This window comes from Modestobacter sp. VKM Ac-2978 (genome assembly GCF_026968025.1).
In the GTDB taxonomy this organism is placed as follows: Bacteria; Actinomycetota; Actinomycetes; order Mycobacteriales; family Geodermatophilaceae; genus Modestobacter.
On record NZ_JAPVBP010000005.1, the window covers coordinates 198,714 to 256,384 of the forward strand.

General features: G+C 69.6%; 42 protein-coding genes (1 of these 42 only partly in view). 14 read left to right on the forward strand and 28 right to left on the reverse strand.

Going from position 1 to position 57,671, the window contains the following annotated elements; translation table 11 throughout:
• Positions 1 to 144 precede the first annotated feature (144 nt).
• Positions 145 to 438 carry a hypothetical protein gene (locus tag O2W53_RS14180; RefSeq protein ID WP_269163693.1) on the reverse strand — a complete coding sequence of 98 codons (294 nt, stop codon included), beginning with the start codon at positions 436 to 438 and terminating at the stop codon, positions 145 to 147.
• Positions 439 to 665: 227 nt separating this feature from the next.
• Here O2W53_RS14180 and O2W53_RS14185 point away from each other — a divergent pair, with 227 nt between their 5' ends.
• Entirely contained in the window at positions 666 to 1,211 is a 546-nt protein-coding gene (locus O2W53_RS14185) for a GIY-YIG nuclease family protein (protein ID WP_269163694.1), read from the forward strand.
• Positions 1,212 to 1,221: 10 nt separating this feature from the next.
• Here O2W53_RS14185 and O2W53_RS14190 read toward each other — a convergent pair whose 3' ends face one another.
• The 4 genes from O2W53_RS14190 to O2W53_RS14205 all read right to left on the reverse strand — a co-directional run bounded on the left by O2W53_RS14190 (position 1,222) and on the right by O2W53_RS14205 (position 7,240).
• Complete coding sequence (locus O2W53_RS14190) at positions 1,222 to 1,590, reverse strand: hypothetical protein (RefSeq protein WP_269163695.1); 369 nt, start codon at positions 1,588 to 1,590, stop codon at positions 1,222 to 1,224.
• Positions 1,591 to 1,824: 234 nt separating this feature from the next.
• Positions 1,825 to 4,779 (reverse strand): Z1 domain-containing protein, encoded by a 2,955-nt coding sequence (locus O2W53_RS14195; RefSeq protein ID WP_269163696.1) that lies wholly within the window; start codon positions 4,777 to 4,779, stop codon positions 1,825 to 1,827.
• Positions 4,779 to 5,753: a PD-(D/E)XK motif protein gene (locus tag O2W53_RS14200; RefSeq protein ID WP_269163697.1), complete on the reverse strand. Its 975-nt coding sequence runs from the start codon at positions 5,751 to 5,753 to the stop codon at positions 4,779 to 4,781. The genes O2W53_RS14195 and O2W53_RS14200 overlap by 1 nt, the downstream gene beginning before the upstream one ends.
• Positions 5,750 to 7,240: an ATP-binding protein gene (locus O2W53_RS14205; RefSeq protein WP_269163698.1), complete on the reverse strand. Its 1,491-nt coding sequence runs from the start codon at positions 7,238 to 7,240 to the stop codon at positions 5,750 to 5,752. Before O2W53_RS14205 ends, O2W53_RS14200 begins: the two co-directional genes overlap by 4 nt.
• 536 nt (positions 7,241 to 7,776) lie before the next feature.
• Here O2W53_RS14205 and O2W53_RS14210 point away from each other — a divergent pair.
• Complete coding sequence (locus O2W53_RS14210; protein WP_269163699.1) at positions 7,777 to 8,760, forward strand: HNH endonuclease; 984 nt, start codon at positions 7,777 to 7,779, stop codon at positions 8,758 to 8,760.
• Here O2W53_RS14210 and O2W53_RS14215 read toward each other — a convergent pair.
• From O2W53_RS14215 to O2W53_RS14235, 5 genes are all read right to left on the reverse strand, one after another.
• A complete protein-coding gene (locus O2W53_RS14215) occupies positions 8,744 to 9,835 on the reverse strand; it encodes a DNA cytosine methyltransferase (RefSeq protein ID WP_269163700.1) in 1,092 nt (363 codons plus the stop codon). The two genes, O2W53_RS14210 and O2W53_RS14215, sit on opposite strands and share 17 nt — an antisense overlap.
• A gap of 129 nt (positions 9,836 to 9,964) precedes the next feature.
• Complete coding sequence (drmB, locus tag O2W53_RS14220; protein WP_269163701.1) at positions 9,965 to 11,770, reverse strand: DUF1998 domain-containing protein; 1,806 nt, start codon at positions 11,768 to 11,770, stop codon at positions 9,965 to 9,967.
• Positions 11,767 to 14,883, reverse strand: a complete 3,117-nt coding sequence (locus O2W53_RS14225; RefSeq protein ID WP_269163702.1) for a helicase-related protein — start codon at positions 14,881 to 14,883, stop codon at positions 11,767 to 11,769. Before O2W53_RS14225 ends, drmB begins: the two co-directional genes overlap by 4 nt.
• Positions 14,880 to 16,463: a nuclease-related domain-containing DEAD/DEAH box helicase gene (locus tag O2W53_RS14230; protein ID WP_269163703.1), complete on the reverse strand. Its 1,584-nt coding sequence runs from the start codon at positions 16,461 to 16,463 to the stop codon at positions 14,880 to 14,882. The genes O2W53_RS14225 and O2W53_RS14230 overlap by 4 nt, the downstream gene beginning before the upstream one ends.
• The gene (locus tag O2W53_RS14235; protein WP_269163704.1) at positions 16,460 to 21,112 is read right to left on the reverse strand and encodes a DEAD/DEAH box helicase; all 4,653 of its coding nucleotides are present in this window, start codon (positions 21,110 to 21,112) and stop codon (positions 16,460 to 16,462) included. Before O2W53_RS14235 ends, O2W53_RS14230 begins: the two co-directional genes overlap by 4 nt.
• A 316-nt stretch (positions 21,113 to 21,428) precedes the next feature.
• Between O2W53_RS14235 and O2W53_RS14240 the strand changes: the two genes are divergently transcribed.
• The 4 genes from O2W53_RS14240 to O2W53_RS14255 all read left to right on the forward strand — a co-directional run bounded on the left by O2W53_RS14240 (position 21,429) and on the right by O2W53_RS14255 (position 26,336).
• Positions 21,429 to 21,863 carry a very short patch repair endonuclease gene (locus O2W53_RS14240; RefSeq protein WP_269163883.1) on the forward strand — a complete coding sequence of 145 codons (435 nt, stop codon included), beginning with the start codon at positions 21,429 to 21,431 and terminating at the stop codon, positions 21,861 to 21,863.
• 9 nt (positions 21,864 to 21,872) lie between these two features.
• Positions 21,873 to 22,988 (forward strand): DNA cytosine methyltransferase, encoded by a 1,116-nt coding sequence (locus O2W53_RS14245; protein WP_269163705.1) that lies wholly within the window; start codon positions 21,873 to 21,875, stop codon positions 22,986 to 22,988.
• Between the two features lie 1,018 nt (positions 22,989 to 24,006).
• Positions 24,007 to 24,513, forward strand: a complete 507-nt coding sequence (locus O2W53_RS14250; protein WP_269163706.1) for a hypothetical protein — start codon at positions 24,007 to 24,009, stop codon at positions 24,511 to 24,513.
• A gap of 572 nt (positions 24,514 to 25,085) precedes the next feature.
• Positions 25,086 to 26,336, forward strand: coding sequence for a hypothetical protein (locus tag O2W53_RS14255; RefSeq protein ID WP_269163707.1), 1,251 nt, complete (start codon positions 25,086 to 25,088; stop codon positions 26,334 to 26,336).
• Between the two features lie 247 nt (positions 26,337 to 26,583).
• Here the strand turns inward: O2W53_RS14255 and O2W53_RS14260 are convergent, their stop codons facing one another.
• Entirely contained in the window at positions 26,584 to 32,430 is a 5,847-nt protein-coding gene (locus tag O2W53_RS14260) for a DUF4011 domain-containing protein (RefSeq protein WP_269163708.1), read from the reverse strand.
• 127 nt (positions 32,431 to 32,557) lie between these two features.
• Positions 32,558 to 33,970: an ADP-ribosylglycohydrolase family protein gene (locus O2W53_RS14265; RefSeq protein WP_269163709.1), complete on the reverse strand. Its 1,413-nt coding sequence runs from the start codon at positions 33,968 to 33,970 to the stop codon at positions 32,558 to 32,560.
• Between the two features lie 72 nt (positions 33,971 to 34,042).
• Here O2W53_RS14265 and O2W53_RS14270 point away from each other — a divergent pair, with 72 nt between their 5' ends.
• From O2W53_RS14270 to O2W53_RS14285, 4 genes are all read left to right on the forward strand, one after another.
• Positions 34,043 to 35,173 carry an NUDIX domain-containing protein gene (locus tag O2W53_RS14270; RefSeq protein WP_269163710.1) on the forward strand — a complete coding sequence of 377 codons (1,131 nt, stop codon included), beginning with the start codon at positions 34,043 to 34,045 and terminating at the stop codon, positions 35,171 to 35,173.
• A gap of 106 nt (positions 35,174 to 35,279) precedes the next feature.
• Positions 35,280 to 35,429 carry a hypothetical protein gene (locus O2W53_RS14275; RefSeq protein WP_269163711.1) on the forward strand — a complete coding sequence of 50 codons (150 nt, stop codon included), beginning with the start codon at positions 35,280 to 35,282 and terminating at the stop codon, positions 35,427 to 35,429.
• Between the two features lie 266 nt (positions 35,430 to 35,695).
• Positions 35,696 to 36,241, forward strand: coding sequence for a DinB family protein (locus O2W53_RS14280; protein ID WP_269163712.1), 546 nt, complete (start codon positions 35,696 to 35,698; stop codon positions 36,239 to 36,241).
• A gap of 367 nt (positions 36,242 to 36,608) precedes the next feature.
• Positions 36,609 to 37,358, forward strand: coding sequence for a matrixin family metalloprotease (locus O2W53_RS14285; protein WP_269163713.1), 750 nt, complete (start codon positions 36,609 to 36,611; stop codon positions 37,356 to 37,358).
• Positions 37,359 to 37,560: 202 nt separating this feature from the next.
• On the opposite strand, the gene O2W53_RS14290 is transcribed toward O2W53_RS14285, so the two are convergent.
• Genes O2W53_RS14290 through O2W53_RS14305 form a run of 4 tightly spaced genes read right to left on the reverse strand, consistent with a single transcriptional unit; the run spans position 37,561 to position 41,678 of the window.
• The gene (locus tag O2W53_RS14290) at positions 37,561 to 39,240 is read right to left on the reverse strand and encodes a hypothetical protein (RefSeq protein WP_269163714.1); all 1,680 of its coding nucleotides are present in this window, start codon (positions 39,238 to 39,240) and stop codon (positions 37,561 to 37,563) included.
• Positions 39,237 to 40,421 carry a TRAFAC clade GTPase domain-containing protein gene (locus tag O2W53_RS14295; RefSeq protein ID WP_269163715.1) on the reverse strand — a complete coding sequence of 395 codons (1,185 nt, stop codon included), beginning with the start codon at positions 40,419 to 40,421 and terminating at the stop codon, positions 39,237 to 39,239. Before O2W53_RS14295 ends, O2W53_RS14290 begins: the two co-directional genes overlap by 4 nt.
• A 1-nt stretch (position 40,422) precedes the next feature.
• Complete coding sequence (locus O2W53_RS14300) at positions 40,423 to 40,560, reverse strand: hypothetical protein (protein WP_269163716.1); 138 nt, start codon at positions 40,558 to 40,560, stop codon at positions 40,423 to 40,425.
• A 14-nt stretch (positions 40,561 to 40,574) separates the two neighbouring features.
• The gene (locus tag O2W53_RS14305; RefSeq protein ID WP_269163717.1) at positions 40,575 to 41,678 is read right to left on the reverse strand and encodes a serine/threonine-protein kinase; all 1,104 of its coding nucleotides are present in this window, start codon (positions 41,676 to 41,678) and stop codon (positions 40,575 to 40,577) included.
• Between the two features lie 208 nt (positions 41,679 to 41,886).
• Here O2W53_RS14305 and O2W53_RS14310 point away from each other — a divergent pair, with 208 nt between their 5' ends.
• Entirely contained in the window at positions 41,887 to 43,656 is a 1,770-nt protein-coding gene (locus O2W53_RS14310; RefSeq protein ID WP_269163718.1) for a putative bifunctional diguanylate cyclase/phosphodiesterase, read from the forward strand.
• 371 nt (positions 43,657 to 44,027) lie between these two features.
• Here the strand turns inward: O2W53_RS14310 and O2W53_RS14315 are convergent, their stop codons facing one another.
• Both O2W53_RS14315 and O2W53_RS14320 read right to left on the reverse strand, forming a co-directional pair.
• On the reverse strand, positions 44,028 to 45,236 hold the full coding sequence (locus tag O2W53_RS14315; protein ID WP_269163719.1) for a hypothetical protein: 1,209 nt from the start codon (positions 45,234 to 45,236) through the stop codon (positions 44,028 to 44,030).
• Between the two features lie 52 nt (positions 45,237 to 45,288).
• The gene (locus tag O2W53_RS14320; protein WP_269163720.1) at positions 45,289 to 46,929 is read right to left on the reverse strand and encodes an exonuclease domain-containing protein; all 1,641 of its coding nucleotides are present in this window, start codon (positions 46,927 to 46,929) and stop codon (positions 45,289 to 45,291) included.
• Positions 46,930 to 47,345: 416 nt separating this feature from the next.
• Between O2W53_RS14320 and O2W53_RS14325 the strand changes: the two genes are divergently transcribed.
• On the forward strand, positions 47,346 to 50,024 hold the full coding sequence (locus O2W53_RS14325) for an MGH1-like glycoside hydrolase domain-containing protein (protein ID WP_269163721.1): 2,679 nt from the start codon (positions 47,346 to 47,348) through the stop codon (positions 50,022 to 50,024).
• A 58-nt stretch (positions 50,025 to 50,082) separates the two neighbouring features.
• On the opposite strand, the gene O2W53_RS14330 is transcribed toward O2W53_RS14325, so the two are convergent.
• Together O2W53_RS14330 and O2W53_RS14335 are read right to left on the reverse strand one after the other, a co-directional pair.
• Positions 50,083 to 50,970, reverse strand: a complete 888-nt coding sequence (locus O2W53_RS14330) for a DUF4190 domain-containing protein (RefSeq protein WP_269163722.1) — start codon at positions 50,968 to 50,970, stop codon at positions 50,083 to 50,085.
• A 218-nt stretch (positions 50,971 to 51,188) separates the two neighbouring features.
• Complete coding sequence (locus O2W53_RS14335; RefSeq protein WP_269163723.1) at positions 51,189 to 51,437, reverse strand: hypothetical protein; 249 nt, start codon at positions 51,435 to 51,437, stop codon at positions 51,189 to 51,191.
• Positions 51,438 to 51,886: 449 nt separating this feature from the next.
• Here O2W53_RS14335 and O2W53_RS14340 point away from each other — a divergent pair, with 449 nt between their 5' ends.
• Together O2W53_RS14340 and O2W53_RS14345 are read left to right on the forward strand one after the other, a co-directional pair.
• The gene (locus O2W53_RS14340; protein WP_269163724.1) at positions 51,887 to 52,123 is read left to right on the forward strand and encodes a FitA-like ribbon-helix-helix domain-containing protein; all 237 of its coding nucleotides are present in this window, start codon (positions 51,887 to 51,889) and stop codon (positions 52,121 to 52,123) included.
• The gene (locus O2W53_RS14345) at positions 52,120 to 52,518 is read left to right on the forward strand and encodes a type II toxin-antitoxin system VapC family toxin (RefSeq protein WP_269163725.1); all 399 of its coding nucleotides are present in this window, start codon (positions 52,120 to 52,122) and stop codon (positions 52,516 to 52,518) included. The genes O2W53_RS14340 and O2W53_RS14345 overlap by 4 nt, the downstream gene beginning before the upstream one ends.
• A gap of 25 nt (positions 52,519 to 52,543) precedes the next feature.
• Here the strand turns inward: O2W53_RS14345 and O2W53_RS14350 are convergent, their stop codons facing one another.
• The 8 genes from O2W53_RS14350 to O2W53_RS14385 all read right to left on the reverse strand — a co-directional run.
• On the reverse strand, positions 52,544 to 52,861 hold the full coding sequence (locus O2W53_RS14350) for a DUF1905 domain-containing protein (protein WP_269163726.1): 318 nt from the start codon (positions 52,859 to 52,861) through the stop codon (positions 52,544 to 52,546).
• Positions 52,861 to 53,238: a VOC family protein gene (locus O2W53_RS14355; RefSeq protein ID WP_269163727.1), complete on the reverse strand. Its 378-nt coding sequence runs from the start codon at positions 53,236 to 53,238 to the stop codon at positions 52,861 to 52,863. The genes O2W53_RS14350 and O2W53_RS14355 overlap by 1 nt, the downstream gene beginning before the upstream one ends.
• Before the next feature lie 110 nt (positions 53,239 to 53,348).
• On the reverse strand, positions 53,349 to 54,311 hold the full coding sequence (locus O2W53_RS14360) for an ROK family protein (protein WP_269163728.1): 963 nt from the start codon (positions 54,309 to 54,311) through the stop codon (positions 53,349 to 53,351).
• A complete protein-coding gene (locus tag O2W53_RS14365; protein ID WP_269163729.1) occupies positions 54,308 to 55,039 on the reverse strand; it encodes a copper homeostasis protein CutC in 732 nt (243 codons plus the stop codon). Before O2W53_RS14365 ends, O2W53_RS14360 begins: the two co-directional genes overlap by 4 nt.
• Positions 55,036 to 55,998: an asparaginase gene (locus O2W53_RS14370; protein WP_269163730.1), complete on the reverse strand. Its 963-nt coding sequence runs from the start codon at positions 55,996 to 55,998 to the stop codon at positions 55,036 to 55,038. Before O2W53_RS14370 ends, O2W53_RS14365 begins: the two co-directional genes overlap by 4 nt.
• On the reverse strand, positions 55,988 to 56,857 hold the full coding sequence (locus O2W53_RS14375; protein WP_269163731.1) for an amino acid ABC transporter permease: 870 nt from the start codon (positions 56,855 to 56,857) through the stop codon (positions 55,988 to 55,990). Before O2W53_RS14375 ends, O2W53_RS14370 begins: the two co-directional genes overlap by 11 nt.
• Positions 56,854 to 57,498, reverse strand: coding sequence for an amino acid ABC transporter permease (locus O2W53_RS14380; RefSeq protein ID WP_269163732.1), 645 nt, complete (start codon positions 57,496 to 57,498; stop codon positions 56,854 to 56,856). The genes O2W53_RS14375 and O2W53_RS14380 overlap by 4 nt, the downstream gene beginning before the upstream one ends.
• A gap of 45 nt (positions 57,499 to 57,543) precedes the next feature.
• Positions 57,544 to 57,671, reverse strand: the 3' end of a protein-coding gene (locus tag O2W53_RS14385) for a glutamate ABC transporter substrate-binding protein (protein ID WP_269163733.1). The gene runs 835 nt beyond the window's last position; only the last 128 of its 963 coding nucleotides appear in the window; its start codon lies off the right edge, out of view — the gene reads right to left on this strand; it ends in the stop codon at positions 57,544 to 57,546.

Consider the following 57,671-nt stretch of genomic DNA (forward strand, 5'->3'; position numbering starts at 1 on the left):
CGACTGCGCTGACCAACGTGCCCTCACGCTCGGCCAGCTAGGTGAGCCACTCGATCACCTCGGCGGGGAGGCTCCGCAACTACAGGGTCGGCATGCCGCGGTCGTCCGCATAGCTGTCGGAGTCTGCATGCAGGAGTTCGGCGCTCACGGTGTTGGCCACGTGCGCCGGGGGAGGAGCGGCAGGGCGGTTCGCCCGTCGTGGATGTGCAGGCTGCAGTCGAGATCGTCGCGGCCACGGACGATCGATACGATCGCGCTGCACCAGGCGCCGTCGTCCGGGGTGGGTTTCGCTGGCCCGGGTCGCGCCCAGTACGTCGCCAGGTGCAGGTCGGCCGGGTCGACGTCCTCCGACTCGGCCACGACGGTGTGCAAGTCGGCGAGGTTGCCGATGGCCACCCGGTCGGGCTCGAGCGGGAGTTCCTCGACCGGGATGACCACGGGAACCATCGTGCCGTCCGCCCGCAGCCACGCGAGGAACAGCCGGCGACCGGGCGGCGGTCCGTCGAGGTGGACCAGGTCGCGCCACCGCCCGGTGAGCTCGGCGTTTGCTGGTCAGGGGGATGTCGGCGTGCGGTCGGGTCCTCATGGCGGAAGACTCCGCCGCGCAGCGGCCTCTCGCCGCTGGCGTGTCCACAGGCAGGCGGGTGGTCCCGTTGACTGGTCGCATGGACGACGTCGTGGCCGCATTGCGCGCCCTGCCCGTACCGCTGGCCGAGGCCGCTGCCAGTGTGCCCGCGGTGCCCGGGCTGTACGCCTGGTGGGGGCGGTTCGGTGCGCTGCCGGGGATCTCCGGGCCGCGGCACGAGGCGGCCGATCTGCAGCTGCTCTACGTGGGGACAGCCCCGAACGGCGTGGCGTCGCAGGCGACGCTGCGCAGCCGGGTGGTGGGCGACCACATCCGCGGGACGACCGGCTCATCGACGCTGCGCCGGTCGCTGGCCGCGTTGCTCAGCGAGCAGCAGGCCTGGCGGAGCCGGTGGACGACGCGACCGGTGCTGGTCAACGCCGACGAGCTGCGGCTGTCGGCGTGGATGGGGGAGAAGCTGCAGCTCACTTGGGCGGAACACCCCGAGCCGTGGACGGTCGAGGCTCAGCTGATCGCCGAGCTGGAGCCACCCCTCAACCAGGCCGACAACGCCACCCACCCGTTGTATTCGTTCGTGCGGGATGCCCGGACGCGTTGGCGCGGGGCGGCGAGTTCCGGCGGGTGATCCGCACGGCTCAGGGACGGCGGAGGGCGGCGGCGCCGGCCAGGGCGAGCTGGGCACCGACCAGGCCGAGCCCCAGCCACATCAGTAGGCCCAGGCCGGCCGCGTGGTGCATGTGCTGGTGTGCCGAGCCGCCCAGCATGTGCGCATGGAGCACCAGAATCGCGCCGTCCAGGGCGGTGAACCGCCACACGGACCCGGTGGGGTGTCGCCACAGGTGCCAGGCGCACGGCAGACAGGCCGCCGCCACCAACACCATCACTACCGAGCCGAGCGAGCCGTCGACGAGCAGCAGGTGCACCGCCGACGCCACCGCCAGCCCCGCGGCCACCCGGCCGAGGGCGAGCGCCCTTGGCCGGGCCACCAGGACGGCACAGCTCACGACCAGTGCCCCTCGCCGGTCCTGCAGTAGGACGAGCTCGACTTCGTTACGCCGAGCGCCGGGTTCCGGTCGAAGATGCCAGCCGGCTTGAGTGAGCTACCTGCAACGACGGGCCGCGGACGGGGTGGCGGCTCCTGTAGCGCCAGACTTGCGCCACGCCGTCCGCGGCCCGTGAGTCACGTGAGGGAACCTGTCCTGGCATGTCACATGCGCGTTGAATCCGCACCCGCCATTTCAGATTCCGTCATCGTCGTCTTCCGCGTCGATGATCGGCTGAGTCAACGCGCTGTTCCGGGCACGGAAGGTAACGAGCTGCCTCGTGCGGCCGATCGCGGACTGGGGTGTGATGGCCGTGAAGGCGACGACCAGGCGGCTGGGGTCGACTTGTCCCTGCGGGGTATACCCCGGCTCGATGACCGGGTAGAGGAGCAGGACGCCTCGCCGCTGTTGAGCCAGCTGGCGTGCTACAGGGTCGGTCCCACCACCTCGCGTGGCCACCACGATGCCCGCGCGGCGATGCCTTGGCTCGCTGATGGCGCCGAACATGGGCGCGCGCCGACGCTCGCGCCTAAACAGGCTGCGTGACCCGACATCGGGCAGCGTCGCTGACGCGCCTAGCGCCAATTGTGGAGCCAACAGCACCCAGTCGTCCAGCTGTCCGGTGATCTCTTCGAGGTAACGCAGATCTGGGGAGAAGTAATCACTTCTCAGCCACGCGAAGTCGCGGAGCACGTCGAGGACCTGCTCGTGGGGAACGACGCCGGTCAAAGCGGTGAAGCTGGACGGTGAGGGCGCATAGCTCAAGTCCGGGCTCGGCACGAGCAGCGTGCAAGGCGTTGACGCTGACTGCAGCAATGGAACGGCAGCGTCGTAGTTGGCCTTCACCCTCACCGGCTTATCGGGGTAGGCCGTTGGCTCGAGCGGGGTACCCGGTGAGCGACGAACCTGTAGCTCGGCGTTGTACATCTTGTTGAGGGCCGTCGGCCTGAGCGTCGGGAGATGCTGAGAGACCAGGGGTGGGATCTGGTCCGGGCGGATCTGAGGCTCGCCGTCCACCGGCTTGGCGTACTGGCGGAGCTGCTCGCGGAAGGCCTCTTCATCGCGAACGATCGCTTCAAACTTGGCGTAAAGGTCGTCGAACGTCTGCCCGATCCGCTCACGCCGGCCGATGTACAAGCGGACGAGATCGCTGTAGCCCTCCCGAAAACCGAACCACCGACCCATCTGCATCAAGGTGTCCGCCGCGCCGGTCCGCCGACGGTAGTACGAGGTGGTCAGCCCTTCGACCGTGAAGCCGCGACTTAACTTCGTGCCTCCGACCAAGATTCGCCAGACGTCGTGAGCGTCGAAGTCCAACGCCTCTTGAAGCAGGTCCTGATCCCCGTTCACAATGAGAACCGGGTCACCACCAGCGCCCACCATCTTCGCGATGGCCTGTCCGACGAACGGCTCCAACTCGTCGAATTCAACCGGGTACGGAAGGCCTCCTGCGCGCTCATCCGAGACCCGTCGGAAGTCCGACTCGTACAGTGTGCGTAGAACGGCGAGACCCTTGGCCGAGGCGTAGCCGCGCCCGCGCCACGCGGCGATCACGTTGTCTCGCGTGTCCCTGTGTTCCTGCATTTTGACCGACTCGTGCACGAGCATCGTGTGATGGCGGAACCGGCGGGGCTGCCCGAGGCGAGCTTCGCGGTAGAGCTTCAATGCACCGGCCAGGACGTAGGAATCGATGGCCGCGGTCAGGTCGTCCTGCCGTTCGTCATCCGTCTGCCCGTGAACGGGCCGGACGAAGGCTGCTTCCTGAGAGTTGGCAGGCGTGCGATCAGCGGGCTCTACGTCGCTGTCTATATCGTGGAAATCGCTGACGCCCATGTAGCCCACTGGTCGCTCAAGGCTGATCAGAAAGTCTTTGGGGAAGATGTCCTCGGAGTCGCCGGGGTCGATAAACACATTGGCGAACGGAGTGGCGGTGTAGCCGACGTACTGAGCCCGGGGAAGCAGCCCCAGGATATCGGAGATCAACTTGTTGATCTTCGTTCTGTCCGTTTGACCGGCCTGCCACCTCGCCGGATTGCTCGTGTTGACCGACGCCTGATCCGACTCGTCGTCGATGATCAACACCGGGATGTCGGAGAGATTGGCCGTGATGCTCTTGAGGTCTTGCACGAGCTTCGTGAGTACCGTCGCGTTCTTCTTGATGACGGCCAGGCGAGCGTCGCTGGCGAACAGGTTCACGGGGTCGTACAGCGGCTTCTGCTTCTCCGTGCGTGCCACGTCGAGTGCAACGATGCCCGTGTTCAGGCGTCGGTAGTCGTTGCGGCTCGTGGTCAACCGGACGATGTCGGCTGCGCCCACCAGCGAAGGCTGATACCCGTGCTTGACGAACTTCCCCTCGATCCAGTCGTTGTCCTCCTGGTAGTCAACTCGGCCGGCCATGTCGGGATCGGTCAGGTCGACACCGCGCTGGATGTTCTCCACGCCGACCAGTTCCATGTCGAGGCGGCGCTGAGTCTGCTGGCGCAGGAGATCGACGGTGCCCGTCAGGACGATCACGAGGCGGTATCCAGCGTCGATCGCCTTCGCGATCACACCTGTAAAGTTGGCCGTCTTACCACTCTGCACGTACCCGACGACGAGGCCCTTGGCTTGATATGCCTGCGGACGCGTCGGGTCGGACAGTCGCTCCACAACTTGGCTGCTGGCCGTGTCCAGGCGCACGACGGCCTCAGGGCCCCAGCCGCGGACCTCCAGCAAGTAGCTGCTGTAGACGTTCCAGTAGTGCCGTCGCTCCTGGCGCCGCTCGGGGGTGTACCAGTCCTCGAACTGGTTGCTTATGACCGAGCCGCCTGCGGTTGCGATGGGGAAGACGTCCTCGAATGCAGAGACGGAGGGTGCGTCGAGCTGCAGGCGGCTGTAGGTCTCGTTCCTGCGCTCGCGCGTGTACGGGGTGGTGCCAGGCGCCCACGCGGCCGTGTCGGCCGAGTCCCAACGGAGGATGGCGACGTGCAGCTGGATGCGAAGCGAGTCGTTGACGTCGGCTGCCGACAGGTAGTCGACCAATCTGGAGAGGCTCACGTCGGCTTGAGGGTCCTCCTCCTCAGCAATGAGCTGCGCGCGACGCTCCAGAGGCTTGGGGGCGCCTTCGCCTAAACTGAGCAACGCGGCGCGGTACGCGTCGATGAGCGACATCAATTGGCTCCTGTGGGTGCAAAGTCGTTGGTTGATATGTCAGCTGCAGGTAGACCCGTCACGTCGATGCGATATCGGACATCGTGAAGGCGCGCGATGTCGACCCCAGCGGCAGCGAGTGTGTCACTGGTTAAGGCGGGCAGGCATGCAATGCTTAGACACAATGGGTGACTTCGAAGGCGCCAGCGTTGCCAACGTCTGCCGTGATCGTCGCGCCACCCAGAACTGCGCAAGCTGTCGTCGAACTTCGGTGTAGAAGCGCCGAGGGCGCCCCGGATCTCCGCGATCAGCTCTTCGAGGCTGCGACCGGGGCCAGCCCCGGCCAACGTGATCTGAAGACTGAGCAGAAAAAGGGTTCGTCCTGGGGACGGGCTCAGCTGATCGAGTCCGCTGATCCAGTGGATGCGGTTCTCGCTGCCCGTCGTCTTGACCTCTAGATCACCGATCGGCAAGGCGAAGTCGTGCTCGGCCGCTTCCGGTCCGAGCCAGGTCGCGAGCGCGGTCTCGGCACTGACTCGTGAGAGCAACCGCTCCAACACCAGGAGCTCGCCGTAGAGGCCGATTTCGCGTTCCCGCGACAGGTGCACTGCCTTGGTGAACAGAGTCTCGAATCCGTCCAGTACCCCCGTCACGGCGACCGAGAACGCATCGTCCTCCAGCTGCAGCCGGTCAGCCAGGGTTGCGAACAGCGGATAAGCATCATCCAAGAACTGACGACCGTTGACCTTAAGACGTGCCCAGTTGATTCCCTCACGAAAGACGACGTCACTGTCGAGGTGTTCATACGCTGAGAGCTCCGGCACGGCGACGCCGTCCCACGGCGTCTCGACGCACATCGACCCACTCGAGCCGTCGATGACGAACATGACGACGGGATCTCCCGGAACAGGGACAAGAGCGCGCGAGCCTTGATCGACGTAGAGCCGCAGTGCCTCGGCGGTGAGGTGTCTGCCGTTGCTCTCCAGACCGGTCACTGCTGGGCTCGCACAGCAGCTGTGAGCACACTTTGCCAGAGGTCCATGTTGTCCTTGTCCCGGGATCCCATGTAGTGACCCTGGAAGATGTTCTCGACCAGTAGATAGAGGCAGGTCTTGACTAACGGAGCGTCGTTCAGGCTGCCGGTCGTCGACCCCGTCACGACAGCTCGATAACTTCGATTAAGAGTGAGCTGACGGGCCTCTCGGTCGATGTCGAAAAAGACGTCGCCGTCCACGCGGCCCCAACGTATGTCGATGGGTTCCTCGTTGGGGATCGGGCGCAGCTCTGTGCGAAGTGCGCGCTTCACCGTGGGCGGCAGGCCCCGGCCCGGCGGGATTACTCGTGGACGTTGGGCTTCGCGGCGCCGACCGCGCTTGTACAGCGCGCGTGCGTCATCGAGGTAGTCGTCAAAGGTGAAGTCCTCTCCGGCGGCTTGCTGAAGTGCGCGCACGAAGGCCTCAGCGGGCTCGATCCGCGACTTCTCCGGGTTCAGACGAACGTGAGCTTCCGATCCGGGAGCGAGGTCCACGACCACCCGGGCCAACTGCAGGTCCTTGGCGCCGTGGATGACGCCATTCCAGCCACCAGCTTGGATCAGACGATCATTTCGATAAACATATAGGCCCTGGTGTCGTTCGGGCCTGTCGTGCAAGCGGAACTGCCGAGTCGTCGACCGCGGCGGCCACAGGTGGCAGATGAGTTGATGGGGCGGGTCGCTGACGACGTGCAGCGTCTTCGGGTACTCCGGGTGGCCAGAATGGGCGTAACCAAACGGGTCGAGGGGCTCGACCGGAACGGCCGAGCCCGCAGCATCCATGTCGGCGTCGAACTCGTCGATCATGATTTCGACAGCCTTCACCGCGAGGAGCCGGTGGAAGACCAACCCGAGGTGGCGTCGGAGCTTCTCGACGGTCTCGGTGAGAAATCGATTGGTCTCTCGCTCGTCGTGTACGACGGGGAAGGCGCGCACGCTGTCCCAGCGGATGACCGTGCCCGAGTCGCGACCCGCGGCGGGTGGCTGGGTCGCCAGTTCGCGGCGAGCAAACTCCTGATCGACGACATCGCACTCGAAACCGGACTGTGCGCCTTCGAGCGTCCAACGCCGACCGGTGTAGCCCCCGTCGGCCGTCTTCGACACCACTGTCAGTTCATCGGCATGGCCGAAGCTCGCGGCCTTCAGTCCCAGACCGAAGTGCCCGAGCTCGCCGGGGCCGTACCGGCGCACGCCGCCGATGGTCATGGCGGTGTTGATGGCGGCGCTACTGATGCCTCGTCCGTCGTCCGTGACGTACAGCCGTACCAATCGGTTGTCGCGTCTGACGAATCGGATGCGGACAAGGCCAGCCCCAGCGTCGATGCTGTTATCGACGAGGTCCGCCAGAGCACTTGGCAGGTCGTGATTGCGCCCCAAACTCCTCAGGAGTCGGGGATCAGGCTGTAAAGTGACGCGGCTTGTGATAGGTACTCGATCGTCCTTGATCACCGGGTGCCTCCCTTCGTTGCTATCCGCAGGCTTCAGCGCCGCGACCTTACGCACGCCTTCTCTCGACGAGTGGAAGGCCGGCCAGTGTCGCCCGAGGGACGCCGAGGTCTAAGCGAGGTGCGAGATTCGATCTCTCGACTCCGCCTACATCCCCATCGGCTTGGTGAGGGTCCGCGGTGGAACGAGAACTAGCCACCTCCACCCGCAGGAGTGAGGCAGGGCGACTGTAAGTCGACGTGGTCGATCCTCCGCAGCGAGGGCACCGGTCGCCCAGCGTCCAGACCTTCTGACGACTGGCCGCAGGGCGCCGCTACGGACGTCGGGTCATGATGCGACGCACGTCAGCTGCAACCTCTGGTGTCGGTCGGGGTACGGCGCTGGTTGGGAAGTCGATACCGAGTTGCCGCGGCGGGCCTCGACTCGCCCGGCCTGGTTCTTGGCCTCAGCGCTGGAAGAGGTGCACCGCGTCTTGCTGGGCCACCGGGTCTTGCTGGGCCATCGGGTCTTGCTGGGCCATCGGCGATGCTTACGTCGAGATGGAGCAGGCCACGGCTAGCGTCGCGGATGTGGCCCTTACAGACCCGTATGTCGACTTTGAACGAGCCCTGGAGCGTCTGGACGCGCTGCGACACAGTGTCGCGACCGCGCGTGAGGCGGATGCCGTGTTCGAGACGCTCGCCGACCTCCAACTGGCTGTCGTCCGGTCCTACGGCGGCCGCAAGCCCAAGGCACCCTCAGGCGTCGGAGCGCAGACCAGGATCTTGCAGCATCTGCAAGCACGCTGCGGCGAGTGGGTCTCGGGGGAGGAACTGGCGGCGGTGTCGAGGATCGGGGAGTGGGCTCGACGGGTGCGTGAGCTCCGGGTCGAGCGCGGTTATGACATTCAGGAGGAGAGCGGCCTCTACTGCCTCGTGTCAGTGGAGCCCAGTGAGGAAGCAGCGCAACGGTGGCGGCTGTTGAATGAGATGCGCCGAACCGATGGTTCGCCGAGGGACCGAGTCCTTGCCCTGCTGACCCACTACGAGGGCGGTGTCGTCTCACAAGTTGAGCTCGATTACGTGAGCCGCGGCCGCGACTCGGGCTTGCGCGTCAGGGAGCTCCGGGACGACGAGGGCTTTCCCATCGAGTCCTCGGCCGATGCCCCCGATCTGGCGACGGGGGAGTTCCGGCTCGTCTCCTCAGCGCAAGAGGACCGGCATGATCCACGGCAACGGTTGTTCGACGAGCGGGTCAGGCAGCAGGTGTTCCAGCGGGACAACTTCACGTGTTGGCGGTGCCGGCGCAACAAGCAGATCGCCGGACGGGAAGGCGATGCGCGCTTCCACCTCGAGCTGCATCACCTCGAGGCTGGTGGGGAATCGCTGGATCGGCTGCCCGTCGAGCAACTCAATGACCGCGCGCAGCTTGCGACTTACTGTCGTGCGTGTCACCGCCAGGCGGCCAACGACTCGCACCGTCAACGGCGGGTCGCGCGTGCTGACGATCAGGGATGGCTTCCAGGATCTACAGGTACTGCTTGATGTGCCTGGCCACGGCGGCAGCAAGACCAACCGGCACCGCATTGCCGATCTGGCGGGCGATCTCAATCTTTGATCCGCACCAGACGTAGCTCTCCGGAAAATCTTGGAGGCGAGCGGCTTCGAGGTGCGTGATTGGACGGTTGACGCGAGCCGTAGAGTCCTCTCGTTCCCACTGAGGGTGCAGGTACTGCCCCTTCTCCGGCTTGAAGAACTCGGTACGAATGGTCAGAGAGGGAGCATCCCACTTCATTCGGCCCATGACGTCTGTGGTGCCGGAAGCCTTATTGGCCCAGCAGGCCGGAAGAAGATCGTCCGGAAGGTCGAAACGCCCGCCACCCGGCGGAATAGCGTCGTAGCGGAGCAGACTCCGAGGCTGCGGATTCCGCCCGAGGTGGAGGTCCTCCGACTTGAAGACTCCGGGCACCTTCTGGCCGAAGAACTTGGTGGTGCTTTCAGGTAGGGAGGTCGTGAGCGGCTCGGCGGGGTAGCCCTCGATGCGTGAGCGGACGGTCTCCCACATCTCCAGCCCGAGCATGGGCTGCTTGGCATGAGTGGGCTGTGGCAGGCGCACGTCGCCGATGCGACTGCCGATGACGATGGTGCGCGGCCTGCGCTGTGCTACGCCGTAGTCGGCTGCCAGCAGGACGCCGTGGTGCAACTTGTACTCAGAGAGCAGGCCTCCGGCCGCCTCTGACAGCAACAGTTCGAACTCACTGCTGCGTCGAAAGCGCTCAACATTCTCAAGGACAAAGATCTTTGGGTTCGCAGCTGTGACGACACGCAAGTACTGCTTCCAAAGCTTGTTCCGAGGGTCCTCGATGTCACGACTGCCCAGATTCGAGAAGCCCTGGCAGGGGGGGCCGCCGATGACCAGGTCCGCCTCGGGGATGTCCGAGGTCGGTAGAGCTTCGATGTCGCCCCAGTAGGTGTGGTCCTCGCCGAAATTTGCGGCGTAAGTGGCGGCAGCGTGCAGGTTCCACTCGACCGCCAGGGCCGCCTCGAAGCCCTCCTGGCGGAAACCCTGGCTCATGCCGCCGCACCCGGCGAAGAGATCGATCACGCTGGCTACCGGCATGCCGTCAGACTAGGCGGGAGTACTGACGGTCTCGGGGTGGACCCGGGACACACTCGGCGTGTTGCCCGCCGCAGCGCCGACTGTGTCCCGAGTCATCCCCACCCGACCTGCGCCCGGAGTCGGGCTCGGTCACCTCAGCGCTGCAGCAGCGGCGCTTCTCGTCGCGGTGAGGGTTGGCGCAAAAAAGCCAGGGGTCCGTTGGTCGCCGATCACCAGGACCCGGTCGAGCAGGACGTTCGAGCGCTCGCACGACGTCTCTGCCACAAGACAACAACCGTGGCAGCCCGCGAGGTTGAGGCTGCCTAAGCCCTGTCCGCGGCTCTCGCGACAGACCGGGTCGGCGGAACACCAAGCAGCGTCTTCAAGCGATCCGAGCAGGGTGTTGGCCAGGCGAGGCTGCTCGCCCTGTCTGACGAGGCCTCCAAGCGTCCCTTCGGCATCCCCAGCTGCGGTGTAGAGAAGAACGCCCGCCTCTTGTACGGATCCGGTACCTGCGTAGACGCGCTCCCGGATCGACGCTGCCGAGTAACCCGATGTGAAGGCCAGCCGCCTCATCAGCAGATGGGCCAGGGTGTGAAGGAGGATCAGCCGCGGTGTTGCCTCACCAAACCGGGAGCCGATGAGACTGTCGCGACGTCGCCCCTCGACGACCCTGACACGCCTGAGGACGTCCTCATCCTCCTCCCAATCCGCGAGCCTCTCCGGGTCGAGCGTCATGAACACGCCCTCCCCGAAGGACTCCACGGCAGGCAACCACCGTTCGCGACCTCGGGGACCTAGGTCCACGTCGACGAGATTCGCTTCGAGGTCGTAGCGGCGGAAGCCATGAAGGACTCGGACCTCTCGGAGTCGATGAACGAGCACGACGTTCCTGACACGCGTCTCCAACGACCTGTAGACCTCGCTGTCCAGCTCGGTCGCGAGATCGGTGGCTGACACGACGAAGTCGGGTGTCCCCGTGGGCTCGCCCGGATGATCGACGGCCTGCATGAACGCATGCCACTCCGCGGTCAGAAGCCCGGTGCGAGCAGCTTCCAGCCCGTCGTCGTGCTTCGCGGCCGAGGCGACCACCCGGCGAATCAGGTCCTCCGACACCTTCAGGTCTTCGGCTATCAACTCCACGAGCATCTCCGCCCGAGGACCTCCTGGGGCGGTGCTCACGTCTTCGAAGTTGCGGTGCTGTCGGATCTCCGCCTCGTAGTCCCGCGCTTGAGTCGTCGGCTCGGGGATGTCGAGCGCCGTCGTCGTTTCGCTCAGCGTCACGTTCGTGGCGCCACGCTGCAACACCTCAAGGCGCTCATCGCATGGATTTGCCGTACCCCTTTGCCAAGGCTGTTTCCCCGAACAGCGGACCCCGATCCGCTTCAACGACTCTCGGCTCGGCAGGTCGCCGAGGTGCCGGCTCGCCCGACAGGTCGTGCAGCGAACGATGAGGCTGGAGAGGCCTTCGGAGCCACCCCGGCTGGTCTCGAAGAGCAGACGCGGCGACTTGCACCGGCTTTGGTCCGCGTTCTCGTGTGACGAGTGAGCCCACCTGTCCCACGGCACGTCCATCGCATGACCACGCGTCGTGCACACCGCGATGAAGCGCATCGGCACGAGCTTCCCTCGGCACTCCTTGCACGCCGGTGCCTCGCCGGTCTCCTCGTTCCCGAACACGAACCGCATCAGTCGGCAGTCCTGACAGAAGAGCCAACGGGGGAATCGCTGGTAATAGATGCCAGGGGTGTTGTTGGACGGATACGACGGAACGCTGGGTGCGGACCGCAACTCGCGTACGCCCAGTGCCTGTTCGAGCCGCGCGGACTCGACTCGTTCAGTCTTCTCATACGGCCATTCGCTGATGTCCGCGCCCATCAACGACTCACCCAGCACATCCAGGACGCTTCCCACCCCGAACGGCGAGATCGTCTGACTCAGCCGCATCATCCTCATCGCAGGGTCTCCCCGATGGCGAGGACACGGACCTGGCGGTCGACTGATCTCATCGAGTGCATGGTCTCCCAGCCTTCCTTCTTCTCTCCGAAGTCGCAGAGCAACGCTGGTCCTCCCTTGCTCGAGGACTCGTACTTCAGACGCAGTCCGAGCGCTTCAGCTGCGCGCGCTCGGTCGTCCCACTCCCCGACGAGCCGCTGTAGGTCGGCAGCTACGCCTGGCGCTTCATCCGGATCTGATCGCTGAGCCCATGAATTGAGCTGTGCGACGGCTCGTTGCACGCCGGGATCATCAGCTCGGAAGTCGCCCGCCTGCTCGTTCTGTCGGAGACCGACCCCATGTCTGACCAGCAAGGTCAAAGCGGCATGGAGCGACCGCCGCCGGGATGCCAGGGACCAGGGGGTGACGCTGGTCGGTTCCACATGTCGGTAAAGAGCCTGGTGGTAGGCCAGGAAGCCCTCGTAATGTGAACGATCACGCGGCTTGCTCGCACGCAGGAGCGTCACGACCAACCCGGGGACGTCGGAACGGCCGACGCGACTCGTGGCCTGGATGTACTCGGACGTGGTCTTCGGTTGCCCGTTCATGAGCATCAGCCCCAGCCGACTGATGTCGATCCCGACACTGAGCATGTTGGTAGTCGCGACGACATCCACCGTGTCGTCGCGCTCAACCCCATGTTCGAGCCGCTCGAGAATGCGAGGCAGTTGGCTGGCGGAGACGTTGCTCGTCAACTCGATGACCCCGTCGCGGCGCAGGCTCCGGGCGGCCGTGTCACCGCGGTCACGCGCCTGCAACATGCTTTCGACGTCGTCTCGCGCGATCGTCACGGTGCGACCGAGTTCGCGCAGGCTGTTGTGGTAAGCGACGAGCGTCCAGTAGGCGTCCAGCGATTTGGCTGAGACCCCGAGCGCCAACGGTCCCTGCAGTAGCGCCACACAGGTCAGCACTGTGGCAAAGGACGGGCTGTGGGCCTGTGGCATCAGCCCCAGGTAGAGCCGCCCGGGTGCTCCGGGATCGGGTTCCGCGAAGAAGCTGTTGTCGGCCGTCAGTCCACTCGGAGGAAAGAGGTTGACGGGTGCTCCGTAGAGGCTGCGGATCTGGTGGTCGGCAGCGCGGATGGTCGCTGTCGACGCCACGATCTTCGGCCTCTGGCCGCCCCAGCCAATAAGGCTCTGTACCGCGGACTCGTACAACGCAACGGTGGTGCCCAGGGGACCGGACAAGAGATGCAACTCGTCCTGAATCACGAGGCCGGGCGGGTCGTACGACACGTTGTGCTGGCCGAAGAGGGAGCCGGCGCTCGACACCCATGGCAGCCGTGCGAACTTGTCGACGGTTGCCACCAGGAGTGTCGGTGGCTCCGCGAATATCTGTTCATCCACGACGCTGACCGGGAGCGCTGGATGGAATGGGCACTGATCATGGGTACAGAAGAGCTCGAAGCTGTGCTGGGTCGACCGGACGCCATAGGCGCCGGCGTCATTGACTCGGCGGCGGGGCAACAGCGGCGTACCGCACCAGGGACATGCTTGGACCTGGAACGGACTCTCCGGCGTCTGTGTCCGCAGGAGCTCCAGGACGCGCTTGTGGGCCGTCGCAAAGTTGTTCGGCGTCGTGTCCCCGCCGACCCACATGCCGATGCTGAACGGGGAACTGTTGAGAAGTGCCGGGTGGCTGTGGCGCAACCGCTCCAGCGCGCAGATGAGCGTCGCGGACCGCTGGAACTGCTGTGTGGTGAGCAACCGCAGGGTGTACCGGGTGAGGACGGCGGTACCCCCGCCTCTGACGCCGCGAGTCAGCCTCCTGCGGACCATCTCGAATGCGGCGAGCCCGAGGTACGCCTCGGTCTTGCCACCGCCGGTCGGGAACCACAGCAGGTCGACCGTCTGACGATCGACGTGCTCCGACCGGGCAGTGGATGCCAGTGAGAGCAGCTGGAATCCCAGCTGGAACGGGTGCCACCGAGGCTCGGGTGCATCAGCCGCGCGCGCGACGAGCGTCTGACCACGCCGGCCCATGTTCTCCCGGACGTGCTTGCTCTGCAGCATCTGCTCTCGCATTGCGGCATTGGCCAGGCGGAACGCCAACAGCGAGTCCGCATCATCGCCGAGCAGGTCGACCGCGCTCAGCATTCGGCGCGTCGCCGAGCGCATGCGACCGACGAGCCGCTCGGCAGCAGGTCGGTCGGATGCCTGGAGCTTTTCGGCGTCCTTCGCTTGCCCCTGCACCCACGTGCCGTAGACGTTCACGAATTCGCGAAGTTCCCCGAGGAGGATGTCCGCAGGAAGCCCTTCGTCGGCCAACCGTTCCAGGCGCAGTACAGGTAGATCGAGTCCAGCCGCTCGAACTGCCGGGACAACGGCAGTCGGGAGCATGTCGGTCGCGACTGTGTGTACCGTGCCGTCCTCGGCGAGCTCCCAGCTGACGGAGCAGCCGTGGCCTGTGCCGTAGGAACGACGATCTCTGTACAGGAGCCTCAGTTCTTGGTCCTCGGGATCGTCACTCAGGTCCGTGCTCGTGGGGTAAGGGAGCGCGACGCCGTTGCGCACCGTGCAGGACAGGTGGACCTGGAAGAGGCAGTCCTCGATCGAGACCTGCGATTCAGCGTCATCATGTACGGCTTTGTTCTCGAGGGCCGCGGTGACCAGCCACTTGCCATCGAGAGGGCGCCAGACGACGACCAAGCGGGCGCGACCATCGAACACATCGTGGGGCTCTGTGTCGTCCGGCGTGACCGTGATGTTGTCACGGACGAGTTGTTCCCGCGCCCAGCCGTGGTCGGCGCCTTCACGGGCATAGATGCCGGCAGTCAGTGCGCACGAGAGACCGTCGCCATCGTGAAAGAAGGAGATGGCGGCTGAGGCGGGTTGCCAGGCGTTGGCGAGCTCAACCGGTTCATCGAGCACGTCGTCATGCGCGTCCTCGCCCAGCTCGTCGCCGTCAAGCCGTGTTGCACTCTGTCCCCGGGGGAAAAGGGTGCCGACAAGATAAATCCGGTCAGGCCGGTCCTGCAGCACTTCCGTTTCGCCATTGGCCGGCCCGAGGTACTGCCCGCGGAGGTAGTGGACGAGATCCTCGCGAACCCCTGCGAGGTCATCCTTAAGCGTCATGCCTGTGCTCCCGTCTGCGACCCGCTTGCGATTTGGCTCCATGCAGTGGGACTCAGGCCGATCCACAGGCTGATCCGAGCCCGGGTCATGGCCACGTACAGCCGCGCTCGCGCGTGAAGGTCCACAACGTCCTCTACGTCGACGACACACACGTGAGCCGCCTCGAGTCCCTTGATCTGGGTCGCGGTGGTCAGTCGGATCTTGCCGGCTGTCTCCGCCGCAGGATCGAGGACCGGGGTGAGCCGACCGGTGCGGAAGGCCTTGGACTCTCGAGCAGCGCTGTCCGCAATGACGTCGCGAATCGTGACCACCACGATGTCCTCGTCGTCCACCTCAGCTTGGCGGAGGTGTTTGAGATGGGCGTCGAGAAGGCGGGCGGTGGCGTCGTCGTCGGGGCACTGTTTGTACTCGACGGGGGGTCCTTGGCCAGCCCGCGCAACACCGATGTCGGCACCGGTGACCATTTGGGTCTGGTGCACGATCGTCGCGGTGTTCCGGCAGTTGAACGGGAGTTCGACGACCGTCGCCGTCGCGGCCAGCTCTTCGAAGACTGATCGATCGAATGTTCCGTCGATGTTCGCCTGGTTGTTGGTGTCGCAGAACAGGCGCCACCGGCCCTTCTCCCATCCTCCGAGAATGAGCGCGTCCAGCTGCGCATAGGACTGGAGGTCCATCAAGTCCTGGGCTTCGTCGACGATGAGGACGTCGGCGGGCTCCGCATCGGCGGTGCTCTCGAAGGGCAGGCAGGTTACGCCCGATCCTGACAGGGCCTGCCGGAGGACGCTGGCCAGCGCCTTCGAGCGGCACGTCAGTAGAACGCGGTCGCCGACCAAGGCTGCTCGCCGCGCCGTCTCGACGGCAAGCAGCGTCTTACCCGACCCTGCCCCCCCGAGACAAACAATCCGGCGATTGCGCTCGGCCACGAGAAGCAATTCGTACTGACGATCCGCAAATCTCACGTACTCGTTCTCAAGGCTGGCAACCCGGCTCGCCATCGACGGCACCCGATCGAAGTCGGGACGCAGCACAGACAGTAGGTCACGATATGCATTGCCAACCGGGCGCCGTAACTCCTTGTCGAGCCAGTAGGAACGAGCTTCCTCAAGCGCACGTTCCAGTGCGGTGACCGACATCGCACGGGGGCCTGCCAAGACCTGCGGATCCCACTCCAGGTCGCGCCCCAGTTCCTGGTCCGGCGTGACGACGAGGTAGCCGAAAGCCACGTCCAGCGCCGGAAGTCTCTTCCGCAGGCCGTCCCGGAGAGCGTGCATGCCGGTTCGCGCCTGTTCGAACGGACCTTCGCGCTTCTCAGATGTCTCGCCGTACCTGTCCGTGAAGGTCCAGGCACCCGCGCGGCGACTCAGTCGGCCACCCTTCACCTCAACGACCAGAACGAGATCGTCGTAGACGATGAGGAAGTCGATCTCCGACATCCGCTTGTACTCGTGCCGTGGGAGGTGGACGGAGTACAAGCATGTGGCCGGTCGGCTCGGGACCATCTGGGCGATCAGCTCAGCGACGCGGAATTCGCCGCGACTCTCGATCTGTCCCAGTTGCGCGAGTGAGGGGATCAGCTTCATCCGAGCCGTCCACCCTGCTTGCGCCAGAGGTAGTCGAACTCCTTGTACGCCAGCTTGTCGCCGAACTGATCGAAGGTGTCCGCGACGTTGACGATCCGACACTCCTCCTTGCCGCCATTGGCCGGGCCGCGGAGCCCGCGGCCGACCATCTGGATGTAGGCGTTCGGGCTGAACGTCGGCCTGGCGATATAGAGGGCACGCACGGCCGGGGCGTCGAAGCCCTGAGTCAGGACGTTGCAGTTGGTCAGTACCTTGATGTCGCCCTTCCGGAACGCGTCAATGCTCCGACGGCGGTCGTACATGCGCGTCGTGCCGCTCACTGAAGCCGCCTCGATCCCCCGCACCCGCAGCAGTGCTGCGAGCGTCTGTGATGAGAGGACGGACGCTGTGAACACCAGAACCGGCCAGTCATCCGGCAGGCCAGCGATGTGGTCGAGCAGCCGTCGTGTCCGCTCCTCGTCCTGCCCGACACGCTCCAGGACTGCCTGAGGAATCGCTCCAAAGGTTTCGACCTGCTTCGCTTCCCCTGACTTCAAGGTGATCGAGACGCCGTCGAGAACCTCATGCTCGATCCTCGCGAGTACGCCGAGGCGCTGTAGCTCGCCATACGGGTCGTCACCCAGAACATCCAGCTGGCGGCTCCCGAAACGGACCGCCAGGCGCTTGTTCGCCTCTGTCCCGGTTCCCTTGAAGGGAGTGGCCGTCAAGCCGAGCAACGGGCGGGCGGTCTTGCCTTGCCCAATTCCCAGCCAACCCAGGGTCTCAGAGATCCCGGTCCCTGTGGCCGTGTGCGCCTCGTCGATGACGACCGCCGCCGCTTTCTGCAACCAGTCGTACTCATCGCGGTCTAGTTTGTCCAGCTTGGCGTCGGTCGCGACCACGACCGTCAGTGCTTCATCGCTCCTGGCCACCTCGTTCGTACTCCAGAGCCTGCACACGCGTAGCGGCCGATCACCGAACTCGCGCCAGACGAGACTCCAAGTCTGCACCGCTTGCTCACAGAGCTCCTCCGTCTGAGCAATCCACAGGAGAGGTCCTTGAAAGCCGTCCTCAATGAACGCCTTGGTGAACGCTTCGACGGTGACGCGGGTCTTGCCCGCGCCTGTGGGCAGGAAGAGCATTGCGCGGCCCGGCGCTGCAGTTGCGCTGACGAGGTCTCGGATCTGGTCGGCCAGCTTCGCCTGATATTCGTGGAGGGGGTCTAGTCGGGGCGGACCGAAGACCGTGAGGTCGGGGTCCAATGAGGCGCCCCGAATGCCGGCGTATTCGCTCGGGAAGCCGAGGCGACGGACGAAGGCGACCGCCGGCGACGAGCCGGCCCATCGGTCGGGCACGGGATAGCCCGCCGACTCCAGTACGTGGCGCAACTCGGAGAGAACGTTGTAGCCGTGTACGTGCAGCAAGAGCTCTGCGACCTGCTCAGGCCCGGTGTCCTCCCCGATCCGCCGCACCGTGGCCAGCAGGCCCGACGGCAGGAGGGACTCCAGGACCGGACCCGGGAGGAGCGCGAGGAGCTTGCGGGAAGGAGTATCGGCGGCCCGACAGGCCGCCATCTGACCGTTGACCTGCTCGTCCTGAGCGTCGTCCAAGACGCGCTGGATGACCGTAGAGGTCAAGTCGAGGCCGAACTCGTCCGACAGCCGTCCCAACAGCTCGTCGTCGTGCACGGTCCCGACGTAGAACACCGTCTTCCCACTCCGGGCGAAGTCCGCAGCCTCGGAGTGCAGACCGTCAGGCCCTGTCACCTGCCGAGCCAAGTCGGAGCACTCGATCAGCTCCACATCGTCCAGCTGACCGCCCGCGAGCGCACGAAGACCGCGGAATCGATCGAGAAGGATGATCGGCTCCCCCGGCGTCTCCGTCGCGATCTCGACACGCAGGACCGTGGACGCGACGGTGCACCCCCACCGCTCCGTCAGCAGGGTTTCCGCCTCATCGCTTCTGATGCCCACGTGGGGCAGGCCGCGAGCTGTGAGGGCGCGCTGCTCGTCCTCCGTCCTGGCGAGCAGGAGCTTACGGGTGGGCACGTGTCCGGGGTCCCCGCCGACGTGAGGGAGAGCGATCGGCGACTCCTCAGTCGGCAGTCGGCGGCATGCCTCGACCAACAGGTCGCCCAACAACCACGCGTCATCGCTCTGGCTCGTCCTGCCGAGGAACTCGCGCCACAGGTCCAGCGGTACCTCGCTCAGTGAGCTGACGGTCCGCACCTGCGAGGACGATGAGCGCGTGGCCACTGGCAGCAGGGACGCGTACTGAGTGAGCTCATGACTCAGGCACTTCGCAGACGAGCGAGGTCCCCACGACGACTCGAGGAGCCCGTATCTCTCGGCTGCCCACAGATGAGGTGCGAGAACCGATCGGGGTTCGAACACTCGGGGGTTGATGTGGCCGAGATGCCAGCGGCTCGGCGCCTGCGCCTCCAGCAACTCCGTGGTCCACACGGCCTGTGCAGCGACGTCCCCCGTGTCGCCGAAACGCCGAAGGACGTGCAGCGGCCCGAGTGCGGCCAGTTCTTGGAAGTGCAGTGCTGATGCCTCGGGCCTCCCACGCGGCGGAAGGCCTTCCAGCGCCGCAGCACGCTGTATCCGCAGGTACTCGAGCAGTGTCATGTCCTGCGAGTTCGCCCGGGAGACGACTGGACGGACCGCGACACCGAGGGATTTCAGCAGGCTCAAGTGGAACTCGTGGAACTCGACATCGAGAGCAAGGGATGAGTCAATCGGCTCCACCAGGCCCGGGACGACGACGGCCCCCACGTCCTGCCAGCGCCCACCTGCCGAGCGCACCTTCAAGGGCGCGCCTGCGGCGACATGGTCCACGAGGATGTTCTCGGCCTCGGCGACCGTGACTTCCTCGACCAACCCCCAGAAGGCGGTCCATTCAGTGGCCGACCACTTCCGGGCCGCCGCCGTCGCCAACTTCCGGAGTTCCTCTTGTGGTTCCACGTCTTTGAAGCCAAGCGCCTCGAGCCGTTCGGCAACCTTGCCGAGCGCGAGGAGTGGAGGGCGCAGAAGCGCCAGGCCGGCCGCCGAGCTGAGCAGGTTCCCCCGCAGGTAGAGCGTGCTGGTCGCGTTCAGTCGGTGGAGAGCCCCCGTCGTGTCCGGAAGAATACGGGCCGTCAGCATGTCGCGCCTGACGAACTCATCGCTGACGGAGAACACCACTTTCAGGGCCGCGTCGACCTTGTCGTCTCGACCGTCGCCAGCAATGCGTTCCACCCACTCGGCGGGACCGATCTCTCGATCGGACATCTTCGAGTCGTCGACCCGGACGAGGCTCCTCAGCCGAGCTCGCCGGGTCGGCGTCTTGTAGCAGGTCCAGTGCGGTGCATCGGCGGGTCGCTCGGGCGCTGCATCCCACAGGCCGAAGGTCTGGAGGTCGAGACGCAGGTCCGCGGCAGGGTAGAAAAGTCTGTTTGGTCGTTGCAGGGCCCCGGTCGCGTCCGGAATGCATGCCGTTACTCGCGCCTTGGGCGGCACCACTTCTGCGAGGTACTTGTCGGCCCCGTTCGGCGCTTCGCGACCACGAGCGGGCAGGTAGTCGAAGTGACGGGCGGGGTCATCGGAATCGGTGAGTGAGGGGAGCCCCGCGACAATCATGTCTGCAAGAACTTCGAGCAGTTCCTCGTTGAAACGTCCGTCCAGCAAGTTGGTGCGGTCGTCGTTGATACGCCAGGGCGCGTTGTGGATGCCTCGGGCGGATGTCACGTCTTGAAGCGGGAAATAAGCCCAAAAGCGCCCCAGAGACGATGCGTCGTCGAGTGGCACTGCGTATGAGACACGTACTTCGTCTCGCCGGAGAGCTTCTCCCACTTCAGCGAGCGCGGCCTCGCTCGGGTGATGCTGTCGATGCCAGACGAGCCAGTCGGCTTCTTGGCCGTCCTCACTGACGAGTGTCATGCGGTTGTCGTCATGCGAAACGCAGGCATGCTCGATGGAGGCGCTGCCGTGCTGGCCGGTGACCTCGATGCGGAGCCGTTCGACACTCGGTGCAAAGAGCAGGAACTCGTGAGGGAACTTGTACAGATCGGTGAAGAGTCGGTCAGGTATCGACGCGAGAGGAAGTCGGATAACCGTGACTGCCCACTCGGCGAGTTCGGCCAGCACCTCATCGGCGGCGCACTCGGCTTGGACGTCCAGCGGCGTCGGTAGACGCAACACCGGATAGAGGGAGGCGTGAGGCTGAATCGATCGCAGGGCCCGCGCGGCCATACCCGCGTCGAAGCCGAAGCTCACCGACGTACTGAACACCGCGGGTCTGTCGGTCACCGCCAGGACCGACTTGAAGCCGAGCCCGAAACGGCCGATCTCATCGGCGCGCTTGTCGCTCATGTACGCCTGACACACTGCCTCGAGCCCACGTTGTGTGAAGGGTTCGCCGTCGTTCGCGCAGTAGAGTGCGTCGGAAGTCAGACGGAGCTCGATCCTGCCGCGCCGGCCGCTGCGCTGCTGAGCGTCCGCAGCGTTCTGGATCAGTTCGAGGACCTGACGATTCGCGTAGCCCCCTGTCCTGAAGCTGTCTTCCTGTCGTCCATGCTCCGAAACGAGGAGGGGGTTGGCGCGGTACGACTGGAGGGCGTTCTCGCGGTGAGTCGCCAACCACTTGGTCAGTGAGGCATCGGGCTGCATCCACCGTGTGGGGTCGGTCACGAGATGCAGTATCCCGGTACGACCGACGAGAGCGCGGGAGGTGTGCGAACGAGAGCGTCGTTGGGCCTCGTGGCGGCCTGGATTTCGGATCGCGGCAGAGGCACGGGCCCAGCTCTGCCGGATGGCGCCTAAGTCCAGGCTGCGACACGGCCAGCTGTCTCTCGACGCGCCAGCCGCAGCATGTGAGCTGCCCAACTCAGTGTTCATGATCAGCGGGCCAAGAGGCGGCCCGCGTTCCACCTGCTCACGATGTCGGACGGTGACTGTGAACAATCCGCAACCGCCGGTGCCGAGCTCCCCGGCCGTGGCCGCACGGATGAGTCGTCAGGCTCGTGCGGACACCGCGCCCGAGATGGCGCTCAGGCGATTGCTGCATGGCCGAGGTAAGCGCTATCGAGTCTCGTGGCCGGTCCCAGGCCTGCGGCGGAGGACGATCGACATCGCTTTCACGCGGTCTCGAGTGGCTGTCAACGTGCACGGCTGCTTCTGGCACGGCTGCCCTGAACACGGGACCTGGCCCGTAGCCAACGCTGCCTGGTGGAAGCAGAAGATCGATCAGAACAAGGTTCGCGACGCGCAGACGCGACGGTACCTGGAAGACCTGGGATGGACTGTCCTCGAGATTTGGGAGCACGAGCCCCCCGAGGTGGCCCTCGGTCGGGTCCTCGAGGCGCTGTCAAGGAGGCGTGTGAGAAATTTCAACGCGCTAACTGTCGGGTCGGCGCATGGTGATGAGTGTCCGTCTGACTAGCGTGAGGTGGTGCTGGAGCCGAGCTTTCAGATGTTGGACCTCTTCGCCGGCTGCGGAGGGCTCACAAGAGGGTTCCTGGATGAGGGCCACTTCCGGGTCGCTGCCGCGGTGGAGCAAGACGTGTCGGCTGCGGCGACTTATGCGGTGAACTTCGACCCCGCAGGCCAGCACACCTTCGCCGGGGACATAGCAGCCTTCGTCGACGTGCCACTGGCGGACGTCGTCGTTGGCGGACCTCCCTGTCAGGGTTTCTCTGCACTCGGCCGGCGGGACCCGGCAGACGTGCGAAACCAGCTGTGGCGGGAGTTCGTCAGGGTCGTGCGGGAGTCCGGCGCGCGGATGTTCGTGTTCGAGAACGTCGACCGGTTCGCTCGCACGCCTGAGTTCCAGCTCCTGCGACGGGCAGCTGATGAAGGCGGGGAGCTGTCCGACTTCCGGACTCAGGTGTTTCGGCTCAACGCCGCGGATTTCGGGGCACCCCAGAAGCGTGTTCGTACGGTCGTGGTCGGTTCGCGGATCGGGCCGGTGACAGATCCCGTGGCGACGCACGCCAAGTCCCCAGGCGTCGGCCTCGACGCCTGGCGCAGCCTGCGTCAGGCCTTCTTGGAGGGGCCTGTGGTGTTGGGTCCTGACGTTCGCGAGGTCTGGCTCCCCGAGAGCGCAATTGACTTCCAAGGCGTGCCAGTGGCGGGACCGTTCAAGCTTCGCGACCTGCACGTCACGCGGCACTACGACGTCCTCTCGGAGATCCGCTATGCACACATCGCCCCTGGACAAGGTCGCTTCCAGCTTCCCGAAGAGCTGCAGTACCCATGCTGGCGGCGCCACTCAAGTGGCGCGGGAGACGTCTTGGGTCGTCTGCGCTGGGATCAACCGTCGGTAACCATCCGTACTGAGTTCTTCAGACCTGAGAAGGGGCGCTTCCTACACCCGCAGTGGGAGAACGGTGGCCTCCAGGTGAACCGTGCTCTCACTCATGCCGAGGCGGCCGTCGTGCAGGGCTTCGATGAGCGTCATCTGTGGTGCGGTTCCAAGGCTGCAATTGCCCGTCAGATCGGCAATGCCGTCCCGCCCCCGCTCGCTGCGGCTGTGGCGGCAGCTGTCGCTGGTCGGCTCAACGCCTGATCCAGAAGCAGCTAGCAAAGAATCGGCGACGCTGACGCGGCGCCTCCCGTGCTGGCGACCCGGGTGGCGGAGCAAGGCAGATGAGTGCGTCGACTGGCTCGGCATCCTGCCGAAGCGCTGAGGTGGAGTGAGGTGCTGTGGTCGGGCGAGACCGATACGGCGCGGCGCGTGCTGGAACGACGCAGGCGCCCGGCGGACCGACGGGTGCCCCGTGGAAGCGGGGCCGGACTGACAGCCCCGCTGGTGCTCCGTTTAGGCACCACCTTCCTCAGGGCGTGGCTTCGGCGGGACCGGGTATTCTCCGCGGCGGACGCGACCGCCGCCGCCGTTCGAAGGCGATGGACATGGTGCCGGACTGGGACGCCGTTCGGCCACGAGGTGCAGCGGTTCGCCTCGGTCGCCTGGTCCGGCGTCCAGTCCGGAGCCAGCGCGGTCGCTCACCTCGCGCCGTCGTGTTCCCACAACGACGGGCGCACACCGTTCCGGAGCCACTGGAGGCGCTGCTGCGTCGCTGTAGACATGCCGGCTGGTAGAGCCAGCACCAACTCGCGCTCGCCGCGCCAGTGCAGTCCATAGGCGAGGGCCAATTCGACGTCCTGTTGCTCCTGTGGGCTGGCAACGATCAGTAACCGGTGAGCGCCGGCGAATTAAGCGAAGCGCTTGGAAGCGTCCAGGTCAGGAGCGGAAGCGAGTGCTGGGTCGATCGAAGCAGTGACCCTCCGGGCGTCCACCGTGTCAAATCGTGTGCGCTCGATGATTGCGGTCGTCATTCAGGACTCCTGAGTTGAGAGCGTGCAGCGCCGATGCCAGGGGCTCGCGAAGACTCTTGAACGTGTCGGCGACAAGGCCGGCTTCAGCAGCATCGGAGTCTCGGGGGCGACCTTGACCGGAACGCCGACGGCCCCTCGCTGACGAGAGGTCGCGCACCCGAGGCGGGCTCACCCTTCCGGGTGCTGTCCGCCGCGGCACCCGGGGAGGTGGGCTGGAATGGTCGGTCCCCTGCGGCAGAGTCCTGAGCGTGACGACCGAGATCAGCCAGAACAGCGACGTGCCCGCCCCGCAGGCGCTGTACAAAACGGCTACGGGGCAGCGCCGGCACATCGCCCGGTGCCCGCACATCGTTGGCAAGCACGTCGCCGAGGCATCCGATGGACCGATCTGCGAGATGAGTCAGGCCGAGTTGTCCGGCGTGGGGCGGGAGTACTTCGACGATCTGGCCACCGCCCTCCCGGCGCTCGGCGCCTTCGGTGACACCTGGTCGGAGATCCTCCGGGTCACCGCCCCGGTCGAGCACGACGCTGTCTGGATTCCCAACAGTCGCAGCTACATCGCTCTCGGCCGGAACGGTCACGGCGTCGCCTGGGTTGGGAAGACCTACGTGGACATAGCAGGCGGAGCCCGGGTCGAGTTGCCGGGCTACGCGCCCGGCTCGGGCGGCGGCGCTCCTCAGGACCTCCGCCGCGGGCCGGTCTGTAAGTCGTGCTTCATGGAGACGCCGCTGTCCGGCGTGCACCACTGCAGCTGAGCTCACCGCCCGAACAGGAGTCGGTCGGCCCGACACTGGGGCCGTCGACGGAGTCGGTCGTCTGGTGCTGGCTGGACCTACGGTCCCACCTCGGCGTGAGCGACGTCCGGGAGGTCGATGAGCTGATCGACGACGAGGACGTCGACACCTGGGTCGATCTGAGGCACGCGAGTGTCGTGGAGATCCGGACGGAGGGGTGTGCGACCGGCGTGTCCTATCCGTTCGACCTCTCGGAGTTCTGGGAGATCGTCGCTCAAACGCAGCGGGAGCAGCTCCGTCGGTGGGAGGCGAGCGAGGGGATCACCGACCGACGGCATGCCACTCGCGGGATCTCCGCATCCCCGCGGCCGGCGCGCACAGGCAGGCGGGACTCGTGGGGCGTCGGTGACGCAGGGGGGGCGCCACGCGTTTCGCCCCCCGCACTTGCGCTCCGCTGCCCCGCCGAACGCCTAACTTGTTTCGAGTGCCTTGACGTCGGACGTGGGGCTGTTGGCTTGAACAGGAAGTATGACGTGACTGCAGATAGCAATCCGCTCGTACCGGTGTGGACCCTCGCTACCGAGGAGGTGTCTGTGCCAGACGTCTTCGGCGAAGAGTGCATGACACCCGCTCGCCTGGCCGAGCTGAGAACGGTCCTGGCGACACTCGCGGCCTCTCCGATCGCGACGTTGGAGGCGTATCCGATATCGACCGCACGCAAGCGCAATGGCGGCATCTCGCTGCATGCAGCCAGTCCGCTTGCGCAGCAGTTATCGCAGCTCATGTCTCAGACGGCAAAGTCAGGTTCGACGGAGAATGTTGCTGCCAGCGGTGAGATGCTTTACCGGATGGTTGTCCCGGCAAGAGTAGCCGCACAAGTCGGCAAGGGCCTTGTCCGATCCATGCCGTCAAAAGAGATTGCCGGGGGTGTTCACAGTGCTCTCATGAACTCCACCGGGATCGCCGCGAACGCGACCTTCGTTCCCGTCGCGGGTAAGGCGGCAGCTGCGGGTGCGGCAACAGGCTCGGCAGCCACAGCAGGTGTGGCGGTTGCGGGTGCTGGGGCTCTGACGGTAGCCGCGCCACTCGTGCTCATGGCCGTAGCGGTCAGCGTCAGCGCCTATGCCGATCATCAACGTCAGGCGGCGATCGAGCGGATGACCGACCTGCTGGAGCAACTGCACGAAAACAAGCTGGACGACGAACGCAGCGAACTCGGCGGTTGCCGCGACGCCATCGACAAGGCGACCTCGATCCTCCTCGACCAGGGCCGCATCGGCGCGTCCCTAGGCCTCGATTCGGCCGTGCACACGATAGGCACGTCGATCGAACGGACTCGCAACCGGCTTACCAAGTGGCAGGCGTCGCTCGCTGCGCTGCCGGAGGGTCCGGTCGAGATCGGAGCCCTCACGAAGGCATTCCCCGGCATCAACGAAGAAGGTGGCGCGTTCCGTGCGCACCTTGAACTTGCGAGGCTGGCGATTGCTCTCAAGCGCCGGGTGCTTGTCCTCCAAGCTGTTGAGCATGCGCAGCGGGAAGGTGCAAGCCACCCGTTCAAGACCTTCGTCCGTACCTTGCAGGACGACGAACGTCGCGTCGATGAGTTGGAGGTTGAGATCTCCACGATTCTTCTTCGCCTGTCGACGCTCGAACTGAAACCCTCTGGCGGTTTCCACAGCCTTATGTGGACGCAAGGGGCTGTGGACGACCTGCTCAAGGTTGCCTACCGTCTTCGCGCCCTGGGGGATGGCCTCCACGGAGAGACTCAGCAATCTGACGTTGCGATCGAGATCGAACGGAGCAGCGATGGTTCACTCGTCGTGTTTCCCGCTGTTGCTGCTTGACCGCATCGAAACGCCGTAAGCCAGGACGCTGGGTCCTTTTCAAGGAGCGTCCTGTGGTACGGGGAGGCCTGCAAGGGCGCCGTCCACCTATAACCGCTGACGCCGGAGGGGTGGGCGGCGGCCCGGCAGATCGTGCGGCATCGCCGGCTGAGCCTAGACACGAGGAAGTCTTGCTGACGGTCCAGGGTTGACGCCTGAGCGGGATGGCCCAGCCCTGGCGTCCGCGGGCCGACGGCCGATGGTCGGGTCAGCGGGCGCCTGGCGTCAGCAGACCGGACGGCGTGGTCGTCAGCCGGCCAGCGGATGTCGTCGCTGCCAGCGCCGACTCGAGGACGGCGACCTGGGCCGGGGTGCGGCGGCGGTAGCCGAACACCTCCAGCGTCTGGACGAACATTTCGTCCCTAGTCATTCCGGCGCTCGCCCGGCACAGCACGACCATCGCGTTGCCGATCTCCTCCGGCGCCACCTGCTCCATGGGCCGGGTCGCCTCCGGATCACGGCGGAACCCGGCCCACGTCGCCCGGTCCAGCTGCGCCGGCCAGACGACGTCGCCGACCCGGGCTGCCTCGGGCACGAGCGCGGCCAGCGCGTCCCGGCGGGCCTGAGCCACCCGGCCCAGCCCGAACGCACCCGCGGCAAGCCGGGTCAGCCGGTCGAGGTGGATCGGCCCCTCCGCTTCGACCCCGGCCTCCAGCACCGCCCGCACCTGCTCGGCCACCCGCCGGTTGCCCAGCTGGTCGAGCAGGTTCCGGGCGCCCGCCGGCGCCGGAGTCCACGGCACGAACGGCTCCTCGCCGTCCAGCACCGCTGCGGGAGAGGCGATCTCCGCAGCATCTAGAGCCGAACGAACCGAAGCCGGAGCTAGCGGAGCAGCCGTCACGGTCACCGGGACGGAGAGCGGCTGGACCGGAGGAGGGGGAGCGACGGGGGTCTGGGCGGCGGCGACAAGCCCTTCCACCACCGCCTCTCGGTCAGCGAGCCAGGCCGGGAGCCACACCCGCTCCACCGCCGGCCAGCGCAGCATCTCGCCGAGCACCTCCACCGGCAGGCCGTCGCGGTCACCGACCGTCCGCCGCCGGGCCCACGCCGGGCCGTCGAGCAGCACCGCCAGCACCGGCACGTCCGGCGCCGAGGCCAGCGACACGGCCAGGTCCACCTTGAACTCCGACAGCCCCACGTCGGTCCGCACCACCAGCCCACGAGCACGCAGCGCGTCGGCGACGGAGTCCCGGTGCCGGTCGGGCAGCGAGGCGAACCGCGCGTCCCGCGGCAACGCGTCGGTACCGTGCGCGGCCAGGTCCAGGTAGGCGCGCAGGTGCTTGATCCCCACCGACGACGTCTGCTCCGCCCGCAGGTCGGCCGGGTCGAAGGAGGAGAACACCACCACCTGCCGCCGGGCGCGGGTGATCGCCACGTTCAGCCGCCGCTCACCACCCACCTTGTTCAGCGGCCCGAAGTTCAGCGGCAGCTGGCCCCGGTCGTTGGCGCTGAACGCGGTCGAGAAGAGCACGACGTCGCGCTCGTCGCCCTGCACGTTCTCCAGGTTCTTCACGAACAGCCCCTCGCCGTCGGTGCGGTCCAGCGCCTCGACCAATCGCTCGTCACCGGCGTCCCGCAGCAGTGCATCGATCAGTGCCCGCTGCTGGGCGTTGAAGGTGACCACGCCGATCGAGGGCGGCTCGTCGGGGGAGAGCGCGAAGCGCCGGCGGATCTCCGCGACGATCGCCTCCGCCTCGACCGGGTTGGTGCGCAGCAGCTTGCCCGCGCCCGAGCGGTGGAACGTGCCTTCCACCCGCACCAGCGAGACACCGCGGCCGTCCGGGGCCGAGGAGGCGGGCCCGTGCACCGGTGCCGGGAATGAGGACAGCCGGTTCTCGTAGTACTGGCCGTTGCTGAACGCGATCAGCGACTCGTCCTGGCTGCGGTAGTGCCACGACAGCCACTGCCGCGGCACCCGCGCCTGCACGCACTCCGAGAGGATCGACTCCTCGTCCTCCACCGCGGTGGCCAGGTCTTCCGGCAGCGAGTCGTCGTCCGTCGTCGGCTCGGCGAACGACGTCGGCGGCATCTGCTTGCTGTCCCCGACGACGACCGCAGCGTGCGCCCGGCCCAGCGCGCCGACCGCGTCGGCGACCCGGATCTGCGACGCCTCGTCGAACACCACCAGGTCGAACAGCCCGGCCCTGGCCGGGAAGAAGCGAGCCACCGAGTCGGGGCTGACCAGCACGCACGGCATGACCGCCGTGACCAGCTCGCCGTACTCGGCGATCAGCCCGCGCACACCGAGCCCGCCGCGCTGCCGGTTCAGCTCCCGCTGCAGCGCACCCACCCGGCCCCCGCGGGCAGTGACGTCGAACGATCGCGCCGCCACCACCGATGCGGGCAGCGCTGCGGTCAGGTGCCGGCGCACCGCCCGGGACGCCGCGGAGAACCGGGTGATCGCCCGCTCGTGCACCGGCGCATCGAAGACGGCCAGCCCGGTGGCCTCCTCCCGCTCGGTCATCGCGGCCCCGGCTAGCCCCAGCTCGAAGGAGCGGACGGCGTCGTCGGCCGGCACCGCACCGGACAGCAACGCCGACCGAGCCTCACCCAGCCCGGCCGCGCGCAGCGGCTCCACGGCCGCGACGAAGTCCAGCCACCGGTGCAGCGACGGCACCCCGGGAGCCGTGACCGTCCGTTCGGCGCGGGTGGCCTGCCACCGGGCGAACAGCCCGTCGGTGCCCGCCCACGCCGCGAGCTGGTCTGGCGTCGACCGGCAGACGGTCAGCAGCCGCTCCACCGCCTCCTCCGCGCGGCCGACCGCCGCCGCGGCGGACGGGTTGGTCCCCGGCCCCTGCGCCAGAAGCGCGCGCAACGCCCCGGGGAAGCCGTCGCTGCCCTCGACCACCGCACCGGCGCTCCGGAGCCAGTCGGCCTCCCGGTCGACCAGACCGGGATCGGTCAGAGGGTTCCACGTCGCCGGGACCTGCAGCCCGTGAATCGCGGCGGCGCGGGCGGCCAGTGCCCGCGCCGTCGTCTGCGCGGCGAGCAGGGCCGACGCCAGCGTCGGAACCGCCTTCGGCGCCACCTCGCCGGTCAGCACCGGAGCCAGCTGGTCGCGGACGGCGATCAGTCGTTGCTTGCGGCCGAAGAAGCCAGACTGCGCGGCGGCCTGCCCGGCGGCGGCGATCTCGGCCAGCGGGAGGTCCAGAGCATCGGGCGTCGCCACGTCCAGGCCCGGGTGCTGCGCGGTGCGGAAGGCGGCGGCGTCGGCCAACAGTGCGGACGTCTCGGTGCGCCAGCGTGCCGACCGGGTCTCGTCCAGCACCGCCAGGTCGACCGGCGGGCCGTCCAGCACTCCGGCCAGCCCGACCAGATCAGCAGGCGTGTGCACCGCGGCCAGCACCGGCGCCAGCCGCGCCGACCCCAGCAACTCGGCGACGGCGGCATCGACCGCAGCAGCGGCGGTCGCGGCCTCCGGCACGTCGATGTCCGCGACGTCCACGAAGCCCCACGGGTGGCCTGGCCGCGGCCGGGCCAGGTCGGCGACGTCCGGGAGGCCGGCCAGCGCGCGCCGCACCGCCGCGACGTCGTCGGCGGTCAGCCCACCGACCGCAGCCGGTGAGATGGGCAGCGGTGGCACCGAGTCGCCCACGCTGAGCGCGCCGGTGTGCGCGCTGTACAGCGACAGTCCGGCGGCGTTCGGTTCGTGCAGCCGAGTCGCGTACCGGGCCAGCGAGCGCCGGGCCGAGCGGAGGTCCTCCCCGTCGGCGGCGAGACCTTGCTCGTCGACCTGCACCGCGTGCTCCAGCGCCGCGCGGATCTGCGCCCGGACCACGGCCGGCCGGCTGCCCTTGTCGTGCAGGTCGAGGGCGAAGGGGCCCATCCCGACTGCGTCCAGCCGCCGGGCGACGACGTCCAGCGCGGCGCGCTTCTCGGCGACGAACAGCACCCGCTTGCCGTCGGCGACCGCGCGGGCCAGCAGGTTGGTGATGGTCTGCGACTTGCCCGTCCCCGGCGGGCCCTCGAGCACGAACGTCCGGCCGGCGGCAGCCTCGGCGACCGCGGTCAGCTGCGAGGCGTCCGCGGGCACCGGCACGGCGGCCGCCAGCTCGTCGAGGTCGACTGAGCCGTCTTCGGCGACCGGGTCGTCGAACGGGTCGGTGGGGGAGTGCACCAGGTGGGCGACCAGCGGGTTCTCGCTCAGCGTCGCCCAGTGCTCGTCGAGGTCCTTCCACAGCCGGAACTTCGCGAAGGCCAGGATCGCGAGGTCGGCGGTCGGCTCCACCCGGTACGGCAGTCCCTGTTCGACCAGCGCGACCCGCATCGCCTGGAGCGCGGCATCCAGGTCGATCCCGGCGCCGTCCTCGGTCGGCTCGGCCAGACCGGGCACGCTCAGGCCGTGCAGCTGGCGGAGCTTCTCCAGCAGGCAGTAGTTGGGCGTGCTGGTGCCGGACTCGTCCACGGTCAGCCGGTAGGCACCGGACCGCGAGTGGGCCTTCAGCACGACGGGCACCAGGATCAGCGGTGAGCGCAGCGGCCGGCCGTCGAGCTCCCAGGCGAGGCTGCCCAGAGCCAGGTACAGGTTGTTGGCGCCGGTCTCCTCCAGCACCGTCTTCGCCTTGTAGGCCAGTGCCCGCATCCGGGTCAGGTACGAGTTCTCCGGGACGTCGACGTACAGCCCCCGCCGCTCCAGCAGCAGCTCGGCCAGCAGCTCCGGCGGCAGCTCCCGGGCCGACCGCAGCCCCCGCTCGCGCTGCACGGCGGCCAGCTGGTCGCTGGGCAGCAGGGTCAGCGCCGTCCCGCCGTTGACCAGGTCCTCCAGCGCACCCAGGTGCGCGTCGGGCACGGTCAGCGCGATCCCGGCGCGCGGCGTGTAGTTGATCAGCCGGTTGCGCAGGCTCAGGTCCAGCAGTGCGTTCTTCCACTGCGCGATCCGCGGCGGGGCGACCTCCCGGGCCTCGTGCTCCGCCGCCGTCCCGGTGTCGGCCGGGCGGGCCAGGGTGCTGTGCACGGCCGGCCGGTACTCGACCACCTGCACGGTGCCGTCGGCGTCCCGGGTGCGCGCCGGCAGCGGGAGGACGCCGTCGCGCCGGGCGCGGTAGACGTCGACCACCCCGATCACCCGGTCGAGGTCGCCGGTGAGCCAGGCCGCATAGGGCGGGCGGTGCAGCTCGTCGAAGCCGAATGGCTCAGCCCGGGCGGTGAGCATCGTGGTCTCGACCAGCCGGATCAGCCCCAGGTCGACCAGGTTCACCAGGCTGGCGACGTCAGTGGTCGCCGAGCTCTGCGACGACAGCTCCTCGCGCCAGTAGCCGAGGAAGGCGTGCCCCTCGACCAGCCAGAGCAGCGGCCGGATGCCGGCTTGCTCGAGCGCAGCAGCCAGGACGACGACCAGGTCCAGGCAGGTGCCGACCCGCTCGTCGAGCACCTCGCCGGGCGTGCGCACCTTCTGCCCGACGTCGGCCCAGCTGGCCGGCGGCTCGCTGTAGCGGACGGCGCGGGCCTGCACGGCGGCGCAGACCGCGGCGGCGATCGCGTCCACCCGCTCGGCGCCGGCCTGATAGCCCTGAATCGACGGGCTGCCGGTCTCCGTGCCCAGCACCTCGGCGGCCTCGGCGACCAGCGCGGTGATCGACGGGTGGTTCGGCTGCACGTGGGCGGCGAGCATCTCCATCGCCAGCTCCAGCGGAGTGGCCAGCCACTGCGCCGCGGCCAGGACCTGCACCGGGACGCGCGCCCGGCCGAGCACCTCGCCGTCCTTCTCCACCAGGACCGACAACCAGCCGGGACGGCGCTCCTCGACCTGCAGCATCGCGGCCGGGTCCAGTCGCAGCCCCACGTCGGTGAGCACCGTGGTGTGCCCCGGGTCGACGTCGGCGAACAGCTCGACGGCCTCGCCGATCGGTCCCGCGGCGTCCCGGATGCCCACGTGCACGCTGGCGTGCCGCACCGGCTCACCGTGCCCGGTGAGCACCAGCTGGGAGACGACGGTGATGCCGTTGTGCGCGAGCGCGTAGCTGAGCACGGGTACGGCGGTGACCTCGACGGTGACCCGCGCCCCCGTCGCCGCCACGTCGGTCACTGCCGGCTGGAGGTCCACGGGGTCGGTCATGCGCCCTGTCTACCGGCCCGCAGCGACAGGACGAGGTCCGCCGGTGGCAGGTGGGACGGGTGGTGCGCGGGCGGACGGGATGGGCCCGGATCCCTGCGCGTGACTGCGTACCTGGTCCGCGGCCGCCTCAGTTCCTCGTTCCGTCGGGCGAGCCAACCCGCTCCAGCGCGGCGGTGAAGCTGTCGTTCCAGAGGCCGAGGTACGGCCACGCGTCCTGCACCCTGGCCGTCGCCTCCGCGGCCGACAGGCCCGCCGTCCGGCGCAGCCACGCTCGCAGCACCAGCCCGGTGCGGGACGCCCCGCCGTGGCAGTGCACGAGCACCGGCCGGCCCTCGGCTCGCAGCCTCTCCATGTCGTCGAGGACGTCGGCCAGCACGGCGTCCACCTCGCTGTTCGCGTCGTCGTCGGTCAGGTAGGCGTACCGCTGCACCTCGTGCCCGAACGGCTCGCCGGTGCGGCACAGCGAGATGACGGCGAAGTCCCGAGCGCTGTTCCGCGCACCGTCCAGGTCGGCGGCCCACACACCCGGCAGCACCTCGCGCGGCTCGATCCGCGGGCTGCGAGCTGCGACGTGCCGGTTGGTCGGGCTGCCGTCCAGGGTCATGGCGAGGGCGTGCAGGTCGGCCAGGTCCCAGCGCTTGTCGGCGTAGCCCGGCACCCGGCCGTGGACGACGGAGGTCCAGCGCATCGGGATGCCGGCGATGCCGAACACCGCACCGGCCAGCCCACCGGCGACGGCGGCCACCGTGTCGGTGTCGCCACCGAGGTCGATGATCAGCCGCATCACCCTGGCGAAGTCGCCGCCGTTGCGCAGCGCCCACACCGCGGAACCGAGCGTCGGCCACACCGCGCCGTTGCTCTCGGTCGCCTGGTCCGGCGTCCAGTCCGGTGCCAGCACGGTCGCCCAACGGTCGCGGTGCTCGGGCGCCACGAGTTCCAGGGCCGCGGGGATCGCCGCCAGCGGGTCGCCGCCGTCCAGCGCCACGCGCAGCAGCTCGTGGAAGACCGCGCAGCCCTCACCGGCCGACGGGTCGCCGTGGGTGAGGGCGGAGATCCGCCGGGCGGCGTCCATGGTGGCCGCGGTGCCGGACCGGGCGAACCAGATCGCGGCCGGCGTCGTCCGCATCAGCGAGCCGTTGCCGGCCGCGTGCCCGGAGCGGGCGAAGTGCTCAGCCGCGGCGACGTCCCACGGCCGGCCGGAACCGAGGACGGCGCAGGTCTGCTTCCCGGCGTCCGGCGGGTCGGCGCGCAGCCAGGTGCGGAACCGGTCGAAGAGGTCGGCCTCGTCCAGACCGCCCCGCTCGACCAGGGACGCCGCCACGAGCAGCGCCATCTGGGTGTCGTCGGTGAACTCGCCCGGCTCCCGGTCCAGCGATCCGCCGCCGCACATCTCCGTGGCCACCCCGCGGGCGTCGGTGGGGAAGCGAGCGGAGAACCGGCCGGCCGGGCCGAACTCGAACGGGGCGCCCAGTGCATCGCCGACGGCGGAACCGATCAGCGCGCCGGCGACGCGGTGGTCGCGCGGCATGAGCCCGGACATCTGGCCTCCCTCCCGGTGGCACGGCGTGCAACCGCGTACGAGTCAGCCGCACACACGCCCTACGGTCAACGGGTGAGTGACCAGGCAGAGCAGGACCGTTCGTCGGCGGGCCACCGACGCCCGTCCGTCGCGGTGGACACCGCCGTCCTGACGGTGGACGTGCGCAACGGCGCTCTCGGCGTCGTCCAGCACCAACGCCGCGGGGAGTGGGCGCTGCCTGGCACCTTCCTGCCCGAGGGCGAGACGCTGGCCGACGCCGTCCTCCGCTCGCTGGCGGAGGAGGTGGGCCTCCGCGGGACGCGCCCGCAGCAGCTGCACGTCTTCGAGGACACCGAACGCGATGACCGGGGCTGGGTCCTCTGCGTCGCGCACGTCGTCATGCTGCTCGCCGAGGACGTCGACCCGGTGGTGGCGAGCCGGGACGACGTCCGGGTCGTGCCCGTGGACGACGCCGTGGGGCAGCCGTTCGACCATGACGTGATCGTGCGCCTGGCCGTCGACCGGGTGCGGCAGGACTACGCGCTGCAGCCCGACCCCGCCGGCCTGCTCGGCGAGGCATTCCCGTTGAAGGCCCTGCAGGCGCTGCACGACGCGGTGGCGCCACAGCCCGGCCCGGGGGAGAGCCGGCCGTCCATCGACACGTTCCGGCGCTACATGGTCGGCAAGGGGCTCATCCAGCCCACCGGAGAGTTCGCCCGCAAGGAGCGGCCGGGCGCCATGGGCAAGCCCGCCGAGCTCTACCGCCGCGCCGGGGACAGCCGGGACGGAACCGACGTCCTCGGCATCCGCCCGGTGCGCCAGGAACGCAACCGGGCCGAGCGGCCGGTGGACGACGCGGGTCCGGCCCGGACGTTCGGCGAGCTGGGCGCGCACAACGTCGCGCCGGCGATCCAGCGGCTCGTGGACGAGGTCGGGGCCCAGGTGCCGTTGACCCTCACGGTGATGCCGCACTACGTGGCCGTGCGGCCGGTGGGGGAGGAGCGGGTCGCTGCCTACGCCCGGCCGCAGACGCTCTCCGTCGCACTCGACCCGGACGCCGCGGTGACGGTCGCAGAGGACGACCCGGACTTCCGGCTCGAACGCACCTCAGCGGCGACGCACCACCTGCACGTGCCCGCTGCTGCCCTGGACGAGCCGGCGCGCCGGCAGGTGGCCCGCGCGGTGCTGGAGCAGGCACTGGCCCGCATCGCCGGTGCGCGCTGAGCCTCGGGGAACCCGTCGGGCGTGGGTCTCGTCGTCCTGGGGCACACGTCCGAAGATCCGCGGCCAGCACCGGCCGCTTCACCAGAGGGAGACCACCATGGCAGGCATGATCCGCAAGCTCCTGATCTCCGGCGTCGCGTCGAAGGTCATCCAGGAGGCCCGCAAGCCGCAGAACCAGGCGAAGCTCAAGAAGGCCTTCGCCGACTTCCAGGCCAAGCGCAGTGGCAAGGGTTCGGGCGGCGGCAGCCGCTACTGAGTCCGCTCCCGGCCGTACCGGCACGAGCGGCTCGAGTGCAGGGCCGGCGCCGCCGACCACCGCGGCGTCCGGCACTGGACTGTGGTGACCACGGCCCGTCGAACGGCCAGCCAGCGGCGCCAAGGTGCGGGTCATCAGCTCGATGAGCTCCCGCACCGCGGCCCGTGTCATCAAGAGGCCAATGCGCCGAGGACCTTGCGCTCGTCACTGGCGATGAGCGGGCCGGAACAGCATCCCGTCGGCGGATGACCGGCGAGGATGGCGGTGTGCCAGCCGACCACCGTCCGGCGTTGCCGCCGCTCGCCGGCGAGGGGCACGTCTGCCTGTCGTGCCCGTTCTCCTACGCCGATCACGACGTCGACCGCGCGTCAGCTGTCATCGCGGCCATCCCGGCCCGAGCCCGGGCGCTGTTCGGCTCGCTCGACGATGCGACGTGCCGGCAGCCCGGCCCGGACGGCGCGTGGTCTGCGGTGGAGTACTTGTGTCACCTGCGCGACGTCTACGCCACCTCCACCATCCGGCTGCACCGTGCGCGCACCGAGGACGACCCGGCCCTCGAACCGATGCTCAACGACCTGCGGGCCCGCCGCTTCGGCTACCGCGACGCCGCCGTCGAGCCTGCGCTGGACCAGCTGCAGGCCCACGTCACCGGCTTCCTTGCCGAGATCGCGCGAGTCCGACCGGAGGACTGGGGCCGACCGGTGCACCGCCTCCCAGGGGAGCAGCGCAGCGCGCGGTGGCTGGTCCGGCAGGCAGCGCACGAAGGCATCCACCACCTCCACGACATCACCGAGGTCTCGCGGCAGCGCTGATGGTCGTTGAGGCTTCGCGTGCTCACCTCGGGGCCTACCGCGCGTGTCGCTAGGCGTTGAGTTGTGGCACCAGTTCGTGCTCACCCGTGCGGGCGACGAGGGCTCCACGCGGGGCCGGCGGTCGGCTACGAACAGCAGCGGAACACGATCGGCCGACGATGGGGGAGCAGTGCGCCAGCACGACGACCGGGCGCACGCACCCACCGGGCTGCGCACCTCACCGACGGGTCGGGTCCCGCAGTGGGTCCTCGACGAGTCCGTCGGTCGGACCAGCCCGGCCGAGCCCTGGCGTGCCTGGACGCCCGCGCAGCCACCCGTTCGCCGCACGCGGAAGCGGCGCACGCGGACGGGCATCGGGGGAGCGCTGGTGGTGGTCGCCATCGTGGCGTCCGCCGCCGTAGCCGTCGAGCTGCTGCCCGGCCTCGAGGCGACGGCCACCGACCGCACCGCGCCGACGGCCGGCATCGAGGCGGCCGACGGCCCGCTGGGCACGCCTCTCGCCCCTCCTGCAGGCGGCGGGACCCACCAGTTCGCGCAGCTGGAGGACGACGGGCTCACGCCGATCGCCTACGACCCGTGCCGGCCGGTGCACTACGTCGTCCGTCCGGACAACGAGCCAGTCGGCGGCGACCTGCTCATCTCCGACGCGGTCGCCCAGATCTCGGCGGTCACCGGGCTGCAGTTCGTCGACGACGGTGCCACCGACGAGCCCCCGAGTGACCAGCGCGATCCCTTCCAACCCGACCGCTACGGCGACCGTTGGGCGCCCGTGCTCGTCACCTGGGACACCGTCGCCGAACAGCCCGACCTCGCCGCCGACGTCGCCGGCTTGGCGGGCAGCCTCGCCGTCTCGTCCGGCGAGGGGCCAGGTGTCTACGTCACCGGCCTGGTCGAGCTCGACGCCGCCCAGTTCACCGAGATCCTCAGCCGACCGGGCGGTCAGGCGGTCGCCCGCGCGATCGTGCTGCACGAGTTCGCGCACCTGGTGGGCCTGGACCACGTCGACGACCCGACGCAGCTCATGTACCCGACGACCTCCGCCGTCCTCGACTTCGCCGCCGGCGACCTCACCGGCCTGAGCCGGCTGGGCGCGGGAGCTTGCGTCCCCGCTGTCTGACGGTCGACAGCCCGGCCCGCCCGGAGACGGAACGCAGACGCGAGGGGAGTGACCCCCAGTGCATGGGCGCACGGGTGCCCACCGACGCCCTGTTCCCCCGACGCTTGTGCTCTGGTGCGCCAGTACAGCCAGAGCACGAGCGTGCGCCGACCACGTGTCGCTAACCAGCGCCGGCGAGCTGCTGTGGTCGGGTACGCGAGGTCTACCGGCGGCGGCGCGGCCACATCCCGGTCTTCCGGCGACCCTCGGCCGCCTCCCCGCCGGCACCCCCGCCGAGAGCTCCAGCGGCCAGCCGGGCCACCTCACCCGGCCAGCCGTCGTCCCCGGCCAGCACCAGGAAGTTGCGGGCCACGATCGCGGCGACCTCCTCCTCGGGCAACCCGGACCGGAACAGCACGTCCCGCAACGCCCAGCCCTGCCCTGCCAGCTCACTGGCCGCCAAGGTGACCGCCAGCCGTTCCACCTGCGCAGCCGCCAGCCGTTCGGCCGCCCAGGGCAGCGCCGCCCGCACCACCGACGACGGGGCGGAGCCGCTCAGGGTCAGGAACCAGTCGGGGTCTTCCAGCAGCAGGTGTCCGAGCAGCGAGGCGGAGCTCGCCGGCCACTCGTCGACTCCCGCCCACTGCCGCACCAGCGCCTCCCGCACCACCGGCCGGCTCGTGGCCAACCGGGCCAGCCCGGCGAGGTCGTCGGTCAGCTCCAGCAGCGCCACGGGCTGGGCAAGCGTCACCGACTCCTCGACGAGCGTGGCCGCGGCCCCGCCGACCTCGGTCAGTCGGCGGCCGCGCGCCAGTTCGTCGACGAAGGCCTCGCACAACTCCGCCCGGGTCAGCCCCGTGAAGCCGGTCGGTACGGCCGCCTGGGCCGCGCCGCCGAAGACGGCGGTCAGCGCGGCGTCGAGCTCCCGGTCGCGCAGCCGGTCCCAGGCATCGGGGTGCTGCGTGAGCGCCGTCCGCAGCGCCACCTCCACCTCCGGGGACGACGCAGCCACCGCGCAGGCGACGTCCACGGCGTCCGGGGAGGACAGCCACCACCCGGCCTTCTCCGACTCCAGCACCCCGACCAACTGGGGCGGGGTCAGCGACGCGGGGTCCATCCCGGTCCAGGTGTCGGTGAACAGCCACCGGTCGAGGGTCTCCAGCTTGCGCACGTTGTCCGAGCACAGCTCCTTCTTCGCCGCCGCCTCCAGCAGCGCCCGCGCCCGCGCGGTGTCCTGCCCGTCGGGCACGACATCGGCGGGGACGTCGGGCCCCACGTGCACCCGCACCGGAGCAGCGTCGCCCGAGGCGGACGCCGTCCCCACGTGCAGGGCGACGGCCGACGCGAGTGCCCGCGGCAGCACGTCGAAGACCGCCTCGGCGACGTCGCGCCCCGCCGTCGTCCGGGCCGGCAGCCCGACCACCCCCGCCCCGGCGGCCACCGCCGCGAGCACCGCCGCCACGCTGGGCACGAGGGCGTCGACGTCCTCGTCGGTCAGGGCCGACAGCGACCGGCGGGCCGACGGCACCTCCACCGCCGGCACCTTCCGGGAGGGCTCGGCGTCTCCGGGCAGCTCGTCGAGGAACCCGCCGCTGTTCCGGAACGTCAGCACGTCCCGGGGCGTGACCCGGCCGTCACCGTCCCAGAGCAGGTGCACCAGGTAGTTGCCCGGCCGGCCGAAGGCGTCGGTCCCGGCCGGCACCTTGCGGTAGGCGATCCGCCCGCCGGCGGTGTGCAGCAGGCCGCAGGACTCACCGGCCCCCAGCCCGATCAACGGGCCGAGCGTCGCGCGGCTGTCGCCGACCTCCACGGGCCAGTCCGGGGACAGCTGGACGACGCCGAAGCCGGGTCCCTCCAGGGTCCGGCTCGCCGACGTGTAGACCAGCTGCGGGCAGGTGGTCATCGGCCCAGCCGATCACCGGCGGCGCGGGGAGATGCGTCGTCGTCCAGGCCCTCGCTGGGCAGGAGGCCGTGCCGGGCCAGCAGCACCAGCAGCGGTTCCAGGCACCCCACCGGGCTGATCGAGGGGTAGGCGCCGTCGCTCGCCTCCGACCCGGTCGCCGAGACGGCGTGCACGGTCGGGTCCGGCAGCCGGGTCAGCAGCGTGGTCAACAGGTTGCTGCCGCCGTTGGCCTCCAGGAAGTCGACCAGGCGGGCGCTGTTGTCCCGCACGTCCTCGAACAGCCGCGGCAGTCCGCCGAGGCTGATCTCCGGGTTGCGCAGCGTGTCGGCCGGGAAGTCCGGCCGCGCGAGCAGCTTGTCGGCCTTGCTCAGGACCACCCCGGTGGAGACCCCCTGCAGGAAGCCGTCCGGGCGCAGCCCGCGGGAGGAGCGCAGCAGGTCGGCCAGGTTGACCAACATCTGGGTGGGCCGGGCCATGCCCAGCGCGCCCTCGCCGGGGTCGGCCACCGCCTGCAGCCCGGGGAACATGCCGGGGGAGAGGACGACGAGCACTGCGCTGGCCTCGTAGAGGAACTTGCTGAACCGGCCCAGGTCCTCCTTCCGGTACAGCTGCTCCCCGGAGGCGTCGAACAGGACGAGGTTCATCGCCCGCTCCGGCCCGCCCTGCGTCGTCCGCCGCAGCACCAGCGTCAGCGGCTCCGGGGACTCGCCCTGCTCCAGCAGCGGCGGGGTCAGCGGCAGCTGCCGGTGGTCGACCAGCAGCGGCTGGTGGTAGTGCCGCTCGAACCGGTCGGCGCTGTACTCGTCGAGCTCGACCGAGATGCCCAACGGCGCGAGCGCCCCCGCGTGCAGCGCGTCGATCAGCACCGTCAGGAAGGTGCTCTTCGAGGCGCCGGTGAGCCCCACGACGCCGACGACGACGGTCGGCCGCGCGGCGTAGTCCGGCGGCAGGCGGTGACCGTTCGGGCAGACCGGCACGGCGTCGACCGCGTCGGAGGCCGCCGCCCTCGCCGGGGACGACGGGCCCGGCGCCGGCTGGCCACCCCACCGTCCCTCGCCGAAGCGCTGCCACGCCGAGCGCCGCTGGACCGGCATCGGCTCGAGCCCGCCGCGGGGACTGCGCAGCAGCGGCACCGGGAAGGACTCCAGGCACCGCGGGCAGACGAGGTCCTTCTTCGCCACCTCAGCCCACCAGCGCGAGGTAGCCGAGCACCGTCGTGATGGCGAACACCAGCAGCAGCACCCGCTGCCGCTGCAGGTAGCGGTGACGGCGGGCCTCCAGCGCTTGCTGGGCCCTCGCCCGCTGGTACAGACCGGACACGACGCCTCCTCGGATCAGACGATGACGTAGGTGAGGCCGGCGAGGACCATCGCGGTCACCAGCCCGAGCAGGACGGCGACCCCGATCGCGGCCGCGAAGCCGGTGGGGGTGTCGGCGATCGCCCGCTCCAGCCGGGAGAGGTGGTAGCGGACCGCCTCCCGGACGGCGGCGGTCGACCGCAGGTCCTGCAGCGCCGACCGGGGAGCCGGGATCTCCGAGGGCTGCTCCAGCCAGCGGGTCTGCTGCTCGACCTCGCGGGCCAGCTCCGCGATCGAGGGCCGCCGCTCCGGCGCCACCCGCAGCGCGTGCGACACCGGGTCGAGCAGGTTGGGCGGGACGGCGGCGAGGTCGATCCGGCCGTGCTGCAGTTCCAGCCAGTAGTCGGCGGGGCGCAGTTCGTCGTCCGGGTCGACCGGGTGCCGGGCCGCGGCGGCGTAGGCGACCACCATGCCCCAGCTGAAGACGTCGCTGGCCTGGGTCAGTGGCAGCCCCTGCAGCTGTTCGGGGCTGGCGAACAGCTTCGAGCCCAGGCCGGCCAGCGTGGTGGTGACCGTGCCGGCGGGCCCCTCGGAGCCGAGGTAGCGGCTGATGCCGAAGTCGACGAGGACGACGTCCCGCTCGGTGATGATGATGTTGGCCGGCTTCACGTCGCGGTGGACGACCGAGGCCGCGTGCGCGTCCCGCAGTGCCCGGAGCAGCCCGATGGCGATCCGGCGCAGCTCCTCGGCGTTCAGGCCGCCCTCCCGGGAGGCGAGGAACTCGTCCAGCGGCGTCCCCGCGACGTACTCCTGCACGTAGTAGGGGCTGGCCGCGTCGAGGTCCTGGTCGACGATCTGGGCCACCCGGGGACTGCGGATGCGGGCGGCGTTCTCGACCTCGCGGGCGAACCGCCTCCGGACCAGCTCCCCGGCACCGGCCGGCAGGCACTTGACGACCACCATCGGGTCGGCGGCATCGCTCCGGCCGACGAAGACGTCGGCACCCTGCCCGCCGCGCGGCAGCCGGCACAGCAGCCGGTAGGGCCCGATCTGCGGCGGGTCGCCGGCTTCCAGCGGGTGCACGCGGCGGTGCCCGAACCCGTCGGCCAGCCCCTCGGTGGAGGACGAGGCGTCTGACATCGTGCCGCGCCCCTCCCGTCGTCGGATCGACCGCGGCCCACCGTAGAGCCCGTACCTGTGCCTGCACCATGAGTCCGGATCGCTCCGCCGTGGCCAGGGTGACCGGCGTCCCGGCCGACGCCCGGGTCCTCACCCTCCAGAGGTAGCGGAACCGGCCGGTCCCGCCCGCACCGTCAACTGCGTCCACCACCGGACCGACCACAACCTGGTGACCTGGTCGACGGCGCCTGCGGTGGCGACACCCCGGATGATGGCGCGCGTCCTGGCGACCTTCTACGTCGCGGCCGGCATCGCCGGCATGCTCGCCGTCTTCGGTCCGGACGCCGGCACCGAGGGGCGCTGGGCGATCTTCGGCCTGGCCATCGTCGTCCTGGCGTGCGGCGCCGTGGCGTTCCGCTGGGGCCCGCACTGGCCGCGCCGGGTGTTCCACTGGCCGGTCGCGTCGGCCGCCGGGCTCGTCGCCTGCGCGGTGACGGTCAGCCCGGACGCCGCCACCGCGATGGCCGCGGCCTCGATCATGGCCTTCGTCGCCGTCGACGCCTGCTTCTTCTTCAGCTTCCCGCTCGCCTGGTTGCACATGACGTTCGGGATCACCGCGGTGACCGCCGCCCTGCTCGCCCAGGGCGACGTCCCCGGGGCGATCGCGCTGGGCCTCGACGCGATCATCGTCGCGCTCGGCACCGTCGTCCGCGGCCTGGTCATCCGGGCGTCGAGCGCCAGCCGCGACCCGCTCACCGGCCTGGCCAACCGCCGCGGCTTCGACGACGCCCTGCACGAGCTGCGCACCGCGTCGTCCCGCACCGGGGAGTCGCTCTCCGCCGCTCTCGTCGACCTCGACCACTTCAAGCAGATCAACGACACCGCCGGCCACGAGGCCGGGGACCGGGTGCTCTGCCGGATCGCCGACGTGTGGCGCCGGGAACTGCCGCCGACCGCCGTCTTCGCCCGGCACGGCGGCGACGAGTTCGCGCTGCTGCTGCCCGGCGTCGGTGGTGCCGAGGCGCTCACCCTGGTGCGCCGCATCGCCGGCGAGCACCCGGAGATCGGGATCTCCTGCGGTGTCGCCGAGCACCGCTCCGACGAAGGCGCCGCCGAGCTGATGCGCCGGGCCGACCGTGCGCTCTACGACGCCAAGGCCGCCGGCCGCGGCCGGTGCGAGCTCGAGGGCGGCAACGGCTCCGCGCTGGCCCGCGACCTCGCGGCCGCGCTCGCCGCCGGTGAGGTGGCGGTGCACTACCAGCCGATCGTCGCCCTGCCGGACGGCGTCGTCGTCGGGGTCGAGGCGCTGGCCCGCTGGACCCACCCCGAGCGCGGCCCGGTACCGCCGGAGGAGTTCGTCGCGGTCGCCGAGCAGAACGGGCTGATCTTCGCCCTCGGGGCGCACGTGCTGCGCACCGCGTGCACCGAGCTGGCCGGGGTCCGCACCCCGGCCGGCGAACAGGTCACCGTCGGCGTCAACGTCTCCGGCCGGGAGCTCAACGACCCAGGCTGCGCGCAGCGCGTGCAGGACGTGCTCGCCGAGACCGGTTTCCCCGCCCGCCACTTCGTCGTCGAGGTGACCGAGAGCATGCTGGAGGGCGAGTCGCCCACCGCCGTCGCCACGCTGCACGCGCTGCGCGCCGTGGGGGTGGTGGTGTCCATCGACGACTTCGGCACCGGCTACTCCTCGCTCAGCCGGCTGGACACGTTGCCGGCCGACGTCCTCAAGCTCGACCGTTCGTTCGTCGAGACCGTCAGCTCCTCACCGCGCCGGGCGCAGATGCTGCAGAGCCTGGTGACGATGTGCCGCGGGCTGGGCCTCGACGTGGTCGCCGAGGGGGTGGAGACCGCCGAGCAGGAGGCCGCGGTCCGCGCGATGGGGTGCACGTTCGCGCAGGGCTGGCGCTACGGCCGGCCGGTCCCACTGCCCGACCTGCTCGCCGGCCTCCGCGCCGGCGGCGCGGACCACCTCCTCCTGCAGGTCGCCCGTCCCGCCTGACGGGCCGATGACGTCAGCGGCGCGTCAGCAGGACGATGGGCTCCGCACTCGCCGACGTCAGGCCCGGGTCAGTCGCCGGGGACCACGACGGCGCGACCGCGGAGCGTGCCGTCGTGCAGCTTCCGCCGGCGAAGCAGGAACAGCCGATCGCAGCTCAGGCCGCACCACAGCCCGCGCCGGACACCGCAGCCGGTGGTCCTCCGTATCGAGGCGCCACGGTGGAAGCACCGATTGGGTCCGGTGGAGATCGCTGCCCCGGTCGGCGTCGCGCCCTCTACCGCCCACCGGGTGCTGCTCGGCAGCCGGCTGGGCTGAAACGGGTCGTCGGGCCTCGGAGTCGCGATTGCGGCGGCGCCTGGTGGCGGGGTCGCTCAAGCCGAGTCGCTGGCCTGGTTGCCGCTGATGGGCGCTTCCTCGCTCAGATCGGTCCCGCCTATGTCGCCGTCCATGCCGCTGCTGTGGCTCGTGCCCCCACCGGTCGCGGCGGTGTTCCCGGCGCGAACGGCGGTCAGATGTGCAGCGATCCGCTGGATCTGGCCGGTGATGGAGGCGACCACTTCCGCCTCCTCGACACCGGTGGGTAGGTCGATGGCGACGTCGACGCAGTACCGCCGCCGGAAGACCCGGTTCGAATCTCCGCTCATAGGCGCCAGGGCAGCATGGACGGCCTCGACGGGTGGCTGGTTCTTGTGACCGACCTGAAGCCATAGCGGGGTTGCCCGGTCTTTCGCCCACGAGCGCGCCGACACGTGCAGAAAGCACATGACGTCCTCCAGCCCGAAGAAGAGACCCCAGTACGCCTCGCCGCGGCCAGGGGTGGGCGTGGGGATAGCACTCGTGCCGCGCGTGGCGACGTCTGCATCGATCAAATCGGCTACCGACTTCTCGATCAGACCTGTGTACTGCCGCAGCCGGACCGCAACCGACCCGCTGAGCTCATCTGCCGCAAGCGGGTAGAAGGCCTCGGAGTCCATGCGGTCGCACAACCCCCGCAACTGGCCGAGGTTGGACACGGCGGCCAGATCGTCAGCGGCGAAGACGGCATCGGTGAGAACGTTCAGCAAGGAACGCCACGACGTCATGCCGAGCACGTGGTCGGCACCCACGGATGCGTGCCGGAAGTCCCCGTCTGCCCGCACGGCGGTGACGGGAAAGTCTGCGGCGACCGCACGGGTACGCACTTCTGTCCACAGCAGCCCCAGCCGGTGCGACGGCACGATGAACAGCAGCAGCCCCGGCCGGCCGGTCGGCAACCTGCGCAGGTAGCTGACTGGCTGGTTGTCCGTCAGGGGGGCGTAGAACTTCGCCTCGGCGAGTAGCGGGGTGGTGCCGTCGGCAGTGGTTCCGACCAGGTCGGGAATGGAGCCGTCCTCACCGGGGGACTGCGTGTCGTAATGCAGGCCGGTCGGAAGGGCAGTGACGCGCTGGAGGTGTTCCTCCAGGGCGCGAGCCGCAGCCGGTGAAGTGCTCAGCACGTACTGCAGGGCAGCGGTCGCCACGTTCTCCGGGTGCAGGCTCAGCTTGGGGACAAGGAACGCGAACATGCCGGGCGGGCGCGGGACGGCGGGCGTGGTGGTCAAGGTGCTGTCCTGTGAGCAGTGCGCCCAGAACGACTTGTGGCGAGACGGGTGCTCATGCGATGACCGCCTCGCGAATGCCGAAGGTCCGTGCCTCGGCAAGGAGGTCGACGAGGTCGGCCTCGGTGAGGACCTCGATGCGTTGCCCCTTGGCACGTAGCTGTACCGCCTTCGCGGCCTTGCCGGTGGTGAAGTCCGCGGGGTCGCTGCCAGTGAAGCCGTCTCCGACGACCAGCATCGTCGTCCGCTTCGTGACGATCTTCTCCACCGCAGCACCGCACCGGGCGGCGGCGTCCCAGGCGTCCTGCCGGCGGATGCTCAGCGCGCCGGTGAAGACGAGGACCCGGCCGTACAACGGGTGCTCGGGGTCGGCGTCGACAGCGGTCTCCGGCTGGATGAGCCCAGTGCCCGGAATGCCGAGGGTGCTGTGGCAGCCGCGCCAGGCCGCGGCGTCCAGCCGGCCGGCCAGCACCTGCAGGTCGGTGAGCAGATCGGCCAGGGTGCCGACGTTGCGGCGCCGCGCGAGCTCGATGACGACTTGCGCGCACGTGCGCGCATCAGCGCCGGCTTCGTGGTGGCGTCCGGCATCGACACCGCACTCGGCAGCCACGATCGGCAGGCGGTAGGAGATGAGGTCCAGCGCCCGCCGCGCCAGGATGAGCGAGCAGGCGTAGTCGGCGGTCGGCCACTCCTTGTCGGCGACGAGGCAGGCCTCGCGCAGCGCGCCGACGTCGAAGGTCGCGTTGTGTGCCACCAGCGGCAGTCCCTGCACAACTTCCACGAGCTGGTCCAGCCGCTCGGCGAAGGACGGCTGATCGGCGACCATGTCCGGGGTTATGCCGTGCAGACGCACGTTGATCGTGTCGAAGGTGTCCAGGCCGGCGGGTGGACGTACCAGCCATGAGTGCGTGGACACCACGACGCCGCCGCGAACGACGGCCGCTCCGATGGCGCAGATGGAGCCGCGGTGGGCATTGGCGGTCTCGACGTCGAAGGCGACGAACTCGAGCGCGTCCAGGGGTACCGAGGCCGACGCTGCGGCGTCCTCCACCGACGTGCGAGGTGCCGGCACGAGGGCAGCGACCTCGGGAGCCTCCATAGCCGAAGCTGGCTCATGGCGGACCGGATCAGGCCACGTGTCGCGGTAGACGACCGGCAGCCCGCGGGTGGTGGGACCGCCGACCGGGCGCATGTATGGGCGGGCGAGCCGCTGCTCCTCGATGGTGTCCCAGGCGGCGCACAGCGCATGCAGCCATCGGGCGATGCCCAGGGCACGGGAGGTGCGGGGATCGCCGCCGGAAATCGACGCGGTCTCAGTGTCCAACGACTGCGGGAGGGTGGTGGGCCAGCGCGGCGGCGTCAGCGTGGTCCTGCGGCTCGCCGCGGCCTCTTCGTAGACGGCCTGCAGTTCGTCGCGCGCCGCGATGACTGCCGTGAGCGTGGCCTCGGCATCGAGGATTCGGGCAGGCGCGATCTGGTGACCCTCGAGCAGTGTCTGCCCGGCCTTGGTGGCGACGATGGCCCGTGCGGCGGTCAGCGACCGCAGCGTCTGCTCATGACCGTCCTCGTCGAAGACCCAGGCGCCGCACAGTCGAGACATTCCGGCGATCCGCGAGTCGATGTCGACCCACCAGACGACCGGCACGTTGTCGACCTGGTCGACGACCGTCAGCACCAAACTGCCGCTGTCGTTCATGTGACCTCCCCCGAATTCGGCAGCGCACCGTATCGCCGGGGTGACGTCCAACCGTCGCGTTGTGAGACGTGCGAGGTCTGATTGCCTGGTGGGTCAGACGTTGCGATCGGTCAGGCCAGAACGGGAGAGTCATGGACCATAAGATCAAGAAGACGATCGCCGACTTCCAGGCCAAGCGCAGCAGCGGCAAGCGCCCGGGTGGCTCCAGCCGCCACTGAGTCCGTTCGGACAGGGGCAGGCGGACCGCGAGGTCGCCACTCCGTGGCAGTCAGCACCTCATCGCTCCGAGCGGCGGTACCGGGCGCACGGCCAACGGTGGGGACGGGTGCGACGGGCGGGGCGCCTGGCGGTGAGTCTCGTCTCGGACGGCCGGGTTCGACACGAGGATGCAACGCAGCCATGGGACGGTGGACGTCGTGTCTGCCGCGCCTGAACCCCAAGACACCCCGACCCCTCGCAGTGCCGAGCACGCGCGACTGGCCGAGTCGGCCGACATGGCCGCGCCATGGCGGATGTGGGGGCCCTACCTCGCCGGCCGCCAGTGGGGGACCGTCCGCGAGGACTACTCCGCCGACGGCGACGCCTGGGCGTCCTTCACCTTCGACCACGCCGTCGCCCGCACCTACCGCTGGGGCGAGGACGGGCTGGGCGGCATCTGCGACCGCTACGGCTTCCTCAACTTCTCCGTGGCGATGTGGAACGGCAAGGACCCGGTCCTCAAGGAGCGGCTGTTCGGCCTGACCAACGGCGAGGGCAACCACGGTGAGGACGCCAAGGAGCACTGGTGGCCCACCGACGGCACGCCCACGCACTCCTGGATGCAGTGGCTCTACCGCTATCCGCAGGCCGAGTTCCCGTACGCACAGCTCCGTGAGGAGAACGCGAAGCGCACCCGGCTGGAGCGGGAGTACGAGCTCGCTGACACCGGGGTGCTCGACGAGGACCGGTTCTTCGACGTCCAGATGACCTACGCCAAGGCCGGCCCGGACGACGTCTGCATCACCGTCACCGCCACCAACCACGGACCCGAGGCCGCACCGCTGCACCTGCTCCCGCAGATCTGGTTCCGCAACACCTGGTCCTGGGGCCTCGACGACCGCAAGCCCACGCTCGCCGCCCAGGACGAGGAGGTCGCGGCGGTCGTCGCCGAGCACGGCTACCTCGGTCGCTGGGTGCTCGCCGCCGACGGCAGCCCCGACGTCCTGACCTGCGACAACGAGACCAACGCCGTCGCTCTGTTCGGCGCCGAGAGCAACGCCAGCGAGTACACCAAGGACGGCATCGACCGCCGCGTCGTCCACGAGGACAAGTGCGCGGTGAACCCCGACCGGACCGGCACGAAGGCCGCGTTCTGGTACCAGTGGGACGCCGTCGAGCCCGGTGAGACCGTCACCGTGAAGCTCCGGCTGACGCAGGCCGAGCCCGAGCAGCAGATGTTCGGTGTGCAGTTCGACGAGGTCCTCGGCGTCCGGAAGACCGAGGCCGACGAGTTCTACGCCGGCGTCATCCACCCTGACCTCTCCGACGACGACCGGCACGTGGCCCGCCGCGCCTATGCCGGTCTGCTCTGGACCAAGCAGCTGTACCGCTTCGACGTCGCCCGTTGGCTGGACGGTGACCCCGACGTCCCGGCGCCCGAAGGACGCCGGGCCAAGGGCCGGCGCAACACCAGCTGGCGGCACGTCGCGCTCGCGGACGTGATCTCCATGCCCGACGAGTGGGAGTACCCGTGGTTCGCCGCGTGGGACACCGCCTTCCACACCCTCCCGCTGGCGCACGTCGACCCCGACTTCGCCAAGGAACAGCTCGTGCTCATGTGCCGCGAGTGGGCGATGCACCCCAACGGTCAGCTGCCGGCCTACGAGTGGGCGTTCGGTGACGTCAACCCGCCGGTGCACGCCTGGGCGGCCTGGCACGTCTACCGGCTCGACGGCTACCGCGACCAGCAGTTCCTCATCCGGGTGTTCACCAAGCTGCTGATGAACTTCTCCTGGTGGGTCAACCGCAAGGACGCCGACGGGTCGAACGTCTTCGAGGGCGGGTTCCTCGGGATGGACAACATCGCGCTGTTCGACCGGTCCGCACCGCTGCCGCCCGGCTACCGGCTGGAGCAGTCCGACGCGACCAGCTGGATGGCGTTCTACTGCCAGCAGATGCTCAAGATCGCCCTCGAGCTGTCGCAGTTCGACCGGGCGTGGGACGGCGTCGTCACCAAGTTCTTCGAGCACTTCCTCGCTATCTCCGAGGCGATGAACGCTTTCGGCTCGCACGAGGTGTCGCTGTGGCACGAGGACGACGGCTTCTTCTACGACGTCCTGGTCGCACCGGACGGGACGACGGAGTCGCTGCGGGTGCGCTCGATGGTCGGCCTGCTGCCGATCCTGGGCGCCACCGAGATCCCGGCCTGGGTCGCCGAGCGGTTGCCGGACGTCGCCGAGCGGGTGCGCTGGCTGCAGAAGCGCCGGCCGGAGCTGATGGGCCCGCTGCGCAGCCGGCGGGCGCCGGAGGGCCGCAGGTTGCTGCTCTCGCTGGTGGGCAAGGAGCGGCTGCAGCGGATCCTGCAGCGGATGTTCGACACCGAGGAGTTCCTCTCCCCGTTCGGCATCCGGTCGCTGTCGAAGTCGACCGGCCAGGTGTTCGCCAACGTCGGTGGCCGGGACGTCTCGATCGAGTACGAGCCGGGGGAGTCGCGCACCGGGTTGTTCGGCGGCAACTCCAACTGGCGCGGGCCGGTCTGGTTCCCGGTCAACGTGCTGCTGGCGGACAAGCTGCGCACGCTGGGCCGGCACTACGGCGACTCGTTCACCATCGAGATCCCCACCGGGTCGGGCACGCAGTGCACCCTGGTGGAGGCGGCGGACCTGATCGACAACAGCCTCACCCGGCTGTTCCGCCCGGTGGACGGCAAGCGCCCGGCCGACGGCGATCGGATCGAGTCCAGCGACTCACCGCTGTGGCGGGAGCACCCGACCTTCAGCGAGTTCTTCGACGGCGACACCGGCGAGGGCTTGGGCGCCACCCACCAGACCGGCTGGACAGCGCTGGTCGCCCACCTCCTCAACCCCAGGCTCCCCGCCGACCCCCGCTGGGCCTAGGCCTGGGCAGCGCAGCGGCCCGTGCCCCAGGGGGACACGGGCCGCTTGACCGGCTGGACTACTGGATGGCCCAGACCAGGGAGTCGTCCTCGAACGAGAAGCTCTCCGAGACCTCGACCTGGCCACCCTCGATGGCGGTCGGCGGCACGTCCATGCACACCTGGTAGGACGCCGTGCCGGCGGAGAGGAGCGTGGGTACCTCGGACGCCTCGTTGGGGATCACCGCGGAGCAGCTGCTGGTGTCGTACTTCCGCGCATCGGTGCCGATGAACTCGGTGGTGAGGTCGAGCCACGGGTCGCCCTCATCGGCCCCGTTGTAGGTCACGGTGAGGCCGACGAGGACGTACTGCCCGGTCGGCGCTTCGTTGAACTGGTTCTCATTGGCCACGATGTCGTTGCCGTTGGGCGTGACCGAGTCAACGGTGATCGTGTACTCGCTCAGCTCCCCGGACTGGCCGGGAGCCAGAACGGCCGCTGCCGCGGGGACTCCTGCCTCGGCGTCTGCGGAGGTCTCCGAGTCGATCGCCGACGAGCCGGCATCCACGGTCGGGTCCACGGACGAACTGTTGATCTCCTCCGTCACCTCGTCGATGACCTCGCTGTAGAACGCCTGCGTGGCAAGTACTCCGACGAGCGCGACCACGGAGAGGACCACGCCAGCGACAGAGAGGCCGAGGCCGGTCCGCTTGCCTCGGCGCGCGGAGATGAGCGCAGGGATCCCCAATGCGAGCCCGACCACGGCGAGGATCGCCGCGAAGTTGTTGATGATGGGCACCCAGCAGAGCAAGAGGGCGATGATCCCGAGCACGAGTGCCGCGATCGCGAGTCCGGAGCCCTTACGGGGAGCGGGCTGCTGCCCACCATGAGGGGCGTAGTTGGCGGGGGGCACCTCATACGGGGGTTGACCGGCCGAAGGGGCATACGAAGGTTCGTACGGGTGGGACAAGGAAGCTCCTACGGTCACTGGGCCGAGCAGGATGCCGGCATCCCCGTGAATATCGAGAGCAGACCGTCCGTCTTTAGCTGAAACCGGACGGTGTCGTCAGAAATCGCCCGTTGTCACCAGTGGACTTGCTGGCTTCACCATGCGCCACAACATGACATCGACCTCGGTTGGCGGTTGTGCTGGCCTTCACGTCCACGCCACCGCGTCTGGCGGTCCTGTCATTCGCTGCCCGCTGTGTGAACCGGGCGAGCCCCCCGCCCGCGGGTCACGATCGAGGTGAGCCCGAGGGCTTCGAACGCAGCGATCTCGTGTCGCTTGTCGTTCGGGTGGTCGTCGACCCAGAGCAGTCTCGGGTCTCGGCGGAGCCCTGCCAGTTCCTCGATCGCGGCCTCGACCTCTCGGTGGGCCAGTGCCTTGTCGACCGGCATGCCCTTGCTGGCCGAGGTGTCGGCGACGGCCTCGGTCACTGCGCTCGGGTCGCGTGCGACGAGGCTGATCCGCCCGCCGGGGAGTGTTGCCTTGACCTGTCCCGGTTCAGCAGCGCTCGGGAGGACGCCCGTCGGTGCGACCATCGCGCGACCTCGTGGCAGTTCTGTCGGTGGCTACTGCTCCACTCCACCCGGTCGCCGCCTGCGCGACCGCGAGTGGGAGGACGGTGCGTTGAGCGAATCGGTCGGTGTGCAGGTCGGGCAAGAGTGTCCGTCGTGTGGTCGGGAGGACTCCGTCCCACTGATCTGGGGGCTGCCTGATGCGGAGGGCATGCTGCTCGCTGAACGTGGCCTGGTGGCGCTGGGCGGCTGCCTGGTCGGACCCGACGTACCGGCTCTCGCCTGCCGCGGCTGCGGGCTGGAGTGGGGACGGGCCGAGTGAACCGTCCATCGATGCAGTTCAGCTGCCACGCTGCTAATCTGCATGCATGCCCGTCTCGATGACGATCCGCGACGTCCCCGATGAGACGCGCGACGAGCTCGCGGCCCGGGCCGCCCGGGCCGGTCAGTCGCTCCAGGAGTACGTCCGGGCTCAGCTGACCGCGCTGGCGCACCGGCCCAGCCCCGAGGAGCTGTGGGACCGCGTGCAGCAGCGGGTGCAGGAGACCGGTACTGCACTGTCGGCCGAGGTCATCCTCGACCTGCGGGCCGCCGACCGCCGGTGACGATCGTCGTCGACTCCTCGGTCGTCGTCGCCGCCCTGGTCGACAGCGGATCGGATGGCTCCTGGGCACGGGCCGGCCTGCGCGGGCAGGAACTCGCCGCGCCGTCCCACCTGTACGTCGAGGTGTCCAACGTCCTCCGCCGCGCCGTCATCACCGGGCGGCTCGGCCGTGAGGCCGGGGCCATGGCGCACGCCGACCTGGTCCGCATCCCCCTGGCCAGCTTTCCGTTCGAGCCACTGGCCGAGCGGGTCTGGGCACTGCACGGCGCCGTCACCTCCTACGACGCCGCTTTCGTCGCGCTCGCCGAAGAGCTCGAGGCGCCGCTGTGGACTCTCGACCGCAAGCTCGCCACCGCCTCCGGCCCGCGCTGCACCTTCCAGGTGCCCGACCGCTGAGAGTCGGGCGCATCGGAGTGCCTGGTCAGCCGCTCGTCGCTCGGGTGCGGGACCCCACCGGGTGCGCGGTGGTGACCCGCTCGGTCAGGTGGATCTCGACGGTGTCGCCGGCCTGCTTGCCGATCGCAGCGCGGAGCGCGGCCCGCACCGGCAGCTTGTGCGTCCCGTCGCCGAGCGCCATGAACGAACTCCGGAACGGGTGTCCGTCGATCGTCCCGCTGACCTTTACGAGCCCCCGGGTGCCGAAGAAGGTGACCGAGTCCGGCCACACCAGATACGTCCATCCGCCGTCCGCCGGGCTCTTCAGCAACCGGGCCGTGAACCGCTCGTCGAGGGCGGTCATCATGCACCTTCCACCAGCACCAGGACGTTGCCGTCCGGGTCGCGGACGGTGAACATCGGCGGGGCCATCTCGCCCATCCGCAGCACCTCGGCGTCGACGTCCACGCCCCGCCCGCGCAGCTGCGCGTGGGCGGTGTCCGCGTCGGCCGTGCCCAGCCGGATGCCCGGTGGGAAGCCGCTGCCGGCCGCGATGAGGGCGATCGACGTCCCCCCGCCGGCCGGCGCCACCTCGACCCAGCGCATGCCCGGACCCAGCTCCGTGTCGCGGACGACCTGCAGGCCCAGGTCGTCCACGTAGAAGTCAAGGGCCCGCTGCAGGTCCGATACCACCACGGTTGTCGTGGCGACCCGGGTGATGCCTGTCGTCGTCTCGTTCATGACGCTCCCTCTCCGACCGGCGCGCATCGCCAGGCAGAGATGAAGACCCGGCTCGTCCCCAGAAGTCATCGCCGAAGCCGGAGAGGGGCCGAAGTCGCGACTTCGGCCCCTCAGGGGATGGGGGCGCCGAGGAGGGCGTGCGGGGTCCAGGTCCCGAGGGCATCGGCGTGGCCGGCGGAGCGGAGGGCGAGGGCGGCGGCGCCGATCCAGCCGGCCTCGCTGCCCAGCTCGGCCACCCGCACCGGCGGGGCGGAGCGCCACGCCAACCCGGCCGCCAGTCCGGCTCGGACCGGTTCCAGCAGGGCGTCGCCGGCCGCGGTGAAGCCGCCGCCGAGCACGATCGTGGTCGGGTCCAGCAACAGCGTCGCGGTGACCAAGCCCTGGGCCAGCACGGCCATCGCCTCGGCCCACACCCGGTCGGCGTCCGGGTCGGCGCCGAGCCGGGCCACCACGTCCTCTGCCGGCAGCGGGACGCCGGAGAGGGCGGCGTAACGCCGGGCCAGGCCGGCGCCGGAGGCATAGACCTCCAGGCAGCCGCGCTGCCCGCACGTGCACGCCTCGCCGCCGGGCACCATCGGGATGTGGCCGAGCTCGCCGGCCGCCCCGCCGTCCCCGGTCACCGGCCGCCCGTCGGTCACCAGCGCCGCGGCCACCCCGGTGCCGATGGTCACCAGCACGAAGTCCTCGACGCCGCGCGCTGCCCCGAGCAGCTGCTCGGCCAGCCCCGCGGTCCGCACGTCGTGGCCGGTCACCACCGGCAGCCCGGTCGCCTCGGCCAGCAGCGCCCGCAGCGGCACGTCGCGCCAGTCGAGGTTCGACGCGTAGACGACCGTGCCGCTCGCCTCGTCGAGCATCCCGGGGGTCACCACGCCGGCGGCGACCACGTCCAGGCCCTGCTCACGCGCGGCGTCGGCCAGCGAGCGCAGGTGGCCAGCGATGGCGGCGACGGTGTCCGTCGTCGGGTCGGTGGGCCAGCGCTCGACCACCACCGGACGCCCGTCGCGGGTGACGACCGCGCCCTTCATCGAGGTGCCGCCGACGTCGATCGCCAGCACCGCAGGAGTGGTCGTCACGAGGCGAGCGCCTCGAGCACGGCCCGGATCGGCTCCGCGGAGGTGGCCAGCCGCGGGACGGCGTAGTCGACGCCGGTGGCCGAGCCGGCGGCCGCGGAGACGACCGGCGAAGCCGCCCGCAGGTGCACCTCGGGCACCCCCGTCGCCGCGACGAGGGCAGCCACGTTCGACCCGCGCACCGACCCACCGGCGAGCACGGTGATCCGGTCGCCCGCCAGCTCCACCAGCGAGCGGAGCACCGCGGCCCCAGCGGCAGCGGTCGGCGCGCCTCCTGAGGTGAGCACCCGGCAGACCCCCGCGGAGATCAGCGTGGGCAGGGCAGCCGGGAGGTCCGGCAGCGTGTCGAACGCCCGGTGGAACGTCACCGGGCACGGCCCGGCGGCCTGGACCAGTCGGGACAGCACGGCGGTGTCGATCGCACCGTCCGCGGTCAGCGCCCCGACCACGAACCCGACCTGCGCCGATGCGGGCAGCGCCCGGACGGCGGCGATGTCGGCGAGCATCACGTCGACCTCGGCGGGGGAGTACACGAAGTCCCCGGCGCGGGGCCGGATCAGCACCTGCACCCCGATCCGCGACACCTCGGTGAGGATCGAGGACACCAGCCCGATGGACGGCGTCGTCCCGCCCTCGGACAGCGCCGCGCACACCTCGACCCGGTCCGCGCCGCACTCCTCGGCGATCGTCGCGCCGGCGACGTCGTCGATGCAGATCTCGACCGCGGTCACCGGCGTTCCAGCCACGCCACGACGTCGGCACCCGGCTCGATCGCACCGACCGGCACCCCGCCGCCGAGCACCGGGAGAGCGGTCAGGGAAGCCGCGGCGGAGACGTCCACGCCCAGCCCACCGAGCACGGTCAGCGCCAGCAGCGTCGTCGCCCGCGGGTTGCCGTCCACGATCTTCATCGCCACCGCCTGGCCGTCCGGCCCGGCCACGCCGATCACGCCCTCCGCGCCGCCCTTGGCCACCGCGCCGGGCACGAGCTCCATCACCGCGGAGTTCTGGTGTCCGGTGCCGCCGACGAAGAAGGGGTGCGTCCGCATCGCGCCGGCCACCTCGGCAGCCGGACCCTCCGTCGCCAGCGACAGCGCACGGAAGGCCGTGGCCAGGCCGCGCACCGTGGTGCCGAACAGCGGGGCGCCGCAGCCGTCGATCGCGTCGTGTCGCACCGGCGCACCGGTCCACTCCGCGGTCACCGCGCGCACGTGCCGCTGCAACGGGTGCCCCGGGTCCAGGTAGGAGGCGGTCGGCCAGCCGTTGACCGCGCAGGCCAGCAGCATCGCGGCGTGCTTGCCCGAGCAGTTCATCCGCACGGTGCTCCGCTCGGCGCCGGCCCGGATGAGCGCGACGCGGGTCGGCTCGTCCTCGGGCCAGTCCACCGGGCACTGCAGCGCCGACTCGTCCAGCCCGGCCCGGTCGAGCAGCCGGCGGACGACGTCGACGTGCGCGTCCTCGCCGGTGTGGCTGCCGGCGGCGATCCCCAGCTCCGGCCCGGTCAGCGGGGCGCCGGCGGTCAGGCAGGCCAGCGCCTGCAACGGCTTGGTGGTGGAGCGCGGCAGGATCGTGGCGTCGGGGTCGCCCAACGACAGTGCGACGGAGCCGTCGGCGTCCAGGGCGAGCAGCGAGCCGAGGTGCCGGCTCTCCACCAGGCCCGAGCGGCGGACCACGGCCAGTTCAGCGGACAACGGGGGTCTCCAGTTCACGATCGGCGGCCTCTTCGGCGGGCCCGGCCGGCGGCGCCACCTGGCGGCGGACCCGGGTGCGCAGCCGTGCGGCCAGGTAGGACAGGGCGCCGTTGAACACCAGGTAGATCAGCGCCACCACGAGGAAGGTCTGGATGAGCAGCCGGTTGTAGGCGCTGAGCACCTGGGCCCGGTACAGCAGCTCGGTGAAGGCGACGACGTAGCCCAGCGAGGTGTCCTTGATCAGGCTCACCAGCTGGGTGACCAGCGAGGGCGTCACGTGCCGCAGCGCCTGGGGCAGGACGACGAAGCGCATCGCCTGGCCGCGCCGGATGCCCAGGCTCAGCGCCGCCTCGGTCTGCCCGCGCGGCAGGGCGAGCACCCCGGCGCGCACGATCTCGGCGACCACCGCGGCGTTGGCGATGGTCAGCGGCACGACGAGCTTCCAGAGCACCGGCAGGTTGATCCCGTACGCCGGCAGCCCGAACAGCATCAGGTAGATCAGCAGCAGCACCGGGATGGTGCGGGCCACCTCGATGTAGCCGGTGGACAGCCAGCGCAGCGGCCGGTTCTGCGACAGCCGGCCGACGGCCAGCAGCAGCCCGAACGCCCCGGCCAGGACGGCGACCAGCGCGGCCGCCAGCGCGGTGCCGCGCAGCCCGACCAGCAGGTAGGACCAGATCGGCCAGTCGAGGAACGGCGTCCACCGGTCGGCGTCCAGCTGCCCGGTCCGGCCGAACTGCACCAGCGCGAGCGCGAACACACCGGCCAGCACCAGGGCGCTGACCACCGAGCCGAGCAGGATCCGGCGCCGGGCCCGGGGCCCGGGGGCGTCGTAGAGGAACGCACCGCTGTGGCTCATCGGTGGATCGCCACCTTCTTCTCGATCCGCCCGGCGGCCAGCCCGATGGCCAGCGCGAGCGCCATGTAGGTGAGGCCGGCGGCGGTGAAGATCGGGATCGGCTGGGCCGCGACCAGGTTCACCTTGTTCACCGCCGAGGTCAGCTCGACCACGCCGACCGTGGCGGCCAGTGCGGTGTTCATCAGCAGCGCGATCATCACGTTGCCCAGCGGCTGGACGACGGCGCGCACCGCCTGCGGGACGACGACGAACCGCAGCGTCTGCGACAGCCGCAGCCCCATCGCCCGGGCCGCCTCGACCTGGCCGGCGGCGACGGTGTTGATGCCGCTGCGCACCGCCTCCGCGACGTAGGCCGCCTCGTAGACGGTGAGCACCACGATCACCGTGGTGGTCAGCGGCATCAGCAGCCCAGCGTCGGGCAGTGCGAAGACGGCCAGCAGCAGCAGCGCCAGCAGGGGGATGTTGACGAAGACCTGCACGTAGGCCCAGGCGGCCCCGCGCAGCACCGGGATGGGGCTCACCCGGGCCACGGTGATCAGCACCCCGAGCACCAGGGAGCCGGCCGCGGAGATCACCAGGATCAGCACGGTCGTCCCCAGCGCCCTCAGCAAGGGGTCCAGGTTCTCGATCACTGCAGTCACGTCGTCGTCCTCTGCTGGCGCTGTTGCTGCCTCAGGGGTGCCGGGTCAGGAGCCCGGCACCGAGCCGATCTCCGGCGGCGTCGGGGCGTCGCCCTCGACGACCGTCCCGAGGGTCGCCTCCCAGATCTCGGCCCACGAGCCGTCGTCCTCGATCTCCTCCAGCCAGGTGTTCA

Coding starts and splice junctions, on each gene's coding strand:
- O2W53_RS14185 (WP_269163694.1), top strand. CDS start 666: ATGGACGACGTCGTGGCCGCATTGCGCGCCCTGCCCGTACCGCTGGCC.
- O2W53_RS14195 (WP_269163696.1), bottom strand. CDS start 4,779: ATGTCGCTCATCGACGCGTACCGCGCCGCGTTGCTCAGTTTAGGCGAA.
- O2W53_RS14210 (WP_269163699.1), top strand. CDS start 7,777: ATGGAGCAGGCCACGGCTAGCGTCGCGGATGTGGCCCTTACAGACCCG.
- O2W53_RS14215 (WP_269163700.1), bottom strand. CDS start 9,835: ATGCCGGTAGCCAGCGTGATCGATCTCTTCGCCGGGTGCGGCGGCATG.
- drmB (WP_269163701.1), bottom strand. CDS start 11,770: ATGAGGATGATGCGGCTGAGTCAGACGATCTCGCCGTTCGGGGTGGGA.
- O2W53_RS14225 (WP_269163702.1), bottom strand. CDS start 14,883: ATGACGCTTAAGGATGACCTCGCAGGGGTTCGCGAGGATCTCGTCCAC.
- O2W53_RS14230 (WP_269163703.1), bottom strand. CDS start 16,463: ATGAAGCTGATCCCCTCACTCGCGCAACTGGGACAGATCGAGAGTCGC.
- O2W53_RS14240 (WP_269163883.1), top strand. CDS start 21,429: ATGAGTCGTCAGGCTCGTGCGGACACCGCGCCCGAGATGGCGCTCAGG.
- O2W53_RS14260 (WP_269163708.1), bottom strand. CDS start 32,430: ATGACCGACCCCGTGGACCTCCAGCCGGCAGTGACCGACGTGGCGGCG.
- O2W53_RS14265 (WP_269163709.1), bottom strand. CDS start 33,970: ATGTCCGGGCTCATGCCGCGCGACCACCGCGTCGCCGGCGCGCTGATC.
- O2W53_RS14275 (WP_269163711.1), top strand. CDS start 35,280: ATGATCCGCAAGCTCCTGATCTCCGGCGTCGCGTCGAAGGTCATCCAG.
- O2W53_RS14290 (WP_269163714.1), bottom strand. CDS start 39,240: ATGACCACCTGCCCGCAGCTGGTCTACACGTCGGCGAGCCGGACCCTG.
- O2W53_RS14305 (WP_269163717.1), bottom strand. CDS start 41,678: ATGTCAGACGCCTCGTCCTCCACCGAGGGGCTGGCCGACGGGTTCGGG.
- O2W53_RS14320 (WP_269163720.1), bottom strand. CDS start 46,929: ATGAACGACAGCGGCAGTTTGGTGCTGACGGTCGTCGACCAGGTCGAC.
- O2W53_RS14340 (WP_269163724.1), top strand. CDS start 51,887: ATGCCCGTCTCGATGACGATCCGCGACGTCCCCGATGAGACGCGCGAC.
- O2W53_RS14350 (WP_269163726.1), bottom strand. CDS start 52,861: ATGACCGCCCTCGACGAGCGGTTCACGGCCCGGTTGCTGAAGAGCCCG.
- O2W53_RS14355 (WP_269163727.1), bottom strand. CDS start 53,238: ATGAACGAGACGACGACAGGCATCACCCGGGTCGCCACGACAACCGTG.
- O2W53_RS14375 (WP_269163731.1), bottom strand. CDS start 56,857: ATGAGCCACAGCGGTGCGTTCCTCTACGACGCCCCCGGGCCCCGGGCC.